Genomic DNA, 55,936 nt, shown 5'->3' on the forward strand with positions numbered 1-55,936 from the left:
CCCGCGAACGCGCCCGGCGCGACGTTCAGCGTCCATCGCGCGCGCTTCGGCCATCGCCCCGGGCTCGACCGCGATTATCGCGCGCAGGCTCGGTCCGTTGCGGTCCATTGATTCGATCCGCGCCAGATAGGCAGCGGTGATTGCCTCGCTCGACGCCTCGCCACGAGTCATCATCGCCTGCAAGTCGGCAACCGACCGCTCTTCCACTGCGACGCTGCGCGCCTGCACCACCGGCGGTTCGCCCGATGAAGGACCATTTGCCGCCGCCAGGGCCGCCAACCAGTGCCAGATCATTCCCGTCTCCCCCGTAATCCTCCCAAGGCTAGGCGCGCGGATACCCGCAACACAAGCGGTTGTGGTCGCTGGTGCATTCGGGACTCATCCACCCAAATAAATTTTGCGTTCGATTCCTGTTCGCTTGCGTTTTTGGGAACCCCCATTCGACCGCGCGTCGCGGCCCTTTGCCCCCATGGGCGAGACGGCAAAGCGAGCCATTTCATCGACGAACCGTCTGATGAACGAAAGATTTACGGGGTTGCGTCGAAAGCCGTTTGGGCACAATCTCTAGTGGTCACGACGGGGGACAAGCGCTAGCACTGGTATGCCAGCCACGCGATACCATATCGCTTGGTGGCCTGCCTTGCGCCCTTTCGACGGCTGCGGACCTGATTTGTTCTGTGGCCTCCGCCCCGGTCGGAATGCTATCACTGGGGCTTGTCCCCGAGTCGAACGAATTGAGAACGGGGGCCAGTCATGGATTTCAGGGAAACGCAGGATGATCGCGTGAACGATACCGCCACCCAAACCGCAGAAGCGGACACCACCCACAATGCCCGTGCGCCCAAGCGCGAAGGCAATGTTCGTACCGTCGACAGCAAGTCGGTGACGCCGTCGCCCTATCCGGTCGAGGTCGATCACAGCCGCGATGCGCTGCTGACCGAATTCGGCAAGGATACGCTGAAGGACCGCTATCTGCTGCCCGGCGAATCGTTTCAGGATCTGTTCGTGCGTGTGGCGTCGGCCTATGCCGATGACGGCGAGCACGCCCAGCGCCTGTACGATTACATCTCGAAACTGTGGTTCATGCCCGCGACGCCGGTGCTGTCGAACGGCGGCACGGGACGCGGCCTGCCGATTTCCTGCTACCTCAATTCGGTTCCCGATAGCCTTGAGGGCATCGTCGAGACCTGGAACGAGAATGTCTGGCTCGCCTCGCGCGGCGGCGGCATCGGCACCTATTGGGGCGCGGTGCGCGGCATCGGCGAGCCGGTCGGCCTCAACGGCAAGACCAGCGGCATCATCCCGTTCGTCCGCGTCATGGATTCGCTGACGCTCGCGATCAGCCAGGGCTCGCTGCGTCGCGGCTCGGCCGCCTGCTATCTCGACGTCAGCCACCCGGAAATCGAGGAATTTCTCGAAATCCGCAAACCATCGGGCGACTTCAACCGCAAGGCACTCAACCTCCACCACGGCGTCCTCATACCCGACGAATTCATGGAATGCGTCCGCGCCGGCGGCGAATGGACGCTGCGTTCGCCCAAGGACGGGTCGGAACGCGGCAAGGTCGATGCGCGGGCGCTGTTCCAGAAACTGGTCGAAACCCGCCTCGCCACCGGCGAGCCGTACATCGTGTTCAGCGACCATGTGAACTCGACGATGCCCAAGCATCACCGCGATCTGGGGCTGAAGGTTTCGACCTCCAACCTGTGCTCGGAAATCACGCTCCCGACGGGCCGCGACCATCTGGGCAATGATCGCACCGCGGTCTGCTGCCTGTCATCGCTCAACCTGGAAACCTGGGACGAATGGAACGGCGACAAGCGCTTTATCGAGGACGTGATGCGCTTCCTCGACAATGTGCTGACCGACTATATCGAGCGCGCGCCGGATGAGATGGCCCGCGCGCGCTATTCGGCGGAACGTGAACGCTCGGTCGGGCTGGGCGTCATGGGCTTCCACAGCTTCCTCCAGGCGCGCGGCCTGCCGATGGAAGGCGCGATGGCCAAGTCGTGGAACCTGCGCATGTTCAAACACATCAGCGGTCAGGCGAACGAAGCGTCGATGGCGCTGGCGGTCGAGCGCGGGCCTTGCCCCGACGCGGCCGAAATGGGCGTGATGGAGCGGTTCAGCTGCAAGATGGCGATCGCGCCCACCGCGTCGATCTCGATCATCTGTGGCGGCACGTCGGCGTGCATCGAACCGATCCCGGCCAACATCTACACGCACAAGACGCTGTCGGGTTCGTGGTCGGTCAAGAACCCGTATCTGGAAAAGCTGCTCAACGAAAAGTCCAAGAATTCGGACAATGTCTGGAACACGATTCTGGAAAAGGGCGGCAGCGTCCAGCATCTCGACTTCCTGAGCCAGGAAGAAAAGGACGTGTTCAAGACGTCGTTCGAACTCGACCAGCGCTGGCTGCTGGAGTTGGCGGGCGATCGCGCGCCGTTCATCGATCAGGCACAGTCGCTGAACCTGTTTATCCCCGCCGATGTCGACAAATGGGACTTGCTGATGCTCCATTTCCGCGCGTGGGAACTGGGCATCAAATCGCTCTATTATCTGCGCTCAAAATCGGTGCAGCGCGCAGGCTTTGCAGGCGGTGTGGAAGCCGACAACACGTCCGAACTCGCCAAGTTCGATCTGGGCGAAAGCACCGATTACGACGAGTGTTTGGCATGTCAGTAATCGAAGGCCCCTTCATCGCGGCGAGCGGCACCGATCCGCTGGTCGAGGCAGGCCCGACGCTGACCGCGGACGAACTCGCAACGCTGGCGACGCGCGCACTCAAGCGTCCGGAATCGATCAGCGCCGACGAGATCCGCGTCCTTGCCGCCTCGGTTCTGACCGAGGCGACGGGACAGGCAGCGTAAGTCATGCGTGTCGCGGCTGCCTCTCGCATCGGTGTCGTCGTGGCGTTGGCCGCGACGCTTTCCGCGTGCGCGTCGCAGGTCGCATCGGGGGTCGAACCCGCTGCCCCCGGTTTCTTCTGGGGCGTGTGGCACGGCTTCATCTTCCCCGTCGCCTGGGGGCTGTCGCTGTTCCTGCCCGACGTCGCGCTCTACGCCGTTCCCAATAATGGCGGCTGGTATGATTTCGGCTATTTCGTCGGCATCATGTTTCTGGGCGTCGGCGCGCGCGGCAGCCGGATCGTGTACCGCACCCGCATCATCGACCGCCCCGCCAAGCGCGGCACCGTGATCGAGAATCTACGATGACCCGCGCTCTGGCCATTCAGGCAGGCGTCGGCGCGCTGATCGGCGCGATCGGGCTGGTGCTGCTCGCGCGTCCCGCGCTTGCCCGCCGTCCACTTGGGATCGCCGATGGGCGCGAGGCGAACTATGCGATCCGTCTGGCCGCGCTGATGCTGGCCATGCTCGGCATAATGATTGCCGCCTTCACTTTGATCTTCGCAAGGGCCAGCGCATGAAGACCACGCTCACCGCGCTGACCGTCATCGCCTTCGTCGTCGCGATCGCGTGCCTGTTCCTGTCCCGCAACGGCGCCTCAAAGGCACCGCGCCTGATGGCGATCTGTGCGGGGCTCGCCATTGCCACGGGGCTGGTGCTCGGCACCTTCGCCCTCGTCGCCGAACCCACCATTTAGTCCGCCATTCAGCCCGTATAGGAGCGCGTTCCATGTCCCTCACCGAAGCCCGCAAGACCTACAAGCCTTTCGAATATCCCTGGGCCTATGAATTCTGGAAGCGCCAGCAGCAAATCCACTGGATGCCGGAGGAAGTGCCGCTGGGTGAGGATTGCCGCGACTGGGCACAGAAGCTGACCGATCACGAGCGCAACCTGCTGACCCAGATCTTCCGCTTCTTCACCCAGGCCGATATCGAGGTGCAGGATTGCTACCACGAGAAATACGGGCGTGTGTTCAAGCCGGTCGAGGTCAAGATGATGCTCGCCGCGTTTTCGAACATGGAAACCGTCCACATCGCCGCCTACAGCCACCTGCTCGACACGATCGGCATGCCGGAAAGCGAATACGGCATGTTCCTTGAATATGCCGAGATGAAGGACAAGCACGACTATCTGCAGAATTTCGGGGTCGATACCGATGAGGATATCGCCAAGACGCTGGCGATGTTCGGCGGCTTCACCGAAGGGCTGCAATTGTTCGCCAGCTTCGCGATGCTGATGAACTTCCCGCGCTTCAACAAGATGAAGGGCATGGGCCAGATCGTGTCGTGGAGCGTGCGCGACGAAAGCCTCCACTGCGAAGGCATCATCCGCCTCTACCATGCCTTCACCAAGGAGCGCGATTGCCTGACCAAATCGGTCAAGAGCGACATCATGGACATGTGCCAGACGACGGTGCGGCTGGAGGATGCGTTCATCGATCTGGCGTTCGAACAGGGCCCGGTGACTGGCATGACGCCCAAGGAAATCAAGAAGTACATCCGCTACATTGCCGACTGGCGGCTGGGGCAGCTCGGCCTGAAGCCTATCTACATGATCGACGAACACCCCCTCCCCTGGCTCGCCCCGCTGCTCAACGGCGTCGAACACGCCAACTTCTTCGAACAGCGCGCGACCGAATATTCGAAGGGCGCGACGCGGGGGAATTGGAACGAGGTGTGGGACAGCTTCGACAAGCGCCAGAAGGCGAAGGTTGTCGCGCCTGCGAACGAGGACGCGGACGGCGGCGAGGGGGATATGTTCTCGCGGGCCGGGGTGGCTGCGGAATAAACAAGCCTGAGCGAAATTTAGAGATTCGGGGAGGTCTAGACCTCCCCGGAAACCCGCCAAGGGAAGCGCTGCAACGCTCCCAAAGCATCGGATCAACCAATCGCGTCAACTGCGAGCACGAGCTAGGAGAATCCCAATGTGGCAAACCGTCTTATTAGCTTGAACAGTTTGCCGTGAGTCGGTGCCAAGGCATCGGCTCACGGCTCCTGGTTATGTGGAAATTTCCAACATGTCAAAAGGAGCTAATCACCATGGCTAAGACACCTACACCGCGAGATAGCGGCAAAAGGCCATCGTCGATCGCAGGGCGAGTTCTCGCCGGCCACAAACCAACCCCTCGTGAAACAAGGGTTCTGGCGGGATCGGTACTGTCCCAGAACCAGAAGAAATAAAATTCTGGAATTGTAGCCTGGGAGTGGGCGGGCGCATTAGGCACCCGCCCATTCTATTTGCAGCAAAAGCGCAACATCAGTCCATGATCTAGACAGATTCGTATCACACGCACGGGATAGATCGGTTCGGCTGGGTTTAGGAGCGGTACGAAACCCCGTCACCCCGGCCTTGTGCCGGGGTCCACGTCGCCACACCGCGCTGGCGTCAACGGCTCCAGCCCCAGCCCCTCCGCAAGATCATTCCACGCCGGATTGTCGCGCTCGATCAGGTTGCGTTTCCACTCCCGGCGATAGCGTTTGACCTGCTTCTCGCGCGCGATCGCCGCTTCCATTGTGGCGGCAATTTCGAACCAGACCAGCCAGTGAACGGCGTAGCGTTTAGTAAAGCCGCCATGGTTTCCGTCGCGATGCTGGACTACGCGCGCGATCAGGTCCGATGTCACGCCGACATAGAGCGTGCCGTTAAAGCCACTGGCGAGCATGTAGACGCAGGGGACGCGTTCTCTCATCACCGTTTGATGTGCCGCGCGGTGGACCCCGGCACAAGGCCGGGGTGACGTAGCTGCGTGGTATCCGCCGCCCCGACGCCCGTCCGGAAAAGCGGCGCAATTTCCGCTGTCCTACACCGTTTTACGTTGCTTAGATCCTTCCTGCCGACGGGCAGGATGCGGGGAGCCATGACAGCGGCGTCAAGGCGTGGGGAAACGGCACCCAACTCCGCATAGTCCACACGCCTCCCGCGACCTCCGCATTGGACTAACTTTCGACTAACTTTCCAAACGCCGTCCGGGCCGGACCAGGCCTCAGCACCACCCCCGCCGCCCCGCGCCATACCAGCGCGCGACGCCCGCGCCGACCATCGCCTCGCCCACCGACTCGCCGCCGCGGGTGACGCGGCGCAGTTTGCGGCCATAGCGGTCTTCGTCGCGGTCGATGCTCTCCAGCGCGAATGGGCCGGCGTTGAGCTGGACGATCAGCGCATCGGTCGCCCGCGCGCCCAGTCGCGCTTCGGACGCGCATTTCGGGCTCGAGATTTCAGGAGCATTCAGATCGGCGATGCGGATCTTCTCTCCGTCCATCCAAAAAGTATCGCCGTCGACGACGCAATTGACGCGAACCGGGCCGGAGCAGCGGTCGAACCGCGCATGGGCGACATCGCCTGCCCCTGCCCCTGCTTCCGCGGCCGCGCCGGGCACGGCCAGCCCGATTTCCGCCGCGCCTTCCGCAAGCGCGCGGCCTCTCAGCCACTTGTCGGGCACCGCGGCGATGCTCAGCCCCGCCAATATCCCACCCAGCACCACCAGCCGCAGTTCGCCCCAACTGACCGGCATACTCCCGGCGCCCCGGATCATGCGCCAGCCGCGCGCACGGCCGCGCCCGTGATCGCCGTCATTCGCCGCATGCCAGCCGCGACGGTGGGTGGATCGTTTTCGTGCCATCGCCCCGAACCTAACCGCCAGAGCATGACCAAGATGTTGACGCCGCACGGCTGCGACCGGTGCCGACTCGTTCCGGCGCATCACGGCACCCGTTCGGCGTGTCGCGCGTGCCGGACCGTGCCCGCTCTGCAACTTGCGCGCGGTCCGACGATTGGTGAGGTTCACGGATCGGGCGGTCGGTCGTTCCCCCCTGCGGCCCGTCCATACGGACCCGATCCCTCGACAGGCGCGCGGCTTGCCCCCTTGGCCGCGCGCCTTTTCGTATTTCGAGAGGGTGGTTGCGGGGTTAGCCTGTTAGGCCCAGCGTTTCCGCCGCGATCCGTTGCAGCGCCGCAGCCTGATCCTGCGACAACCCGATTTCCTCCGCCGCCGCTTCGCCGCGACCCAGGGTGCGCGGATCGATGCCGGTAATCTGGCCAAAGATGGTCAGCGCTTGCAGATACGAACCCGCTGCACTGGCGTGGTAATGGTCGTAACTCCACAGGTCGATCTGGCCGTAACTGGTTCCGTCATAGGGATTGGGATCGGCGACGCCGGCCTCCATCGCGCGCGTCCAGGCCTCGCCCACCGGGATGACGCCATCGACCGCCGGACTGGAAGCGGCGACGCGGTCGGCGGCAACGCGCAGGTCGCTGGCCATGCTGCCCACGGGCTTGCCCCGCCACGGGCCGTCGGCGCGATAGATCTGGTCGGCGCGCGACCAGCTTGCCATCAGATACAGGTCCACCGCCGGATTATGCTTGGCGAACAGTGCCGCCATGTCGCGCACGGCGGTGCCATAGCCGCTCGCGTCGCCGGGACGCTGAGGGTCGAGCGTGCTATATTCCTGAAGCACCGCCACGTCCCACGGCTTGGCGAACCGGTCGCCGCGCTCGCGCAGATGCTGGGCCAGCGTCCAGCCGCCATGGGTGTGCATCGCGATCCGCCAGTTCAGCCGCTTTTGTCCTGCAAAGCGTGCGAACAGCGCCGGGATGCCGCCGATACGGTCGCCGTTCAGATGCGTCACGCTGTCGGTGCGATAGCGCAGCACCGCGGAATTGGCGCCCTCGGTAAAGCTGTTGCCGATGAACAGGATGGTGCGCGGGGCCTCGGCCTGCGCGGCCGGCACCGGCGGCGTCTGCGCCGCAACCGGAGCCGCGAACGTACCCAGCAGCGCGGCGGCGAGGACAAGCGCGCGCATCAGTTCGCGACTCCCAATTGCCACATCACGAACGCCATTTCCTCGGCCGATTCCTTCAACCCCGTCCAGCGCCCCGATTTGCCGCCGTGCCCCGCGCCCATATTGGTTTTGAGCACCAGCACATTGTCGTCGGTCTTCATCGCGCGCAGCTTGGCGGCGTATTTGGCGGGCTCCCAATAGGTGACGCGCGGATCGTTCAGCCCGCCCGAGATGAACATCGGCGGATAGGCCTGGGCGCGAATATTGTCATAGGGCGAATAGCCGCGGATCAGCTCGAACGCCGCTGCATCGGTGATCGGATTGCCCCATTCGGGCCATTCGCCCGGCGTCAGCGGCAATTTGTCGTCCATCATCGTATTGAGCACATCGACGAACGGCACGTCGGCAACGACCACCGCCCACAGATCGGGATCGGAATTGACGACCGCGCCCATCAACTCGCCGCCCGCCGACCGCCCGGCAATCGCGATCTGGCCCGCCGAGGTATAACTGCGCTCGATCAGCCCCTTCGCCACATCGACGAAATCGTTGAAGGTGTTGGCGCGCTTGGTCAGTTTGCCGTCGAGATACCATTGCTGGCCCAGATCGTCGCCACCGCGGATATGCGCGATGGCAAAGGCGACGCCGCGATCGAGGAACGACATGCGGCTGGTCGAAAAGCCCGGCGGGATCGCATAGCCATACGCGCCGTAGGAATAGAGATAGAGTTTGCCCGACCCATCGCGCGGGAAGTCCGCGGGATAAACGATCGAACACGGCACTTCCGTCCCGTCACGCGCGGTGATCGACAGGCGTTCGGTGGCGTAGCGGGTGGGATCGTAACCGCTGGGGATTTCCTGAACCTTCAGCACCTCGAGCCGCCCGTCGCTCAGGTGATAGTCGTACACCGTCCCCGGCGTGACCATCGATTCATAGCCCAGCCGCAGCCGGTCGACCGAATATTCGGGGTTGTCGCCGAGCGACGCGACATAGCTTTCCTCGGCAAACTCGATCTGTTTCGGTGCGCCGCCCGCATAATCGTGCAGCCAGATCTGATCGAGCCCGGCCTTGCGCCCCTCAATCACGAACAGTTCCTTGAAGGTCGCGACACCGGTCATGTAAAAATCGGGCGAGGCCGCGATCAGTTCGGACCATTCGCCCGGCGCGTCCACGCTCGCGGTCGCGAGCCGGAAATTGGGGTGGGTGTCGTTGGTGTGGATGAAGAGCGTCCCGTCATGCTCCTCCACGTCATATTCGCGGCCTTCCTGGCGCGCGGCGACCAGGATCGGATCGGCGGTGGGGTCGTCTGCAGGGATCAGCCGCACTTCGCTGGTGACGTGATCGCCCGATGAGATCACCAGGAACCGCCTCGAATGCGTCTCGCTGACGCCGACGCGGAAGCCTTCGTCGTCTTCGTGGTACAGCTTCACATCGTCAGCGACGGGCGTCCCCATGACGTGCAGCCACGCATTGTCGGTGCGCCACTGATCGTTGGCGAGGCAGTAGAGGAAGCGTTTCGAGTCCGACGCCCAGACGATCGCCGACAACATGCCGGGTATTACATCGGGCAGGTCTTCGCCGGTGCGCAGATCCTTGACCCGAACCTCGAACCGTTCGGCCCCGCTGTCATCGACCGCATAGGCAAGCAAGTTGCCGTCCGGGCTGACCGAGAACGCGCCGAGCGAGAAATATTCCTTGCCCTCAGCGAGCGCGACTTCGTCGAGGATCAGTTGATCGTCGCCGCCACCCACAGGCTTACGCCACCATTTGCGATATTCGCCGCCGGTCTCGTACGCGGTCCAGTAAATCCAGTCGCCGTCGCGCTGTGGAACGGTGGACTCGTCCTCCTTGATCCGCCCACGCATCTCCTCGAACAGCCGGTCGACCAGTGGCTGGTGCGGCCTCATCACGGCTTCGTAATAGGTGTTCTCAGCCTCGAGATAGGCGAGCACGTCCTTGTCCTCGATATTGGGATAACCGGCATCTTTCAGCCACGCATAATCGTCGGATACGGTTTGGCCGTGTGCGGTGAAGCTGGAGGAGCGGACGGCGGCGATGGGGGGCGTGGGGAGATCGTTCATGGCCGCCCGACTAGACCAACCAGCGGGAAATCGGAACTACCGACAGGCGAACGAACCTGAACAAGTTGACAAGGTTGACACGATCGCACGTTTTCGCGGGCGCGGCGACGGTGACGCGCCGCTGCCGCGACACGAGTCGGTTGTGCGATTGCGAAACGGGTGGTGTGGGGCGCCATCGCTGAGGGTTAGATCAGAGGAAATCCTACATTTCCAGCCGGGGTCTGGGATTGGTCGTCGTAGAGACAGACCGACAGCCCCACCCACTCTGTCACCCCGGCCGACGTGCCGGGGTCCACCGGGCGGCAGCCGAACCGCTCGAAAGTTCGACGGAGCGCAAGCGGCTTAGTGGACCCCGGAACAAGTCCGGGGTGACGAAGTGATTGGGGTGGGCCGCGAACTCGATATGGCCACCCGAGCGGAAAGCCATTGCCGACAACGGGGGGCCAAGAGGCTATTCCCGCCGCAGATCGTAATCGATCCTGATCCGCACCCATTCGCCGACTTGCGATCGTCCGCCGATCTGGGGGGGGCGGACGCGGAATTGCCAGGCGGCGGCCAACACGGCGCGGGCGATGTTCGACCCCTGCGGCGATTCGCCGACCGCGACGCAATCCTCGACGCGGAAATCGGCGACCGTGCGGCACGCGATCAGCCCCCAGCCGGGGCCGCGCGCCGTTGACAGGAAGCCGCTGAGTTCGTCCGGGTACGGGCGACGATACCAGGAGGCGGCGTAGAGCGGCTCGCCATTGGGGCCGCTACCCTCGACCCGTTCGCTATCGCCCGCGCGCCCGCGCCCATTGCCGACCGGGCCGTACGTCGGTGCTGGCGGACCTGCGCGGGCAGCAGACGGCGCGGTGCGCGGGGTGCGGACCACATTGTCGGCGGACGCCATCTGTTCGCGTGTCAGCTCGATCCACGGCAGCGCAGCCGGCGGGGTTTCGGGTGGCGTATCGATCCGCTCGGGTGGCGGTTCGACGACTTCGACGGGTGGTGTGCTGAGCGTCTCGGCAGGAGCCGGCTCGCTCGCAGGCTCCTCGGCGGCGGCTTCCGGTGCGGGTGCGGGGGTGTCGTCCGGGCTCACGTTGAACGTCGCCAGGCTTTCGCCGACCTTATCCACGAACGGGATCGTCGGCGCGACCTTCAGCAACAACAGGACGACCAGCGCCTGGATGGCGATCGTCAGCGCCAGCGCAATCGGACGCCGCTCGCCACCGGGACGGTAACGCCCCGGTTTCAGATCATCATTGTCGATAACGGCTTGGGACAAACGACCTCAGACCCGGCAATGGCGGGTCGGGATGACACCACGCCCCACGCGAACAATGCCCGCGTTAGGCAGTCATTGCGTCGAAACCATGTCGCAGCGCAACCCGCTCGCGGGGATCAGCGCCCCAGTTGCGCCAGCCCGACTTCGGCGATCCGATGCGATCCGGCGACGCGGTCGGCCGATTGCGCCATGCGAACCTCGTCGATCGACAGCACGCGTTCGTAAAGCGCGCGTGCTTCGTCGGGGCGCTGCGTCATCGCATAGACCGCCGCCAAGTTGAGCAACACTTCGGGACGGTCGGCCGATACGCGCGCTTCGCGCTTCAACTGGCGTTCGGCGGCAGCGTAATCGCCGCGCTCGATGGCGCTATGCGCGAAACGATCGCTTCGTTCCTGCGCCGTAGCGGTCATGGGGAGCGCCAGCATCGCGCCTGCGATCAACAGAGTCTTCATCGCCCTCTCCTGCATCAAGTCATCTTCGCGACTGTTTGGTTACAGTTCGATGACATCATCATGTCACTTTCGTTGCATTCCCGCAAGAATCTTTGCCGTGCGCGCAGGCGCGGTTGCTTCGATGGAAATTGGCCGTCCGACGGGCTACATTGGCACGCATAAGGAGAATTTGATGTCCAGTTACGCCGACCGTCTTGCCGCCCTGCGCGCCCAGCTCAAATCGGACGCGCTCGACGGTTTCGTCGTGCCGCTGACCGATGAGCATATGTCCGAATATGTCGGCGATTATGCCCAGCGACTGGCGTGGCTGACGGGGTTCCAAGGGTCGGCCGGGTCGGCGATCGTGCTGCCAGAGGCGGCGGCGATGTTCACCGACGGGCGCTACACGTTGCAGGTACGCGAGCAGGTGTCGGCGGATCACTGGCAATATGTCGCGGTGCCCGGCACCAGCATGGCCGACTGGCTGGGCGAGAATGCGCCCCAGGGCGGGCGGATCGGGTACGACCCGTGGCTGCACACCAGCGCCTGGGTGAAGGAGGCGACCAAGGCGCTGGCCGAGCGGGGTGCCGAACTGGTGGCGGTAGCGACCAATCCAATCGACCGGGTATGGGCCGACCGCCCCTCGCCTTCGGATGCCAAGCTGGCGGTCTATGACAATCAGTCGGCGGGGCAATCTTCGGCGGAAAAGCGTGCCGACATCGCGACCTGGCTGGATGAGCGAAAGGCCGATGCGGTGGTCCTGTCGGCGCTCGATTCGATCGCGTGGGTGTTCAACGTCCGCGGCGGTGATGTCACTCACACGCCGGTCGCACTTTCCTATGCGATCGTCCATGCCGACGGCACGGCGGAGCTGTTTGTCGATCCGGGCAAGATGACCGATGCGGTCGCCCAGCATCTGGGCAATGCGGTGCGCGTTCGCGACCGGCTGAGCTTCGGCGAGGCGCTGAAGCAATTTGCGGGCAAGCGCGTGGCTGCCGATCCCGAGCGCGCGGTGGCCGCGATTTTCGATGGCTTGGAAGGGGGCGGCGCGAAGGTGCTGTCGGTCCGCGATCCGGCGGTGCTGGCCAAGGCGATCAAGAACCCGGTCGAGATTTCCGGGCACAAGGCAGCACAGGCGCGCGATGGCGCGGCGATCGTCCGCTTCCTCAAATGGTGCGAAGAGGTGCTGCCCGCGGGCGAAACCGATGAGCTGACTGCGGCTGCCAAGCTCAAGGAATTTCGCGAGGCGACCGGTGCGCTGAAAGACATTTCGTTCGACACCATCTCGGCCACCGGCGCGCATGGCGCGAGCCCGCATTACAAAGTGACCGAAGAATCGAACGCCCGGATCGAGCGCGGCCAGCTCTATCTGGTCGATTCCGGTGGGCAATATGAGGACGGGACCACCGACATCACCCGCGTCGTCCCCGTGGGGCCGCCGACCGCGGAAATGCGCGACCGCTTCACGCGGGTTTTGCGCGGCCATATCGCGATCGACACCGCACGCTTCCCCGAAGGCGTGACCGGCGGCCAGATCGACGGCTTTGCGCGCGCGCCCTTATGGGAAGTCGGGCTCGATTACGCGCATGGCACCGGCCACGGGGTCGGCGCGTATCTGTCGGTCCATGAAGGGCCGCAGCGGATCGCCGCGCCCAACTATCCCGGTGGCGGCCCTGCCGAGCCGCTGCGCGCGGGCATGATCCTGTCCAACGAGCCCGGTTATTACAAAGCGGGCGAATATGGCATTCGCATCGAGAACCTGATCCTGACGGTGCCGATCGAAGTCGAGGGCGCGGAAAAGCCGGTGCTGGGGTTCGAGACGCTGACCTTTGCGCCGATCGAACGCGATCTGATCGAGCCGTCGCTGCTGAGCGACCGCGAAAAGGCCTGGCTCGATGGCTATCACGCGAAGGTGCTGGCGCTGATCGGCCCGCAACTGGACGCCGAAGAGCGCGGCTGGCTCGAGGCCAAATGCGCGGCAATCGGATGACGCCCGCGCCGTCGCTGTTCGACCGGTTCGTCCATCTGGGCCTCGGTGCGAAAGCCGAGGCCCAGCCGAGCTTTGACGGCATGGCATGGTACGACGCCTATGCGGCGCGCACCGCCAGCGACGGCGCGAAAGGGCGGCTGGTCAGCCTCTACCGCTTCGACGCGGATTGGGAGTCGTGGGAAATGCACCCGGCGGGCGACGAGTTGGTGGTGTGCGTGGACGGCGAGATGACGCTGCATCAGGAACTGGCGGACGGGAAGGTGGAGACGGTGACGCTCGGCCCCGGCGATTATGCGATCAACCCGCCCGGCGTGTGGCACACCGCCGATGTGGCGGGAGAAGCGACGGCGCTGTTCGTGACGGCGGGCATGGGGACCGAGCACCGACCGCGATAAGAGCGTCAGATCATTCCCCAACTCCCGTTTGTTTCGAGCGAAGTCGAGAAACGCGCGGCAAGCGCGCAGATCACGTTTCTCGACTTCGCTCGAAACAAACGGAGATGGATGGCGGCGGCGAAGACTTGTGGCTCAATCGCCGCGCTCTTTCGCGCTCCCATCGTCCGGCGACGTCCCGGCTTCGCCCTCCCCGCTGCGCACCGCACGCGCCTGAGTCTTTCGCCGCCGCAAATTCTCGCGCAGCCGTGCCGCCAGGCGTTCCGCGCGTTCGTCCTTTGCGTTCATGCTTTTCGCCCTAGCGCGCAAGGCGGCGGGTTGACAATCGCGGCATGGGCGGCGAATAGGCCGCTCCCGCCCGGCCGATGGCCAGCGAGTGCTGCCGTAGCTCAGTGGTAGAGCGCATCCTTGGTAAGGCTGAGGTCGTGAGTTCAATCCTCACCGGCAGCACCATTTTCCCTTCGCCATAACGGCATTCGGGGGTCAGCCGACGCCCTGAAGCGCCTTTTGACGGCGGCGCTGGACCGAGCTGCCGAACCCGATCGCTTCGCGATATTTGGCTACCGTGCGCCGCGCGATGTCGAAGCCCTTGGCGTTGAGCAGATCGACCAGCGTATCGTCGGACAGGATTTTCTTGGGGTCTTCGGCCAGGATCAGCGTGCGGATCGCGGCCTTGACCGCTTCGGCCGACACCGCGTCGCCGCCGTCCGCCGACTGGATGGCCGAAGTGAAGAAATATTTCAGTTCGAACAGCCCGCGCGCGCAACTGAGATATTTGTTGCTGGTAACGCGGCTGACGGTCGATTCGTGCATCTCGATCGCATCCGCCACGCGCGCCAGCGTCATCGGGCGCAGATGCGCGACGCCGTGGAGGAAGAACGCCTCCTGCTGTTTCACGATCTCACTCGCGACCTTGATGATCGTGCGCTGGCGCTGGTCGAGCGCCTTGACCAGCCAGTTGGCGCTGGCGAGCATGTCGCTGAGCCATGCCTTTGACGATTTGTCCTGCTTGCCGCCCGACAGTTCGACATAATAAGCGCGGTTGACCAGCACGCGCGGCAACGTCGCGGCATTGATCTCGATTCCCCATCCCTGCCCGCGTCGCGCCACGAACAGGTCTGGGACCACCGCCTGGCTCGGCTCGCCGCCGAACCGGCAGCCGGGTTTGGGGTCGTAATCGCGCAGCTCGCGGATCATGTCCGCCAAATCTTCGTCATCGACACGGCAAATCTTGCGGAGGCGCGCCATGTCGCCGCGCGCGACCGATTCGAGATTGTCGATCAACGCCGCCATGCACGGGTCGTAGCGATCGGCCTCGCGCGCCTGGATCGCCAGGCATTCGGACAGGCTGCGCGCGCCGACACCGGTGGGATCGAAGCCGTGGATGACGGCCAGCACTTGTTCGACCTCCGCCAGCGCGACGCCGAGGCGCTGCGACACGTCGAGCAGGTCGGCGCGCAGGTAGCCGATCTCGTCGATCTGATCGATCAGATGCTGGGCGATGAACAAGGCGCGGCCGGAGAGGGTTTCGCCCGCCTGGTGGTTGAGATGCTCGGCCAGACTCATGTCGGGCGCCGCGAAGCTGTCGAAATCGGGGCCGTCTTCCCCTGCGCCACCGCTGGACGTCCCGGACAGCCCGAGCGATCCGTCGAGACTGCCGACAGAATCCGATGCGCTGTCATGGTGAAAGGTTTCGGCGGAGAAATCGGCGTCGATCGAGGTTTCGCCACTCACATCGCCGCGTTCGATCAATTCGGCGCTGTCACGAGGTTCGGGCGGGGCTTCGGCCTCGAAATCGCTCTCTGGCTCACGCGCGGGCTCGCCCTCGTCGCGCTCGCCCGATTCAAGCAGCGGGTTTTTTTCGATCTCTTCCGCGATGAAGCCTTCGACTTCAAGGTTCGACAGCGCGAGCAGCCGGATCGCCTGCTGCAACTGCGGCGTCATCACCAGCGATTGGGACTGGCGCAGATCGAGGCGCGGCGCGAGGCTCATGGCTTCACCCCCGCTCCCCACTCCCCGTTGGTGTCGAGTAGGGATCGAGCTTGTCGAGAGCCTGTATCGAGACAAGCTCTCTCGTGGTCACCCCTCCCTCGATACGCCTTCTCGACAAGCTCGAAGGCTACTCGGGACGAACGGAGTTGGGGGACGGTTGTACCCATCGCGCTAAAGGGTGAACCCCTCACCCAGATAAAGCCGCCGGACATTGGCGTCGGCCACCAATTCCTCCGGCGAGCCCGTGAACAGCACGCGGCCATCATAAATGATGTAGGCGCGATCGACGATTTCCAGCGTCTCGCGGACATTATGGTCGGTAATCAGCACGCCGATGTCGCGGCTTTTGAGATCCTTCACCAGATCGCGAATGTCGGAGATCGAGATCGGATCGATGCCGGCGAACGGTTCGTCGAGCAGCATGATCGTAGGGTCGGCGGCCAGCGCGCGGGCGATTTCGGCGCGGCGGCGCTCGCCCCCCGACAGCGCCATCGCGGGCGACGACCGCAACCGGGTCAGGCCGAATTCGTCGAGCAGTTTGTCGAGCCGCGCCATCCGCGCCGCCTTGTTCGGCTCGGCCAGTTCCAGCACGGCGAGAATGTTCTTCTCCACCGTCATCCCGCGAAAGATCGAGGTTTCCTGCGGCAGATAGCCCAGACCCAGCACCGCGCGGCGATACATGGGAAGGCCGGTGATGTCGGCGCCGTCGAGCATGATCCGGCCCGCATCGGGCTTCACCAGCCCCATCACGGAATAGAAGCTCGTGGTCTTGCCCGCGCCGTTGGGGCCGAGCAGCCCGACGACTTCGCCGCGCCCGACCGACATCGAAACGTCGGACAGCACGATTTTCTTGTCATAGGATTTGGCGATCGACACCACCGCCAGCCCGTCGGCGGGCGGGGTTTCGTGCACCGCCTCCATCGTGTCGAGCGTCGTGACCTGATCCATTTAATCCCCTTCATGGCGCTTGCGCGGCAGATTGGCAGGTTTATTGCATGACCGTCGCTTTGGCTAGTATGCCGTGCTTAGGAGCCACAGAAAAGCGGCAAGCGGACCATCCGCCCGAACCGCACGATCGCCGACCGGCGTTACTCGCCGCGGTCGGGGACCGAGAAGCGCCCGGTCACGCGCCCGCCGCCCTGCGTCACGCTGCCGTCGGGCGCGGTGGTCGAACCACCCGTCGCCGATCCGTCGATTACCGCGCGTCCGCTGTCGAGATTGATCGACAACCGTCCGCCGCGAATGACGTTCGGCCCCTCGTTCAGCGTCACGCCACCGACCATCGTGATGACGCGGCGGTTGAGGTCGTACACCGCATATTGGCCGCTGGCGCGCTGGTTGGGGCGGACCACGGTCACGCCGCCCGCCGCATCGAGCCGCGACACCTGCGGATTTCCGTCGAGCACCGCGCCGGTATAGGCGACGGTCACGCGGTTGGCGTCGAGCGTCATGTTCGACTGGGTGATTTTGACCCCGCCCGACAGGATGGCGCGATTGGCACGGTCCTGAAGCTCGATATTCTGCGCGGCGAAATCGATCGGGGCGTTCGAATTATGCTGTTGCTGCGCGGTCGCCCCACCCGCAGCAATCGCCGCGGTCGTCGCCAGCGCGGAAAGGACGATGATCGTGCGGGTGCGGAGCCGTTTCATGATCGACCTTAATTTGTGCGTCCGGGGTAAATCCGCAAGCGGGCATTTCCCTCCAATCGCACGTTTCTTTCTTCAAGATCGGCGCGCATCCGATCGCCCGAGAAATTGCCCATCGGGGTCGATCCGGTGACTGGCCCTGCGCTCTGCATCTGGCGCGTCTTCAAATCGACGGTCACGTCGCGCGTATCCATCCGGTATCCGTCGGCGGCGTTGAACTCGATCGGCCCATCGACCATCACGCGTTCCTGCTCGATATCGTAACGCCCACGTTCAGCCTTCATGCGCGCAGGGCCATCGGGAAGCTGAATGCCCGCGGCGAGATCGTCGAGCCGGACGATCGGTTCGGCAGAGCTTTGCTGGACGGCGGAGCCCGCGGTCAACGCGAAGGGCTGACCTTTCGCATCGGCACCGCGATACGACGCCGAGGTCGTCCGCATCCGTTCCTGCGCGACCTCAACCTTGTTCTTGTCGAGCAGAAACGAAACGTCGCCACCCATGAACAAGGGTGCCATCACCAGAAACGCCGCCAACACCCCGATCCCCATCGGCAGCACGACCTGCGCCACCTGCACCACGCGATCGTGAACACTGCCGGGGCGAGCCCAGCGACGGCGTTCGGATCGGACCTGGCGTGCGATGTCGGACATGGTTCAGCTACGCGTGGGCGAAGATATCGGTTTCAGGCCAGCCTTCGAGGTCGAGCACCGCGCGCGCGGGCAGGAAGTCGAAACAGGCCTGCGCCAGTTCCATCCGGCCTTCGCGGATCAGGCGCTTGTCGAGTTCTTCCTTCATCCGGTGCAGATAGCGCACGTCGGACGCGGCATATTCGCGCTGCGCGTCGCTGATCTCGGGCGCGCCCCAGTCGGACGACTGCTGAACCTTGGACAGTTCGGCACCAACCAGTTCGCGGACCAATTCCTTCAGGCCGTGCCGGTCGGTATAGGTGCGCACCAGCCGCGAGGCGATCTTGGTGCAGTAAACCGGCGAGGCATCGACATCGAGGTAGAACTGGATCGCGGCCAGATCGAAGCGCGCGAAGTGATACAGCTTCAGCCGCGCCGGATCGTCGAGCACCGCCTTCAGATTGGGCGCGTCATACTCCGAATCGGGCGAAAACCGCACCAGATGCTCGTCGCCGTTGCCGTCCGAAATCTGGACCAGGCACAACCGGTCGCGCGGGGTGTTCAGCCCCATCGTCTCTGTATCGACGGCAACGGGGCCATCGGCGAGCACGCCTTCGGGCAGGTCTTCTTCGTGGAAATATACAGCCATCCCGAAGCGCCTAGACGCTTCGGGATGAACGCTCAATGGCCGTCGTTAACGACAGGCGCTTCACCGCGCGCGGCCATCTTTCTGGCACGCGAACGGCGCGAGAAGATGTTGAGCCCCTCGACCAGTGCAGAGAACGCCATCGCCGCATAGATATAGCCCTTTGGCACATGCACGCCGAAGCCGTCGGCGATCAGCACCGCGCCGATCATCAGCAGGAAGCCCAGCGCCAGCATGACGACGGTCGGGTTGTCCTTGATGAAATTGGCGAGCGGATCGGCGGCGACCAGCATGACGATGACGGTGATGATCACCGCGGTCATCATGATCGGCACATGGTCGGTCATGCCGACCGCAGTCAGGATCGAATCGATCGAGAACACCATGTCGAGCAGGATGATCTGAAAGATGGCCGAGCCGAAGGACAGTGCGACCTTGCCCTTTTTGTCGAGAGTTTCGCCGGTCTGTTCGACGTCCATCGTGTGATGGACTTCCTTGGTCGCCTTCCACACCAGGAACAAACCACCGGCGATCAGGATCAGGTCGCGCCACGAAAAGCTCGTTTCGAAAGCAGGCTGGCCATATTCGTTGAGTGGCCCCTGCCACCCCAAATCGAACACCGGCGTGGTCAGCGAAATGATGAACGCGATCATCGACAACAATGCCAGGCGCATGATCAGCGCCAGTGCGATACCGATTCGCCGAGCCTTTTGCCGCTGATGCTCGGGCAATTTGTTCGACAGAATCGAAATGAAAATCAGGTTGTCGATGCCGAGAACGACCTCAAGCACGATTAGGGTGATCAGTGCGGCCCAGGCTGCAGGGTCCGACAGCAACATCATGATTTCGTCCATAGGCGGCAGGCTGTGCCGTTTCCGCCACGAATGCGCAAGATACGACGTGCGACCCTGCGGCGAATCGACAAAATCATTCGCGAACCTGTTGTTTTTGGGATAAGGCTGAGTCGTGGCGCACTTTGTTTGAGCGTCCGGAGACCTGCGTTCGTCGTCCGACGTCGGTGCTTCAGGTGACGAATTGGGCGAGCGGGAAGACGAACAGGGCAATGAGTTTTGATCGAGGGCGCCGCGGCGAACGCGGCGGGCGCGGCAGGGACAAGCGCGATAGTTTCGGCGGCGACGATAATGGCGGTGGTGGTGGCTTCGGCGACCGCGGCGGTTTCGGCGGCGGCGGTGATCGCTTCGGCGGTGGCGGCGGCGGCTTTGGCGGCGGCGACCGATTCGGCGGTGGTGGCGGCGGCGACCGGTTCGGCGGCGGTGGCGGTGGCGGCGGTTTCCGTGGTGGTGGCGCACCGAGCGGCGGTGGCGGCTTCGGTGGCGGTCGCGGGATGCCTCCCCAAGTTGTTGGCGAAGCAACCGGGATCGTAAAGTTCTTCAACGCGCAAAAGGGCTTTGGCTTCGTCGTGCGCGATGACGGCGGCGAAGATGTATTCGTTCATATCTCGGCCGTCGAGCAGGCGGGCCTGACCGGTCTTGCCGAAGGCCAGCCGATGGGCTTCACGCTCGTCGATCGCGGCGGTCGTATTTCTGCCACCGACCTGAAAATCGATGGTGAACCGATGGCCGTCGAGGAACGCGCCCCGCGTGAACCGCGCGAAGGCGGGTTCGGTGGCGAGCGTGGTGGTGACCGTGGCGGCTTCGGCGGCGGCGACCGCGGTGGACCCCAGCGGCAGCTTACCGGTGAGAAGGCGACGGGCACCGTCAAATTCTTCAATGCGATGAAGGGCTTCGGCTTCATTCAGCGCGACGACGGACAGCCCGATGCGTTCGTCCATATCTCTGCCGTCGAACGTGCAGGGATGCCGACGCTCAACGAAGGCGACCGTCTCGGTTTCGAAATCGAAGTCGATCGCCGCGGCAAGCATGCCGCCGTGAACCTGACCAACGAGCAATAACGCTCCACGCCAGAACGGCTGAAACATCAGGCCCGGTCGTCCATCGTGACGGCCGGGCCTTTTGTTTTGGTGCGGAGGTTGCGCCACAGCAATTTGTGCGCCTGTGAAAGTAGGAGCGGTGGCTGGATTGGCGACCGCCCCTGGGCCAACGCTCCTGCTTTCGCAGGAGCGCGGCTGTTCACAAGCGTTTCAAGCTTTGCATGAGGGACAAGCCAACCCGGAAACCGATTTCCCGGCCATCTCCGGTTCACTTGATCTGAAGCAACTTCCCGCCCGCTTCGTGGTTACGCATCCGTAACCGCGTCGATACGGAAAGAGGGGACGATGCTCAGGCTGCTCGTGGCACCATCGGGCTATAAGGAGAGCCTTGACGCAGAAAGCGTCGCGTCGGCGATTGCGGCGGGCGTGCGCGCCGCGTCCGACCGGGTGCATGTCGTCGAACTTCCGCTGGCCGATGGCGGCGAGGGCACCGCGCGGACGATGGCGCGGATCACCGGTGGAACGATCCATGGCGTCCGCGTCACCGGGCCGGTGGGTGAGGCGATCGATTCGCATTTCGCGATGCTGGGCAACAGCGATCGCCCGACGGCGGTGGTCGAACTCGCTGCCGCGGCGGGGCTGCGCCATGTGCCGTCCGACCGGCGCGATCCGATGCGGACGACGACGCGCGGGGTCGGTGAACTGGTCCTCGCGGCGATCGACCAAGGCGCGGAACGCATCGTCATCGGCTGCGGTGATTCGGGGGTGAATGACGGCGGCATGGGACTGGCGCGAGCCTTGGGTGCGCGGTTCCTGGATGCGAACGGCGAGGAGATTGCGCAAGGCGGAGTCGGCCTTGGCGATCTCGACCGAATCGACCTATCGCGCCTCGACCCGCGGATCGCCGCGACCGATTTTGAAGTGGCGTGCAACATCGCCAATGTGCTGACCGGCCCCGACGGCGTCGCGCGGCTGTTCGGCCCGCAAAAGGGCGCATCACCGGAGGAAGTCGAGGCGCTCGCCGCCGGGCTGGACCGTTATGCCGACATCATCGAGCGCGATTGCGGAAACGATGTACGCACGATTCCAGGCGGTGGCGCATCGGGCGGCGTCGGCGCGGGACTGCACGCGTTGCTCGGGGCGCGACTGATTTCTCGATTCGACGCGCTGTTTCCCTATTTCGATGTCGATGCCGCGATTGCCGAGTGCGATCTGGTCATCACCGCCGAGGGGGGTGTCGATTTCAAGACCGCACGCGGCAAGATTCCGGCAGAGATCGGCATGCGCGGGCGGGCGGCGGGCAAGCCGGTGATCGTGCTGGCGGGCACCGTCGGCGAGCGCGCCGAAGTCGTGCTGAACCACGGCGTCTGCGCCTATTTCTCGACCGTCGAAAAGCCGCAGACGCTGGCAGAGGCGATCGAGCATACCCGCGAACAAGTGACGCTGATGGCCGAACATGTCGTGCGGACCTTCATCGCCGGGATGGCATTGGGTGCCGCCACACGTGGCTGACGCGCCGCCCGACCTATTCGCCCCCGTCGAGGCGGCGCGCGCTCGCGAAGCACGACCACCGCGCACCAGCACCCGCGATTTCGGCTGGGTAATCGGCGCGATGCCGGTGCTGGTGCTGATGGTTGCGCTCAGCCTGGCGGTTTTCCTGCCCCGCGAAGTCGAGGCCCCGGCCCGGCTGGCGCTGTTCGCCTTCGGTGCGGCGGCGATCCTGTGGACCTTCACCAAGTTGAACGCCGCCTATGTGGCGCTGGGCGCGGCCTTGTTCCTGTCGCTGACCGGCGCGATCGAGCAGGAGGATCTGTTCGAGGCGCTGGAGGCCGATGTGATCTGGCTGATGATCGGTGCATTCATGCTGGGCGCGGCGGTGCAGACCAGTGGCCTTGCGACGCGAATGACCAGCGCGGTCGCCGGACGGCAGGCGAGCGTCGGCAGCCTGATCTGGCGGATCACCGCCGCGCTGATCCCGCTGGCGTTCCTGATCCCCTCCACCTCGGGCCGCGCCGCCGTGGTGCTGCCGATGTTCCACCGGCTGGCCGATGCGGCGGGCGACAAGGCGGTGACGCGCGCGCTGGCGCTGCTGATCCCCGCCATCATTCTGGTATCGACCATCGCCAGCCTGGTCGGTGCGGGATCGCATCTGATCGCCAACGACCTGCTCGACGAAGTGACCGACCAATCGATCGGGTTCGGCGAGTGGATGCTCTATGGCATGCCTTTTGGCGTGATCGCGAGCCTGGCGACCGGATGGGTCGTCGGCCGCCTGTTCCTCGACGCCGAGACCCGCCGCCGCGTGGTGACGCTGGGCGACGCCGCCCGCACCCCGTTCAGCCGCGCCGAATGGCAGACGCTCGCGGTCATCGTCGCGATGGTCGGGCTTTGGATGACCGAAGGCGTTCACCCGCTGGAGATCGCCACCGTCGCGATTGCGGGCGGTTTCCTGCTGACCGCGCCCGGCATCGGCGTGATCAGTTGGAAAGCGGGGCTGAAGGCGGTGAGCTGGAACCTCATTTTCTTCGTCGGCGCGGCACTCGTGCTCGGCGAAGCGCTGATCGAAACCGGCGCGGCGAAATGGCTGATCGACCGGATGTTCGAGGCATCGGGGCTGAACGATGGTGGGTCGCCGCTGGTCGTCGTGGCCGGGCTGTCGGTGCTGACATTGACCTCTCACCTCTACCTCACCTCGCACGCCGCGCGGGCCGCCGCGCTGATCCCGCCCCTGCTCTATCTGGCCGGTGCGCTCGACCTCAACATGATCGCGGTGATGTTCATCGCCACCGTCGGCATGGATTACTGCCTGACCTTTCCGGTCAGTTCGAAAGCGCTGCTGCTGTTCCAGGAGATCGACCGCGAAACCTGGGCACCCGCCGATCTGCTACGGCTGTCGTCGGTGATGCTGCCGCTGCACGCGGTGCTGATGATCGGGTTCTATTTTCTCTACTGGCAGCATGTGGGGCTGGCATTGTGAACACCAAGACTATGTCGCTCCGCACCAAATTGATCGCGAGTTTCGCCGGGCTGGCGGCGATCGCGCTGCTGGTCATCGGCGTCGCCGTGTTCACGACATTCCGATGGCAAGCGGCGAATGCCGAGATGGAGATGCATTTCCAGCGCAGCCTGCTCCTCCAAAGCGTGCGGGCCAGCACGTTTCAGGCGCTGAAGGAAGTCGATGACGGGCTGACCGGCGACCATGTCGATGCGCGCGCCGATTTCGAGGCCGCCCTGGAGCCCGCGACCCGCGATTTCCGCGCCTGGGCCGCGCTTGCCGACACGCAAGCCGAACGGAACGAAGTCGCCCGCGTCCGCGCCGCGCATGTCGAACTGGTGACGAGCGGACGGCGCGTGTTCGACCTGGTGCCCGTCGATCGCACCGCCGCGATCCAACTGGCCGACGACGAGGTGGATACCAAGGATCTCGCCCGTTTCCGCGCGATCACCGTCGCCGCGGTCGAGGCCGATCTGGCGATTCGCGAGGGGATCGCGCGTGAAACCCGAGGCTTGCGCGAAACCGCGCAGGTGATGCTGGCGATCGGCGCGATCAGCGTCATCGCGCTGATGCTGTTGATCGCGGCTTATCTATCGTCCGACCTGTTCCGCCCGTTGCGGCAATTGTCGGACGTGCTGGCGCGGCTGGCGGATGGCGACCGCGAGGCGCGTGCCGAGGAAGGGCGGAACGACGAGATCGGCGCGGTGGCGCGCGGGGTGAACCGCGTGGCGGACATGTTGGGGAATGGCGTGCGGGAGCCGGCAGCGGCGAGCGCGACGGCCCTGACACCCGGCCTAGCGCACGCCCTGCGCGCACGGCTCGGGCAAATGCGCGGGCAAGCGAGCGAGGCGGACTGGGAGGCGGTCGACCGTATGGCGCTGGCACTAGGCGCGCCGATTTCGAAGCGGCAGGCGATCGATATCGCTACGCTTTTTCATGATGCGCTGGCCGACCATCGCGGCGAGATCGATCGGCGCGGCATCGCAGTCGAGCAACGATTGTCCTCGCCGCTCCCGCGCCCCTCCGCGCCGCTCGACCTGACGCGGCGGGCGACCGACATGATGCTGGGCATCGCGCTCGACCGCCTACCCGATCGCGGCGGACGACTGGGGCTGCGGGCATATGTCGACCCCGACAGTGGCGCGACGCGGATCGAGGCGGCGGACGATGGCGGTGTGGCAGAAATCGACCTGTCGCCGCTCGATGCGCTGGCGGCGGCGCTGGGCGGAAGCGCGCGGGTGTTTGCGGATGCCAGGGGGCAGGTGGTGCAGCTAACGCTGCCATGATTCACGGGACTTCGAAGCGCGTTGGTCTGGATGCAGCCCTCCCGTCATTGCGAGCGTAGCGAAGCAATCCAATCCCCCGCATGTCGCCGCTGGGTTGCTTCGCTGCGCTCGCAATGACGACCGAGGGAAACACCCGTTCCCGTCGAAGCGAATGTCACCCGATCATCCGTTCAAGCGTCTCGATCCGGTCGGCCTCTGCGGCAGGCTTGTCGCGGCGGATGCGGCTGATCCTCGGGAAGCGCATCGCCAGCCCCGATTTGTGCCGCGCCGACCGGTGGATCGAATCGAACGCCACCTCCAGCACCAGCGTCTTGTCCACCTCGCGCACCGGTCCGAAGCGATTGACCGTGTTCTGGCGCACGAAGCGGTCGAGCCATTTCAGCTCCTCGTCGGTGAACCCCGAATAGGCCTTGCCGACGGGGAGCAACTGCCCGTCCTCGGTCCAGCAGCCAAAGGTATAGTCGCTGTAGAAGCTCGATCGTTTGCCCGACCCGCGCTGGGCGTACATCATCACGCAATCGGCGTTCAGCGGATCGCGTTTCCATTTGTACCACAGTCCGACGCGCCGCCCGGCGACATAGGGGCTGTCGCGCCGTTTGAGCATCACCCCCTCGATCGCGGCATCGCGCGCGCCATCGCGAATGGTTGCGAGCGCATCGAAATCCGCCGCCTCGATCACCCGCGACAGATCGAACCGGTCGGGATCGAGCCCTATCGCAAACGCCTCCAGCCGCGCGCGGCGCTCGGTCCAGGATTTCGCGCGCACATCCTCTGCACCGTCGAACAACAGGTCATAGACGCGTACGAACGCGGGATAGTCGGCCAGCATCTTGGCCGACACGGTCTTTCGCCCCAGACGCTGTTGCAGCGCGTTGAAGCTGGCGGCTTCCCCGCCCTGCGTCTCGCCCTTTACCAGCAGCTCGCCGTCCACCACCCCGGGCGCGCTGAACGCCGCGGCGACGTCGGGGAAGCTGCCGGTGATGTCGTCGCCCGCGCGGCTGTAGAGCCGCGTCTCGCCGCCGACATGCACCATCTGCACGCGGATGCCGTCCCATTTCCATTCGGCGACATAATCCGCGAGATCGACGCGCAATTCCTCCAGCGGATGGGCGAGCATGAACGGTCGGAACACCGGCAGGTCGGTGGCGCTGGGCTGTTCGCTGCGCCCTTCCGCCCAATCGAACAGTTCGGGATAGGGCGCATCGAGTGCGTGCCACACCTCCTCGACCGCATCGACGTCAAGCGCGAAGGCCTGCGCGAAGGCGGTCTTCGCCAGTCGCGCCGACACGCCAACGCGTAAGCCTCCGGTGGCGAGTTTGAGCAATGCGTAGCGCTCGTCGGAATCGAGCCGGTCGAGCATCGCGGCGACTAGCGCGGGGGCTTCGGCGCGCGAGGCAGCAGACAGGGTTTCGATCACCTGCGTCACCGTCAGCACCGGCGCATCCTCGGCGGGCAGCGTGATCGGCTCGGGCCAGAGCAGCGCCACCGTCTCCGCGGTATCTCCGACGAAATCTCGGCTCATCGCGAACAGCGTCGGATCGACCCGCTCCATGATCAGCCCGCGGATGGTCGAAGATTTGACCGCCGGGATATCGACCGCGCCGGTCAGGGCCGCAAGCGCCCAACCCCGGTCGGGATCGGGTGTGCTTCGCAAATAATCGGCGATCAACGTCAGCTTGGTATTGCGCGATCGCGTGTAGATCAGGCGATCGAGAAGGTCGGCAAAGGCGCGCATCGTCGGTCCAACCCCGCGCGGGGTCGACCGGTTCCCGCGGTTGTATGCGGCACGGGGATCGGCCACGATGGTGCCCATGAAGTTCCCGCTTAAACCGCTGATTGCCGCAGCTGCCCTGATCGCGCTTGCCGCTCCGCTCGCCATCATCGCCCGCACCGCACAAGCGACGCAGGACGATCCGGTCGTCCCCTATGTCCCGACGCCCGAGGCGGTGGTCGAGGGGATGCTGGACATGGCGAAGCTCGCACCCGGCGAACGGTTGATCGATCTCGGGTCGGGTGACGGGCGGATCGCGATCGCGGCGGCGAAGCGCGGGGCGCAGGCGATGGGGGTTGAGATCAATCCGCGCCTCGTCTCACGCGCGCGGATGAATGCGGAGATGGCGGGGCAGAAGGACAATGCGCGGTTCGTCCGCGACGATCTGTTCGCGGTGTCGCTGCGCGAGGCCGATGTCGTCACGCTGTATCTGTTGCCCCAGATCAACGAGCAGCTTCGGCCGAAATTGCTCACCGAGATGCGGCCCGGCACGCGCGTCGTCAGCCATGCGTTCGACATGGGCGACTGGCCGCCCGACGAACATGAGCGGATCGCGGAGAAGAATGTCTATATGTGGACGATTCCCGCAGTGGCGGGCGGCGAATGGCGATTGGTCCGCGCGGACGGCACGTTCGCGATGCTCGACATCGAACAACGCTACAGCCGCATCACCGGCGCGCTGGGCAGCGACACGCTTTCGATGGCGCGGCTGAGCGGCGACCGGCTGAGCTTCACCGCGGGCGGCGTCGCCTATCACGCCATCGTCGGCGACCGCACGATTACCCCCGACCCCCAAGCACCCGTGGCTGCTGCGGCCGGATGGCGCGCCGAACGCGCGGAGTGAGGATTTCCATGCACAACGATAACCTGACTGCCGATCGCGCGACCTTCGTCACGCATCTCGAATGTTCGATGACGGGGGAACGGTACGAAGCCGACCGGCTGCACGGCCTGTCGCGCGTCGGACGGCCGCTGCTCGTTCGCTATGATCTGCCGGCGGCGGCAAAGGCGATGACGCGGGAAACGCTGGAGTCGCGCCCTGCCGATCTGTGGCGTTACCGCGAACTGCTGCCGGTGCGCGACAAGGCGAACATCGTGTCGCTCGGCGAAAATGCGACGCCGCTGATCTCGCTGGACCGCATCGCGCGCGAAGCCGGTGCGACCAGCCTGCTGGTCAAGGACGAAGGGCGCCTCCCCACCGGATCGTTCAAGGCGCGCGGGCTGGTGATGGCGATTTCGATGGCCAAGGAACTGGGCGTGACCACGCTCGCGATGCCGACCAATGGCAATGCGGGCGCGGCAGCAGCCGCCTATGCCACGCGCGCGGGGATCGAGGCGGTGATTTTTTGCCCCGACGACACGCCCGAGATCAACGTGCGCGAGATCGCCGCACAGGGTGCCCGCGTGTACCGCGTCAACGGCCTGATCGACGATTGCGGGAAACTGGTCGCCGCGGGCGCGAAAGCGCGGGACTGGTTCGACTTTTCGACGCTGAAGGAACCCTATAGAATCGAGGGCAAGAAGACGATGGGGCTGGAACTGGCCGAACAGCTTGGCTGGCAATTGCCCGATGTGATCTTCTATCCGACCGGCGGCGGCACCGGCCTGATCGGCATGTGGAAGGCGTTCGACGAGCTGGAAGCGATCGGCCTGATCGGCTCGGAGCGCCCGCGCATGATCGCGGTCCAGGCGGAGGGCTGCGCGCCGATCGTCCGCGCATTCGATGCGGGCGAGCGTCATGCGACCCGCTGGGAAGACGCGCATACGGTCGCCGCGGGCATTCGCGTGCCGCAGGCGGTCGGCGATTTCCTGATCCTCGACGCGGTGCGCGCGAGCGGCGGCTTTGCGATCGCGGTGCCCGATGCGGCGATCGTTCAGGCGGTCGAGGATGCGGGGCGCAAGGACGGGATGCTGCTCTGCCCCGAAGGCGGCGCGACGCTGGCGGCGTGGCGGATAGCACTGGCGGACGGGCGCGTGTCGCCCGACGACCGGGTGCTGCTGTTCAACTGTGCGACGGGGCTGAAATACCCGATGGCCGATCATAGCGGCACGATCAACCGGCATGGCGAGATCGACTGGGCCGCACTTTAGCCGCCAGCCGATCCCGGACAAAACAAAGGCGACGAAAGTCCGGTGGGTGTCCCGAACTTCCGCCGCCCCGTTCGAGCCGACCTTGGCGATGCCTGAAACGTAACATGGGCACCGTCCGGTCGTGCCCGAAGCGGCCATCGGCACGATCTCAGGAGGGAGGCCGTGTGCCGATAACCGATCCGGTATGGGTTCAGGGCATCAACACCGTATCGACGACGTGGATCACGCCGTTGGACTGATTGACGTCGGCGATGGTGATCATCGACGTGCCGCCCTTTGCATCCACGATCCGCCAGCCGTTGCCAGCGCGGCTGAGCGCGATCATGCCGCCCGCGACCGTCCTCAAATTCAGCGTTCCGCCATTGCGCGCCGCCTGTGCCGCGATGTCGGCGGCGCTCAATTTGCCCGGTACGACATGATAGGTCAGGATGCTGGTCAGCATCGCCTTGTTCGCGGGCATCACCAGCGTATCGACCGTGCCTGCGGGCAGTTTCGCAAAGGCCGCATCGGTCGGCGCGAAGACGGTGAACGGCCCCGGACCCGACAGCGTATCGACCAGCCCCGCCGCCTTGACCGCAGCGACCAGCGTCGTGTGATCCTGCGAATTGACCGCGTTTTCGATGATGTTCTTCGTCGGATACATCGGTGCCCCGCCGACCATCGGTACGTTCTGATCGGATGCCATCGCAGCGTCGTCGCCCATCATCGTCGCGCAACCGCCAGTGGCGGTCATCAGCGCGGCGGCGGCGGCGAGCGAAATCCCTTTGGTGAACTGAGTCATGGTCGGCCTGCTCCTCTTAAAGTGGGCTGTCCGCGTGACTGGACAGCGCTCGGAGCTACGGCAGAAGCCGTCCGTCGGATGCGGATCAGATCGTCGAAATCGTGCCCGCTGCGATCGGCGTGCTGGTGGGTGCCTGGTAAGGCGCGCCATCAGCGGGCTCCAGCGTCACTGCCAGCGTCGCACCATCGGCGATCAACGGGCGCACGACAGCCGGGACGGCCACTCGGCTGGTGCCGTCGGCGGCGACCAGACCCAGCGAACGCGGCACGCCATCGTCGGGAATGACCCAGAGGACCGGAGCCAGGTCGCCCGGCGACATTCCGCTCGCACGGATCACCAGTTCGCCAGGTTCGGCATTGTAGCGCGCCGCGAGCAACGCGCCGCCGGGTTCGCCCGCCAATTGCGCGATGACGACAGGCCGTTCCACGACGACCGGGGTCGGCGGAGACGGCAGCATCACCGGTTCGGGAGCCGGACGCAATATGATCGCTGCAAGCAGGACGGCGGCCACCGCGCTGCTACCGATCGCGGCTGCGCGCCAGCGACCGACTTTCCGCGTATCCGTCAGCGGGATCGTGGCAACTTCGTTCGGACCGGCATCGCGACCCAGCCGTGCCTCGATCGCGGCCCATAGCGCAGCGGGCGGCGACGAGGACGCGAACCCGGCGGAAAGGGGTGCGAACCGCTCACGCCAAACCTCTACCGCATCCGCGAAATCGGAATCGGACAATTGCAGCCGCAGCGCCGCCGCGCGCTCGTCTCCGTCGAGCAGCCCCAGCGCCAGTTCGGCGGCCATCGCGTCGCGATCGCTCATTTCGATGGGATCAGCCATGGCCCAAACACGCCTTCAACTCGATCAATCCGCGGCGAACCCAGCTTTTCATCGTTCCCAGCGGCACCGCCATGCGTTCGGCGAGCTGCGGATAGGACAGGCCGTCGAAGAACGCCGCGCGGATCGCGGTCGCGCGTTTATCCTCCAGCGTCGCGATACACGCGAAGATGCGCGCGCGCGTCTCGGCATCCTCGGCCATCACATCGGCACCGGCGCGGTCGTCCGCCACAGTCGCCAGCGCATCGTCGCCCAGCATCGCCGGGCCGTTATGCGCGCGCCGCCAGTCGATCGCGGTATTGCGCGCAATCGTCGCCAGCCAGGTAATCGGGCTGGCGCGCGTCGCATCGAACCGTCCCGCCCGCCGCCAAACTTTGAGGTATATGTCCTGCAACACGTCTTCCGCCGCTTCCCGTTCACCGCAGATACGCAAGGCGATGCCGAACAGCTTCGCAGAGGTGCGATCGTACACGTCGCGCAACGCGTCTCGATTGCCCTGACCGACGCGGTCGAGCAGGCCGACCAGTTCGGCACGAGCGGTATCGGCGGGAAGAGATTGGCTCACGGGACGAATGGCTAGCGTGCCTCTGCCCCCTTGTCACCTATTGCCTTCGACGGCCACGGCCAGCGTCGATAATCGCCTCGAATCGGTTGCAAATGACCGCCGCTTTGGCTACGCGACCGCCTTTCCGCGATTAGTTGCAGAACTGCCTGGCCAGTGTGGGCTGCCATGGCCGTTCGTGATCGTCGAATATAAGGAGACGAAAATGCCCAAGCTGAAGACCAAGAGCGGTGTGAAGAAGCGCTTCAAATTCACCGCGACCGGCAAGATCAAGCACGGGGTCGCCGGCAAGCGCCACCGTTTGATCAGCCACAACGCAAAATATATCCGTCAAAACCGTGGCACTTCCGTGCTGTCGGAATCCGATGCTGGTCACGTGCGCCTCTGGGCGCCGTACGGCCTGAAGTAAGGAGAGCCCGACATGGCACGAGTGAAACGTGGTGTAACCACCAAGGCGAAGCACAAGCGGATTCTGGATCAGGCGAAGGGCTATCGCGGCCGTCGCAAGAACACGATCCGTATCGCGCGTCAGGCCGTCGAAAAGGCCGGGCAGTACGCGTATCGCGACCGCAAGGTGAAGAAGCGGACCTTCCGCGGTCTGTGGATTCAGCGCATCAACGCCGGCGTCCGCGCCGAAGGCCTGACCTATTCGCAGTTCATGCACGGGCTGAAGCTCGCAGGCATCGAACTGGACCGGAAGGTTCTGGCCGATATCGCGATGCACGAAGGCGAAGCCTTTACCGCCATCATCGCTCAGGCGAAGGCGGCGCTGCCCCAGGCCGCCTGAAGCGACCTGACAGCGCGCAAGCAACACGGGGCGTCGGTGGGAAACCACCGGCGCCCTTTGTTTTTCGGCAAAGCTCCGTCATTCCCGCGCAGGCGGGAATCCATATTCTCGGACGCTCGTGGCTCGATCGACGACATGGGCTATGGATGCCCGCCTTCGCGGGAATGACGGGTGGAGAAGAAATTGGCCAGGCAACCCTGCGTCTATATCCTCGCAAGCGGTCGATGTGGGACGCTGTACACCGGTGTGACCAGCGACATCATCGCCCGCGTCTATCAGCATCGCGAAGGGTTGATCAAAGGGTTCACATCCCGATACGGGGTCATGCGTCTCGTGTGGTTCGAGATGCACGATACGATGGACATGGCGATCACCCGCGAAAAGCGGATCAAGCAATGGGATCGGGATTGGAAGCTCAATTTGATCGAGCACGCAAATCCCGGTTGGGACGATCTGGCGATCGGGTTCGGGTTCGAACCCATCGCGACGACCAAGATTATGGATTCCCGCCTGCGCGGGAATGACGAAGGAACAAGATGACCCCCGATCTCGATCAACTCCAGGCTGACCTGCTTGCCTCCGTCGATGCGTCCGCCGGGCTTGAAGGCCTCGAATCGGTGAGGGTCCATGCGCTGGGCAAACAGGGTGCCATCACCGGGCTGCTGAAATCGCTCGGGGCGATGTCGGCTGAGGAGCGCCAGACCACCGGCGCGCGCATCCATGCGCTGCGCGAGGCGGTGACCGCTGCGATCGCGACGCGAAAGGCTTCGCTGGCGGCGTCCGCGCTCGAGGCCAAGCTGGCGTCCGAGACGATCGACATGACGCTGCCGGTGGACGGCGTTGCGCCCGGATCGGTCCACCCCGTCAGCCAGGTGATGGACGAACTGGCCGAAATCTTCGCCGATATGGGCTTTGCGGTCGCGACAGGTCCGGAGATCGAGGACGACTGGCACAATTTCACCGCGCTCAACATTCCAGAGACGCATCCGGCACGCGCGATGCACGATACCTTCTATCTGGCGGGGGAACATGAGCGGCCGATGGTGCTGCGCACCCACACGTCGCCAGTGCAGATCCGCACGATGACCAGCCAGAAACCCCCGATCCGCATCATCGCGCCGGGCCGCGTGTATCGCAGCGACAGCGACGCGACCCACACGCCGATGTTCCACCAGATCGAAGGGCTGGTGATCGACAAGGGCATCACGCTCGGCCACCTCAAATGGACGCTTGAGACGTTCCTGAAGGCGTTTTTCGAGCGCGACGACATCGTCCTGCGACTGCGCCCCAGCTACTTCCCCTTCACCGAGCCCTCGGCAGAGGTCGATGTCGGTTACTCCGTCGTCAACGGAAAGCGCGTGATCGGCGGTTCCGAAGGCTGGATGGAAGTGCTGGGCAGCGGGATGGTCCATCCCAAGGTCATCGAAGCGTGCGGGCTGGACCCGAACGAGTGGCAGGGCTTTGCCTTCGGCACCGGAGTCGATCGTCTGGCGATGCTCAAATACGGGATGGACGATTTGCGGCCCTTCTTCGACGGCGATTTGCGCTGGCTGAAACATTACGGCTTTTCCGCGCTCGACGTGCCCACGCTGTCGGGAGGAGTCGGCGCATGAAGTTCACTTTTTCTTGGCTCCGCGAGCATCTCGACACCGACGCCACGCTCGACCAGATCACCGATGGCCTGACGCGCATCGGCCTGGAAGTCGAAGGCGTCGAGAACCCCGGCGAGAAGCTGTCGGCCTTCAAGGTCGCCAAGGTTCTGACCGCCGAACGCCACCCCCAGGCGGACAAGCTGCAAGTCTTGTCAGTCGATACCGGCGACGGCCAGCCGCTTCAGGTCGTCTGCGGCGCGCCCAATGCGCGCGCAGGAATGGTCGGCGTGCTCGGCACGCCCGGCGCGACCGTGCCGTCAAACGGCATGGTGCTGAAGGTTTCCGCCATTCGCGGGGTCGAATCGTACGGCATGATGTGCTCCACGCGCGAGCTGGAACTGGGCGACGACCATGACGGCATCATCGAACTCCCTGCCGCAGCGGAAAGCGCGCTGGGCCAGAGCTATGCCGATTATGCCGCGCTGAACGATCCGGTTATCGACGTCGCGATCACGCCCAACCGTCAGGATTGCATGGGCGTGCGTGGCATCGCCCGCGATCTGGCGGCGGCGGGGCTCGGCACGCTGCGTCCGCTGGCAGACGTCTATCGCCTGCCCGTCCAGCCTGCGGCGACGCAAGGCCCCGGCCCCGACATCCGCACCGAAGACACCGAAGGCTGCCCGGCATTCTTCGGTCAGGAAGTGCGCGGCGTCACCAACGGGACCGCGCCCGACTGGATGACGAAGCGCCTGATCGCGATCGGACAAAAGCCGATCTCAACCCTGGTCGACATCACCAATTTCGTAATGATCGACCTGGGCCGCCCCTTGCACGTCTATGACAAGGCCAAGCTTTCGGGCGGGCTTGTCGCGCGCAAGGCGAGAGCGGGCGAAAGCGTTCTCGCGCTCAACGGCAAGACCTACATGCTTGACGAAGGCATGACGGTGATCGCCGACGACGCCCAGGTTCACGACATCGGTGGCATCATGGGCGGCGAGGATTCGGGGGTTGGCGAAGCGACCACCGACATCATCATCGAATGCGCCTATTTCACGCCCGAGGCGATCGCGCGGACCGGACAGAAGCTGAACCTGACCAGCGACGCGCGCCAGCGGTTCGAACGAGGGGTCGATCCGGCGTTTCTGGACGAAGGGCTCGTCATCGCGACCTGGTTGGTGACCGAACATTGCGGCGGTACGGCAAGCGACGTGACGCGTGCGGGTGAACCGCCGCTTACGGCGCGCACCATCCGTTACGATACACAGCGGGCCGAGACGCTGGGCGGCCTGGCCATCGCAGCGGACCGCCAGAAGGACATTCTCGAGCGGCTGGGCTTTGCAGTCGATGCGGACTGGACCGTTACCGTGCCGAGCTGGCGGCGCGATGTCGAAGGCTCCGCCGATCTGGTCGAGGAAGTGATCCGGATCGAAGGACTGGACAATGTTCCCTCCGTGCCACTTCCCCGCAAACCCGGCGTCGCCACGCCGACCGCGACACCTGAGCAGAAGCTGGAACGTCGGATGCGGCGCACCGCGGCAGCTCGCGGGCTGAACGAGGCGATCACCTGGAGCTTCATTTCGGAAAGCGACGCCGCGGCCTTTGGCGGCGGCGCATGGACGCTGGCCAATCCGATTAGCGAAGACATGAAGGTGATGCGGCCGTCGCTGCTCCCCGGCCTGCTGTCGGCAGCGGCGCGCAACGTGAAGCGCGGCGCATCGACCGTGCGGTTGTTCGAACTCGGACGGCGCTATCTGGCCGACAAGGAGCGCGCGACGCTGACCGTGCTGCTGGCGGGCGATGCGACCCCGCGCGGGTGGCAGGCGGGCAAGGCCAAGACCTTCGATGCCTATGCCGCCAAGGCCGAGGCGCTGGCGCTGCTGGAAGCCGCAGGCGCGCCGATCGCGAACTTGCAGGTGATGGGCGAGGCAGGCGACGCCTGGCATCCCGGCCAGTCGGCGACGCTGCGGCTGGGGCCGAAGACCGTCATCGCCGCGTTCGGGATGGTGCATCCCAGCGTGTTGAAGGCGTTCGATCTGTCGGGTCCGGTCGCAGCGGTCGAGCTCTATCTCGACGCATTGCCCGCCAAGCGCAGCAAGGATCAGGGCGGCGGCTTCATGCGTCCGGCCTATACCCCGCCCGCCTTGCAGGCGGTCACGCGCGACTTCGCGTTTCTGGTGCCGAGCGCGATGGCGGCGGGCGATCTGGTTCGCGCGGTCAGGGGCGCCGACAAGGCGACGATCGTCGATGCGCGGCTGTTCGATGTGTTCGAGGGTGCTGGCGTCGAGGACGGGCAGAAGAGCCTGGCAGTCGAGGTGACGTTGCAGCCGGGGGACAAGAGCTTCACCGATGCTGAGCTGAAAGCGGTGGCGGACAAGGTGATCGCTGCGGCGGGGAAGCTGGGCGCGGTGTTGCGGGGCTAAACAACTCCTCCCCGGTACGGGGAGGGGGACCGCTCGCAGAGCGGTGGAGGGGGCGGCCCGCGAGTTGCCACCTCCCCACATGTGGGGAGGAACTGAGTAAGGAGACACAGATGCCGACCGTTCTCATTACCGGAGCCACCGCCGGGATCGGCGAGGCAGCCGCACGCGAATTCGTCGGCGCAGGATGGAACGTGGTCGGCACAGGACGACGCGCGGAGCGGCTGGATGCGCTAGCCGAAGAACTCGGCGATACCTTCCACTCGGCAGCGTTCGACGTCACCGACGAAGCCGCCCGCGATGCCGCGCTCGACGCACTCCCCGCCGACTTTGCGGGCATCGACTGCCTGATCAACAACGCTGGGCTCGCCCGCGGCACCTCGCCCGCACAATCCGCACAACTCGACGACTGGCGCGTGATGATCGACACCAACGTCACGGCGCTGGTTTCGCTCACCCACAAACTCCTGCCGGGACTGATCGCGCGCAAGGGGGCGATCATCAACCTGTCGTCGATCGCCGCGACCTATCCCTATACAGGCGGCAATGTTTACGGCGGGACCAAGGCGTTCGTGCATCAGTTCTCGCTGGGGTTGCGCAGCGACCTGCACGGCACCGGGGTTCGCGTCACCTCGATCGAACCGGGCATGGTGGAAACCGAATTCACGCTGGTGCGCACCGGTGGCAGCCAAGCGGCGTCCGACAAGCTTTATGGTGGGGCCAATCCGATGACGGCGGAGGATATCGCCGAAACCCTGCTATGGGTCGCGACGTTGCCGCCGCATCTCAACATCAACACGCTCGAACTGATGCCCCTTTCGCAATCCTTTGCCGGGTTTCAGGTCGCGCGACAGAACTGATTTTCGACAGGACCGAATTTGACCCCCCCCCAAGACCGCCGCACCTTCGCGATCATCTCTCACCCCGATGCGGGCAAGACCACGCTGACCGAAAAGCTGTTGCTGTTCGGTGGCGCAATCCATCTCGCAGGCGAAGTAAAGGCGCGCGGGCAGGCGCGGCGCGCGCGATCCGACTGGATGAAGATCGAACAGCAGCGCGGGATTTCGGTTACGTCAAGCGTGATGACGTTTGAGCGTGAAGGGATCACCTTCAACCTGCTCGACACGCCGGGGCACGAGGATTTCAGCGAGGATACGTATCGCACGCTGACTGCGGTCGACTCGGCAGTGATGGTGATCGATGCGGCCAAGGGGATCGAGCCGCAGACGCGCAAGCTGTTCGAGGTGTGTCGCCTGCGGTCGGTGCCGATCATCACCTTCATCAACAAGGTCGATCGCGAAGGCCGCGCACCGTTCGAACTGCTCGACGAAGTGGCCGACATGCTCGCGCTCGACGTGTGCCCGATGACCTGGCCCGCGGGCATGGGCGGTCAGTTCGAGGGGATCTATGACCTGGTCGACAACCGCGTCCTGCTCCCCGCCAAGGGAACCAAGGATTTCGAGGGCCATGTCGAACAGGTGTCCGGGCTGGACGATCCCCGACTGGCGACGATCCTGTCGGACGAAGGCGTCGAGCGGTTGCGCGAAGAGGCCGAACTGGCGATGGCCGGTTACGCCGAATTCGATGCGGAGGCGTATCGCAACGGCGACCTGACCCCCGTTTATTTCGGATCGGCGCTCAAGGAATTCGGGGTCGATTCGCTGATCGACGCGATCGCGCGCCACGCGCCGCCACCGCGCCCGCAGCCAGCCGAACCCGCACCGATTGACCCGTCCAACCCCGAAGTAACCGGCTTCATCTTCAAGGTGCAGGCCAACATGGACCCCAACCACCGCGACCGCATCGCGTTCATGCGGCTGTGTTCGGGTACGTTCAAACGCGGCATGAAGCTGACCCCCACCGGCCACGGCAAGCCGATCGCGATCCATTCGCCGATCCTGTTCTTCGCGCGCGAACGCGAACTGGCGGACGAGGCGTTTCCGGGCGACATCATCGGCATTCCCAATCACGGGACATTGCGGGTCGGCGACACGCTGTCCGAGCGCGCCGATGTGCGCTTCACCGGCCTGCCCAATTTCGCGCCCGAAATCCTGCGTCGCGTCGCACTCAAGGACCCGACCAAGACCAAGCAGTTGCGCAAGGCCCTCGACGATATGGCCGAGGAAGGCGTGACCCAGGTCTTCTATCCAGAGATCGGGTCGAACTGGATCGTCGGCGTGGTCGGGCAGTTGCAGCTGGAAGTGCTGATTTCGCGGCTGGACGCCGAATATAAGGTCGCGGCGGGGCTGGAAATGGCACCATTCGAGACCGCGCGCTGGATTTCCGCGGAAGACCCTGCCGACCTCAAGGCGTTTATGGACATCAACCGCACCGCGATGGCCAAGGACCGCGACAACAATCCGGTGTTCCTGGCGAAATCGGCGTGGGAAGTCGGCTATGTCGCCGACCGCTATCCCAAGGTGAAGTTCGCGGCGACGCGGGAGCGGTAAGTGAACACCCGCACGCCGTCCGTGATGATAAAGTTATAAATCGAAACCGTCTCTAAGCCGTCATTCCCGCGAAGGCGGGAATCCATAACCGCTGACATAGACTATGGATTCCCGCCTTCGCGGTAATGACTAGCCCGCCACCGGCTCGACGATCCAATCCTTGCGCAGCGACTTCGCGCCGAGCAGCGCCAGCGCCGTCGCGACGAAATAGAAGGCGGTTGCGGCGACCATCGCATAGCGCAGCGCCTCGTCACCATAAGCGGGCGTCAGTTGGTCGGACAGGATGCCGATGCTCCACGATCCAAGCCCCAGCCCGATCAGATTGTTGATGAGCAGGAAGCTGGCCGACGCGGTCGCACGCATCGACGGCGGAACCAGATGCTGGACCGCAGTCGTCAGCGGCCCCAGCCAAAGGATGTTGAGGCCGTTGGGGATGAGCAGCAACGCCCATGCCCAAACCGGGTTTTCGCTGAGAAACCCCAGCGCGAACAAGGGCGCGCTCGCCAGCCACGCATAAGCGGGTAGCCGCGCGTAATTCGCCTTGTCCCCGCCCAGCCGGTCGGCGAGCCAGCCGCCCGCGAACACACCCGCGACGCCGCCGATTAGCAGCAGCGACCCGAAGAACCAGCTCGTTTCGATCAGGGTGAAGCCGAAGCTGCGTACCAGCAGCGACGAGGTCCAGAACGCCAGGCCGTAGCCGCACAGCGAGCTCATCGATGCGGCAAATGCCAGCAGCCAGAAGCTGCGCTTCTTGGCGAGGATGCCGAACACCGCGCCCATCGGCACCTTGGGTGCATCGGCGGCGGGCTTTACCCGGCGCGGCTCCTTGACGATCATGCGGAAGAACGGCGCGATGACCACGCCCGCCAGACCGATGACGATGAACGCTGCACGCCAATCGACCCTCGCCGCGATCCACGCGCCGAACAGCACACCCGAGGCGAGCCCGATCGGGATGCCGAGTGAATAGATGGCAAGCGCCCGCGCGCGCTGATGCGGCGGGAAATAATCGGCGATCGTCGCATAGCTGGGAGCGACGCCGCCCGCCTCGCCCACGCCGACACCGATCCGAAACAGCAACAGCTGCATGAAATTGGTGGCAAGACCGCACAGGGCGGTGAACCCGCTCCATACGACCAGCGAAATGGTGATGACCCAGGTCCGGTTGGTGCGATCGGCAAGCAGCGCCAGCGGGATCGCCAGCGTTGAATAGAGAACGGCAAATGCCAACCCGCCGAGCAGGCCAAGCTGGCTGTCGGTCAGGCCAAGGTCGGCCTTGATCGGCACCGCGAGGATGCCGAGGATCTGGCGGTCGAGAAAGTTGAAGGTATAGACGAGCAACAGCATCGCCAGCACCGCGGCGCGGTAGCGCGGCGTCGTGTCTTCGGGCGCGATCGTGCCTCCGAGTTGCATGGCTTCCCTCCCCTATCCTTCAAACGCAGCGGGCCGGGCACGCCATCGTACAGCGCGCCCGGCCCCGCCCCTTCGTTATGCCGTGATTTCGATCAGAAGCGATAGCCGATGTTGAACGTCGCGGTGCGCGGCGGTCCGTAATAGCCGATGATCGAATTGCCGAAGAGCGCGCCGGGGAAGTTGTAGCCGCCCACGCGGTAGCGTTCGTCGGTCAGGTTGCGCAGGTTGACGCCGACGGTCAGGCGCTCATCGGGCGCGACCCAGTTCGCCGATGCATCGATCAGGAAATATCCATCCTGGTCGAGCGCGGGCGTCGGGATTTCGAACATCGACACGTCGCTGCGCAGCGACACGGCGGGCGTCACCGACAACCGGCCTCCCATCAGGTCCGCGCCCCAGGTCGCCGACGCGCTGGCGGTGAATTCCGGCGTGTTCTGGAACACTCGCTGGTCGGCGACATCGACCGGGGTCGTGCCGCCGCCGATGAAGGTCAGAAATTCCTTATAATCGGCATTGGTATAGCCCAGCGTCATCGTTGCCGAGAAATTGCGGCTCGGCACGATCCGCGCTTCGGCCTCCGCGCCCCAGATGTCGGCGCTGCCTGCATTGTCGACGAAGCTGGCGATTCCGCCCGCCAGGCTTGGCACCTGGATCGTGACCTGCTGATCCTTGTACTTCGAATGATAGCCCGCCAGGTTCAGGAACAGGGTGCGGTCGAGGAACGCGCCCTTCATCCCGATTTCGTAGCTGTCGATCTTTTCGGGCTCGTAGCCATTGACCGTGGTGGGGGTGAACAGTGCGTCGCCGCGCATGTCGAACCCGCCCGATTTGAAGCCCTTGCCGTAGGAGGCATAGAAATTGAGCTCGGGACGCACTTCGTAGCTGAGCGAAACGCGCGGCGTGAACTGCTCGAAATCGCGCTCATTGGTGTAATCGGTGCGGATCAGGCCGGGGATGGCGGCGGCATTGCCGAAACGGGGTGAGCGGATACCGGTGAAGTTCTGGCGATAGACCGTCCCTTCCTTGGTATCCTTGGTATAACGGCCACCGACCGAGATGCTGAACTGGTCAGTCACGTCGAAGCTGACATCGCCGAACGCGGCATAGCTTTCGGTCTTTACCTCGCCCGAGGTCAGCGTGGTGGTGTTGAGCAGGCCAAGCACGGTGTCGAATGCGCCCGCGGCGCGACCGTTCAGGTAATAGAGCCCGACGACGCCCTGTACGCGGTAGCCTTCGTACAGCAGTTGCAATTCCTGCGTGAACTGGCGGTCTTCATAGCGTGCGGGGACGTCGAGCGTGGGCAGTGCGCTATTGTCGAAATCGATAACCGTGTCCGATTCGCCCTGACGATAGGCGCTGATCGTCTTGAACGTCAGCGCAGGCGACAGGCCGATTTCGCCGGTGAACGAGACGCCTTGCGTCACCACCCGGTTGTCGTCGCCGATCCCGGCGCGGGTATCGTATACGCTCTGCGTCGGCAGGTAGCGTGGGTCGGCACCGTTGGGCAGCAGACGCGTGCCATGGCGCGGGTTCGACTTGTCGAGCACGCGGTCGCCCGCCAGGCGGAAGAAGATCGTGTCGGTCGGGTTATATTCCGCCGACAGTCGGGCTGCGACCACGTCCTTGTCGTAATGTTCCGCGCCAGTGGTCAGGTTGGTGCCGTAGCCGTCACGCCAGTAGCGCGCGACTGCGCCGCCGATCGAGAATCCGTCGAACACGGGCACCGTCACCTGGCCGATCAGGTCGATCTGGTCGTAGGAGCCGTACGCCGCGCGTGCCGAGCCCTCGAATTCATTGCCCAGCCGCTTGGTGACATATTTGATCGCACCGCCGATGGTGTTGCGGCCGTACAGCGTGCCCTGCGGCCCGCGCAGCACCTCGACCCGTTCGACGTCGAAAATGTCGAGTACCGCACCCTGTGGTCGCGCGACATAAACGTCGTCGACATACAGGCCGACGCCGGGTTCGAAGCCCCACAGCGGATCCTGTTGGCCAACGCCGCGCGAGAAAGCGATCAGCGTGGAATTGGATCCGCGCGCGATTTGCAGCGTGAGGTTCGGGGTCTTGTCCTGAAGTACGGTGATGTCGACCGCACCGGTGTCGCGCAGCGTGTCACCGGTCACCACCGACATCGAGATGGGAACGTCGATCAGGCTTTCCTCGCGACGACGCGCGGTGACGACGATCTCACCGCTATCCTGCTCGTCGATGATGGGAGCGCCATCGGTGCCGACATCCTGCGCCAGTGCAGGTGCAGCGGTCAGCGCGCCAAGCGCGACGCCAAGATTAAAGATCGTGCGCGCGGACATGATGCGACGTGCCATCGGAACCCCTCCCTTAAGATAATGCGCCCGGTTGATCCGGGTTGTGCGAATGTGGACGAGGCTATACTGAAACCTGAACCGGGTTTCAACTTGGGAAATGGGGAGGGAGCGCGATATGGGCGAAAACCGTGTCCGCACGGCAACTAAGGCCGGGAGCGAGGGGACGTCCGAGACGGCCAACGACGCACAATCGGCGGCCAGCGCAGGCAAGGAACCGCGCACCGCCCGCGGACGAAAGACGCTGCGCGCGATCCTGGATGCCGCCGCGGTCGAATTCGGTGAGAAGGGTTTCCACGACGGATCGATCAGCGGAATCACGCGGCGCGCTGGCGTCGCGCTGGGCAGTTTCTACACCTATTTCGATTCGAAGGATGCGGTGTTCCGCGCGCTGGTCCGCGACATGTCCGATCAGGTCCGCGATCACGTCGCACCCGCGATTCGGTCCGCCGAAAATCAGATCGCGGCAGAGCGCGCAGGCCTGCTCGAATTCCTGCGATTTGTCCGCGAGCACAAGGAGATCTACCGTATTATCGACGAAGCCGAATTCGTCGATCCGGCAAGCTTCCACGCCCATTACGCGACCACCGCCGACCGCATCGCCAAACGCCTGGTGGCGGCAGGCGAACGCGGCGAGGTGACGCCCGGATTATCCGAGGTTCACGCCTGGGCGATCATGGGGATGAACGTGTTTCTGGGCCTGCGCTACGGCGTGTGGTCGGAGGATGTTGCGCCCGAGGATGTCGCGGATGTGATTGCGGAGATGCTGGCGAAGGGAATTGGCGTGCGGGACTGAGGCTAGCTGCGGTTTCCACCCATCCGTCATCCCAGCGAAAGCTGGGATATCAGGCCTCGCCCGCCATTCCTGCAGCCTATCCCCTGCCGCCTGATATGCCAGCTTTCGCTGGCATGACGGATTGGGGAGCGGCGTCGAGCGCACCCCTCACCCCTTCCCCAACCCCTTCAACGCCGCGAACGGACTGCTCGCCAGTTTTGCCTCGTCCTCGCTGATGACGCCTGCCGCTTTCAGCGCCGCGTCGGCGTGCCGGCTGCGCGGGAAGGGGTCTAGCGACAGCGCCAGTGTTTCCGCCGCCGCTTCGCCCAGGTCGATCGCGCCGCCGCGATAATCGACGGTGTCGAGTGCGTTTGCGTCGAGCTCGACTTCCTCCGGCCGGTCTTCGCTCTCGGGGATGAAGCGGATCGCCAGATCGGTGTCGATGGTCGCGGGGACGGGCTCGCCGCTGGCAATGCAGGATTGAGTGACCGCGGCCGTCAAGCGACCGGTGGCGTCGATCACATCGCCGTCGCGCTTTAGCGTGATCGTCGCCGTCAATCGCTCCACCGAGATCAGATCGAACCGGGTGGCGAGCGCGGCGCGTTCGGCCTCATTCGCCTCAATCTCATGCGCGCTGACGCCAGCGCCGATCCGGTCGAGCGGCACGAGTCGGCTGAATTCGGCGGCGATGGTCATGGCAATTGCCCATTCTCGAACGCCGCGACCTTGCTCGCCAGCAACCGCGTGTGGAGTCCACGCAGAGCTTGGTCCACATAGGCGACTTGCGCGTCCTCCGGCGATTGATCGCGATAGAGGTTGCGGCGCAGCCCGGGAGTCAGGTCACCCGCCGCCAGCCCTTCGCGATACGCGCCGAGCCGCCCGCCGAGCATCGCCATCATCCGCCCGATATGCTTGCCCACGACGATGTCGCCGATCCCCATCTGGCGGAGCTGGCCATCCATATCGTCGACGAATCGCTCGGCAAGCGCGGCGTTCAACTCCTCGTTGCCCGGTTCCGCCTCCAGCCGGAGCAGTACCATCGACAGCACGGCGGCGACCATGTCGAAGCGGCCATCGACGGTATCGGCGACCCCGCCATCGATATACCAATGCTCCTCGCGCGCCCTGGCGACGACCGCCGCATAGAGGGCATCGCCCTTGCGCACCGCGCTTCGGCCAAACAACCTGTCCAACAGTCCCATCGTCATTCCCATATCGCCGCGCGACGCGCCGAACGCGCCCGAACGGCGGTTCGTTCGCCAAGCGGCTTGTTTGCTGGTTCGTGCCCGCATATTGAGGGCTTCGACACGCGATGCAATGCGCGAGAAGGATCGTGCGCGCTCGCCTGAGGAGAATGTGATGGCGTTGATTTCGGGTTTTTCGGCCAAGCGGATGGCAATCGCGCTGGCCTGCACGGCGATGCTGACGACGGCCGCGTGCACCAAATCGCGCAGTTACACCGGATATGTGACCGACGCCGATCTGGTCAATTCGATCCAGACCGGTACCGACAACCGCGATTCGGTGCGTCAGGTGCTGGGATCGCCGACCTTTGCGACGCAGTTCAGTGGCGAGGAATGGTATTATCTGGGCCGCAACAACCGCAACTTCGCGTTTCAAAAACCGACTCCGGTCGATCAGACGGTATTGAAGATCCAGTTCGATGCCGCTGGCAACGTCGCTGCCATCACGCGATCGGGGCTGGAAGAAGTCGCAGACATCTCGCCTTCAGCCAGGAAAACCCCGACGCTGGGCAGTAACCGCGGATTCTTCCAGGACCTGTTCGGCAATATCGGCACGGTGGGCGCGGGCGCGCCGCCGTCTCAGCAGCAGTAATCCAACACCTTTCGTTTTCCTGACCGGCGCATTCCCGCGCCGTTCAGGACGAATCGGCCAAATCCTTCTTCATCGCCGGATGTCCCGTCGGATGCCGGCGCCACGAAGGAGGTTTGTTTCCATGCGTAAGACCTTGATCGCGTCGCTGATCGCTGCGGTGGCCATGCCCGCTGCGATCGTTCCTGCGACCGCCAATGCCCAGAATAACCGCGAAATCCGGCGCGACCGCCAGGATTTGCGCGAGGAACGTCGCGACCTGCGCCAGGCGCAGCGTTACGGCGATCGTCGCGACGTGCGCGGCGAACGCCGGGATGTCCGCGACGCCCGCCGCGACCTGAACCAGAGCGTGCGCGAACGCGACCGCCGGTGGGGCCGCAACGACTGGCGCGGGTATCGCAACAACAATCGTGCGCTCTATGCCCGTGGCAATTGGCGCGCGCCGTTCCGGTACAACCAGTTCCGCCCCGGTGCCCGCATCGCGCCGAGCTATTATGGCCAGCGTTACTGGATCAATGATCCGTGGCGCTATCGTTTGCCCCCGGTCAGCCGCAACCAGCGCTGGGTCCGCCACTATAACGATGTGGTGCTGATCGATTACCGGCGCGGGGTCGTGGTGGACGTGATCCGCGGCTTCTACTGGTAAGCGGCGGTCCAAGGGCCGCGCCGCGATAAGCCTCGGCGCGGCCGGATGCCCGTACGGCATCAGTCCCCGAAAGGGAAAGGACCGAACGCGAAACGCCCGGGATGCCAATTGGCTCCCGGGCGTTTTATTTCGGGAAACGACGCGCCCAATCACGTAATTTACGCAATTGCTTGCGCCGCTTCGGGACACCGGTCCATCATACCGCGACCGACTCGGGGGAGCGTGAATGGGGGATGCCGGCTGGATCGTTGGCGCGTTGGGGTTTGCGACGCAGGAATTACTGCTGTTTGCGGCGATCGGATTTCTGATCGGGGGGATCGACGATCTCGCCATCGATGTCGTCTGGGTGCGTGAAAAGCTGCGCGGTCGCCTTCGTCCGGTTGCAGCGTCGTCGCTGACCCCGCCCCGCAATCCCATGGCGATCTTCGTGCCGGCCTGGGACGAATCGAGCGTGATCGGCGCGATGCTCGGACATCTGACGGCGACGCTCAATGAGCCCGATCTGCGCGTTTTCGTCGGCACCTATCCCAACGATCCAGCGACCATCGATGCGGTCGCGGCGCTGGCCGAACGCGACTCGCGCATCTGCCTGGTCGTGCTGCCGCATCCGGGGCCGACCACCAAAGCCGATTGCCTGAATGCGCTTTGGCGTGCGCTGCTGTGTGACGAAGGAGCATCGGGACGTCGCTTTGCGGGCGTGGTGATGCACGACGCGGAGGATGTCGCCCACCACCTCGAACTGCGGGTGCTTGGCGCGATGTTGACCGACGCGATGGCGGCGCAATTACCCGTCCTGCCGATCGCCGTTCCCGGATCGCCGCTGATCAGCGGTCATTATTGCGACGAGTTCGTCGAGGCGCATGGTCGTCAACTGCCGGTACGCGATGCATTGGGTGCGGCGTTGCCGCTTGCAGGCGTGGGCTGCGCGCTGCGCCGCGACCTGTTGGTGGCGATCGCTGCGCGGCGCGGCGGCGATCCGTTCGACGCATCTAGCCTGACCGAGGATTACGAACTCGGCCTTGCGGTGGCGCGTGAAGGCGGACGCACGCGATTCGCACGCGCAATCGACGACGATGGCGCGCCGGTCGCTGTACGAGGATATTTCCCGGACACGGTCGACGCCGCCGTGCGCCAGAAGGCACGCTGGATGACCGGAATCGCGCTTGCGGGATGGGACCGTACCGGCTGGGGCCACCGCGCGTCGCCCGTCGAATGGTGGATGCGGATGCGCGACCGGCGCGCGATCCTGGCGGTCATCACGCTGGCCTGCGCCTATCTGGGCCTGGTGATGAGCGGCGTGCTGTTCCTGACCACCGGTGCGTTCGGCCCCGTCGGCCAAAGCGCGGTGACCTGGCTGTTGCTGGCGACCGCATTTCTGCTTCTGTGGCGCGTGATCTGGCGGACTTACTGGGTCGCCAAAAGCTATGGCGGGTGCACCGCCCTGCTTGCCTTGCCGCGGTTGATCGTCGGCAACGTCATCGCAATGCTCGCCGCCAGACGCGCGATGGTGCAGTATCTGGGGCTGATGCGCGGCAAGGCACTACACTGGGACAAGACCGCACATCATTTCCCCAGCAAAGCCGAAATCGGCGCCTGATGCTGTACGGACGCCCGGTACGTTTTCTGGCACTGGTGGCGACGGGGTGGCTCAGCTGGCGCGCGTTTATGTTGTGGCCCGATGCGCCGACCGCGCAACTGCTGGAATTGCCGCGCGATTTGATCAAGGCGGGATGGGTCGGCGAAGCGCATGCAGCGCCGATCGACATCGCCGAAGCCCGCCCGAACCGGAGCATGACAATAACGGCATTGCGCGATGCGCCATCCGAACCCCCCAGTCCCGCGCGGGACATCGATCGACTCCCGTTCGCCTATGCCGCGCTCACGCATTTTTCGACGCGGTTCGTCGCGGACGATGTCGAACTCGGTCGATTGGGCGATAAGGCGATGACCCAAATTGCGGCGGTCCCGCCCTTGTCGCTACGCCGCGCGACCGATCGCTGGCAGGCCAGCACCTGGCTGGTGATCCGCGGCGGCGCGGCGGCCGGCACTCGGCAATTGGGCGGCAGCCAGGCGGGGCTGGTGGTGCGCCACACCCTGACCGACCGGATCGGCGGCTATGCCCGTGCGACCGCGCCGTTGTCGGGCATCGGCAGCGAACTGGCGCTGGGGATGGATTTACGGCCCGGCGATGCGCCGGTCCGGCTGATCGCCGAACACCGGTTCGGGCTCGACGGGATCGAAGGTGGCCCGGCAGTTGGTGCGGTTGCCGGAATCGGCCCCCAACCCGCCGTCGCGGCCCGGCCCGATATCGGCGTCGATGTCGAAGCCTATGGTCAGGCGGGTGTCATCTGGCGAACCCGAGCCGAACCGTACGGCGACGGATTCGTGCGCGTGTCGAGAAACGTGGCGGACGAGCGAGGTGCGAAGCTCGACATCGGCGTCGGTGCCTGGGCTGCCGCACAGCGCGATGTGCAGCGGGTCGATATCGGGCCATCGGTGGGCGTCCGCATGCCCGTCGGCAGCCGCCAGCTTCGTGCATCGATCGACTGGCGCGAGCGCGTGGCGGGCGACGTGCGCCCCGGATCGGGCATGGCGCTGACGCTCGCAGCCGATTTCTAGAGGCACACGCAACCCGCGCCCTTTTGCCGCATCGCCGAACGCGGTAGGGCCTAGGGCGACATGGACCTTTATCTTCCCATCGCCAATCTGTCGGTCAACGCGCTGGTCATCATCGCGCTGGGCGGCGGCGTGGGGTTGCTGTCGGGCATGTTCGGGGTGGGCGGCGGGTTCCTGACCACGCCGCTTCTGATCTTCTACGGCATCCCACCGACGGTCGCCGCGGCCTCCGCGGCCAGCCAGGTGACGGGAGCCAGCGTGTCGGGCGTCTATGCCCATCTTCGGCGCGACGGCGTCGACCTCAAAATGGGCGGCGTGCTGATCGCGGGCGGGGTCGTGGGATCGCTGTTCGGCGCGATCATCTTTCGCGCGCTCCAGGCATCGGGTCAGATCGACATTGTCATCGCCGTGTTGTACGTGCTGCTGCTGGGATCGATCGGCGGGCTGATGCTGCGCGAAGCCTTGTCGAGCGTGCTTGCCGTGCGCAAGGGCGTGGCACCCAAGGGCGGCGGCCGCAGGCATCACCGCATCATTGCAGCCCTGCCGCTGCGCTGGCGATTCTATCGATCCGGGCTATATATCTCGCCGATCGCGCCGTTCATATTGGGTGTGATCACCGGAATTCTGACGATGTTGCTCGGGGTGGGCGGCGGATTCTTCCTCGTTCCCGCAATGTTGTTCGTGCTGGGCATGGGCACGCAGGTCGTGGTCGGCACCTCGTTGTTCCAGATCCTGTTCGTCAGCGCATCGGCGACGATGGTCCACGCGCTGACCACCAAGGCGGTGGATATCGTGTTGGCGGTGCTACTGCTGCTGGGCTCGGTCGCGGGGGCACAAATCGGCACCCGACTGGCGCAAAAGGCCAAGCCCGAATATCTGCGCCTCGCGCTGGCGGTCATGGTGCTGCTGGTCGCGATCCGCATGGCACTGGGTCTGGGCTGGCGACCCGACGAAATCTATTCGGTGCAATTCATGTGAGCGCAGTACGCGCCTTGATCGCCGCCGCGCTCGCGCCTTTTCTGCTGGGTGCAGCCAACCCGGTGCTGGTCCCCGACGTGTCGCAGCGCGAGATCGAGATCGCCTATTCCTTTACCGGTGCGCAATTGCTGCTGTTCGGCGCGATCCTCTATCCCCAGGGCCGCGTACCTCAGGGCGGGCGTCCCGCCGATATCGTCATCGTCGTCAAAGGCCCCACCCAACCGATTCTGGTGCGCGAAAAGCAGCGGGTTGCCGGCATCTGGGTTAACGCCGACAGCAACCGATACCGCTCGGCTCCCAGTTTCTATGCGATCGCATCATCACGCCCGATCGAAGAGATCGTCGACGAACGCAGCCGCGCGATCTTCGAACTGGGGCTCGACAGCCTGCAATTGTCGCCCGCCTCCGGGGTCGCCGCTGCCGACGAAGCGCGCTTTTCGCAGGGTCTCGTCGATCTGTGGCGACGCGCGGGCCTGTATTACGAAGACCCGGACGCGGTCGAGATTACCGACGACGTGCTCTACCGCGCGCGACTGGCGATCCCGGCGCGCGTGCCGGTGGGGCGGTTCACCGCGGAAACCTTTCTGATCCAGGACGGGCGCGTGCTGTCGGCCGCGGTCCGGGAAATCGAGATTCGCAAATCGGGGTTCGAGCGGTTCGTCGCTGCCGCAGCCGAACATGCGTCGATCCTCTACGGTCTTGTCGCAGTGCTCGTATCGCTCGGCTTCGGCTGGGCCGCAGGCGCAATCTGGCGGCGTTTCTAAACTCTTAGCGCGATCCTCATCCAATCTTTACCGGTTCCGGCGCATCGTCCCGCACTGGAATCGGGAGTGGACTGCGTATGACCGAGATGTTGGGTGCTCGGGCCTTTCAAGCCGAACAAGAGACCGACGTCGAGCCCGGCGCCGGACCGAAGAGCTTTTCGCCCCAGCCGATCGGCAGCGTGTTTGAAATCACCGGCTCGTCGAGCCGTGTGCTGTTCGACGCCGAAACGCTGACCGAATTGTCGAACCATGCCGATCCGGCGCTGGGGAATGCCGGCACCGTCGGCAGCCAGGTCAAGATGCGGATCGGCAATGTCTGGCTGATCGCCAGCGTCCGTTCGCTGCGCATCGCCGACAACTCCCCCTATCATATCGCCGCACAGGTCGATTTTCTGGGGGAAGGCGATGAGGAGCGGCTGACCGGAAAGCTCTATCATTTCCGCCGCGGTGTCACCCGCTATCCGGTTCCGGGCACGCCGGTCTATCCGGTGTCGAGCGCAGACCTGAAACAGATTTACGCGGCCGAGAACAGGGCGCATATCGAAGTCGGGATGGTGCATCCCTCGCGCGACATCCGCGCTGCGCTCTACGTCGACGCGTTGCTCGGCAAACATTTCGCGCTGCTGGGATCGACCGGCACCGGCAAATCGACCGCCGCTGCGTTGATCCTGCACCGCATCTGCGACCTCGCGCCGCAAGGCCATATCGTGATGATCGATCCGCACGGCGAATATGCCGCGGCGTTTCGCGGCAACGGCGCGATCTATGATTCGTCCAATCTGGCGATGCCGTACTGGCTGATGAATTTCGAGGAACATTGCGAGGTGTTCCTGACCACGCATGGCGACGAGCGTCAGATCGATGCCGACATCCTTGCCAAATGCCTGCTTGCCGCGCGCAGCAAGAACCGGCTGGCGACCGAAATGGGCAAGATGACGGTCGATTCGCCGATCCCCTATCTGCTCAGCGACCTGTCCAACCTGATCCAGCTCGAAATGGGCAAGCTCGACCGTGCGGGCGAGACCGCGCCCTATCTGCGGATCAAAACCAAGATCGACGAAATCAAGGCCGATCCGCGTTATGCGTTCATGTTCTCAGGGATGCTCGTCGCCGACACGATGGCCGAGTTCCTGAGCCGGGTTTTTCGCCTGCCGTCGCAGGGCAAGCCGATCTCGATCATCGACGTGTCGGGCGTGCCCAACGAAATCACCTCGGTGGTGGTCGCGGTGCTCAGCCGTCTCGTCTTCGACTATGCGATCTGGGCGCGCAACGAGCCGCAACGCCCGATCCTGCTGGTCTGCGAAGAGGCGCATCGCTACGTTCCCAACGAACGCAATTCCGACGAAAGCTCGGTTGGACGCATCCTCAGCCGCATCGCCAAGGAAGGCCGCAAATACGGCGTCTCGTTGGGCCTCATCACCCAACGTCCGTCCGATCTCGCCGAAGGCGTGCTGTCGCAGTGCGGCACGATCATCTCGATGCGACTGAACAATGATCGCGACCAGGCCTATGTTCGCGCAGCCATGCCCGAAGGCGCACGCGGTTTTCTCGATTCGATCCCCGCGCTGCGCAACCGCGAATGCATCATTTGCGGTGAAGGCGTTGCGACGCCGATGCGCGTGGTATTCGACAATCTCGAAGAATCGCGGCGTCCGGCCTCGGGTGACCCGCTATTCAGCGAGTTGTGGCGCGATACCGGCGGCGAAGAGGATATTCTGGGCCGCACCATCCGCCGCTGGCGCTTGCAGGGGCGATAGGGCGACGCATCATCGCAGTGGAAGACGGGGAATGTGGTCCGGGGCGAAAAGGCGCATCGCGATCATCACCGCGCCGCGGGCAGCCAGCTCAGGTCCAGCCCCTCGAACCGGTCGACATAGTTCGACGCTTGCGCCAGCGCCGCATCGTCGAGCAGCCGCACCTTGCCGCCAGTCCGCGCGATCATGCCGTCGTCCTCCAACTGGCGGAGCATCCGGTTGACGTGCACTGCGGTCAGGCCGGTCGCGTCGCCGATTTCCTCTTGCGTCAGTCCCAGCGTGAATTCGTCGACAATCGACTTGTCGGTCGTGCGCTGGCGGTTGCGCAGTTCCAGCAGCAATGCCCCCACCCGCGCCTTGGCCGATGTTCGGCCCAGCGATGCGAGTCGATCGGTCAGCGACACCCGCTCGATCTGGCTGACGACATAGATCAGCCCCGCAACCCGCGGATGCGCCGCGGTCAGCACCGAAAAAGCGTTCTTGTCGAACGGGCACACTGTCGCTTCGCTCAGCGCAGTCAGCGTTTCGGGCGCGTCGCGATAGGCGAGCGCCGCGGTGCCGATCATGTCGCCGGGAAACAGAAAGCGAAGAATCTGCCGGCTGCCATCGTCGAGCAGCACCGAACTCATCATCACGCCCTTGCGCAGCACGAACAATTCTTCGGCCGATTCGTTTTCGCGTTGCAGTGTCGCACCGCGCCGCAACACGCGCTGACGCTCCTCCAGACGGTCAAGCGCCTTGTGCTCGCTATCGGTCAAATCGACGAGCGAACCCAGAATCTCTGCAAAACAACTCGACGATCCCACGCGACTTCCCCCACCCGATTTCAACCGCAACAGCAGCGTAACGACTTCGATGCATTAAAGTCGATCAAGTTCAGTCTGATACCGTCCCCGTTATGCCGCCCTTGCGCGACCATGCGCAAACGATAGAAGCTGCCCAATGGACAGAATTCTCATTCGTGGCGGCAATCGCCTATCCGGTCGCATCGCGATTTCGGGCGCCAAGAACTCCGCGCTGACCCTTATGCCATGCGCGCTGCTCACTGACGAGCCGCTAACGCTGCGCAATCTTCCGCGGCTCGCCGATGTCGACGGGTTCGGGCATCTGCTCAACCAGCTCGGCGTATCGACCATGGTCGAGGGCGCTCGGCCGGAGGATTTCGGGCGCGTCATGACGATGCGCGCCCAGCGGCTGACGTCGAGCGTCGCGCCCTATGACATCGTGCGAAAGATGCGCGCGTCGATCCTGGTGCTGGGGCCGCTGCTGGGGCGTGCAGGCGAGGCAACCGTGTCGCTTCCCGGTGGCTGTGCCATCGGCAACCGCCCGATCGACCTTCACCTCAAGGCGCTCGAAGGGCTGGGCGCGGAAATCGAACTGGCGGCGGGTTACGTCAAGGCAACAGCGCCGGGCGGACGCTTGCCGGGTGGTCGAGTCAGCTTCCCGATCGTGTCGGTCGGTGCGACCGAAAATGCGCTGATGGCGGCGGTGACCGCCAGTGGCGGCAGCGTCATCGAAAACGCCGCGCGTGAACCCGAAATCATCGACCTGTGCAATTTGCTGGTCGCGATGGGCGCGTCGATCTCCGGCATCGGTACCGAGACGATCGAGATCGAGGGACGCGACCGCCTCCACGGTGCGACCTACCGGGTGATGTCCGACCGGATCGAGGCGGGCAGCTATGCCTGTGCCGCGGCGATCACCGGCGGCGCGCTCGAACTGATGGGGGCTAACTCCACCGAGATGCGCGCGACGATCGATGCGCTGCGGAATGCAGGCGTGACGGTCGAAGAACGCAAGGACTCGCTGTTCGTCGAAGCATCGGGCGGGATGCGCGGCATCAACCTGTCGACCTCGCCCTATCCGGGCTTCGCCACCGACATGCAGGCGCAGTTCATGGCGATGCTGTGCCTGGCAGAGGGCGCCAGCATCTTGACCGAGACGATTTTCGAAAACCGCTACATGCACGTCCCCGAACTCGCGCGGATGGGCGCGGACATTACCGTCAGCGGCAGGTCAGCAGTAGTGCGCGGCGTGGCTGGGTTGGTCGGCGCGCCCGTGATGGCCACCGACTTGCGCGCCTCGATGAGCCTGATCCTCGCCGGATTGGTCGCCAAGGGTGAAACCCAGGTCGGGCGCATCTATCACCTCGACCGCGGATATGAGCGGCTGGAGGAAAAGCTCCAGGCCGTGGGTGCGGATATCGAACGCGTCGGGGATGGGTGACACCCTGACCTCTCAACCCGTTCGTTTCGAGCGACGTCGAGCAACGCTTACACGCGCCTAGCGCACGTTTCTCGACTTCGCTCGAAACGAACGGAAGAGGAGCGGTCGGCATTCAAACCAACCGCTCCCTGGCCGCCGTCCGTCAGCCGCGCTTCTCCGCGATATATGCGTCCACCTGCGCCTCAAGCACATCGAGCGGGAGGGCACCGTTCGACAACACGACTTCGTGGAAATCGCGGATGTCGAAGCGCGACCCCAGTTGCTGTTCGGCGCGCGCGCGTAGTTCGGCGATCTTCAATTGGCCGATCATGTAGCTCGTCGCCTGGCCCGGCCAGTTGATGTAGCGATCGACCTCGCGCTCGATATCGAGCTGCGACAGCGACGAATTGTCGCGGAAATATTTGATTGCCTGGTCGCGCGTCCAGCGTTTGGAATGGATGCCCGTATCGGTCACCAGCCGAATAGCGCGCCAGATCTGGAGCGAGAGCATTCCGAATTCCGAATAGGGATCGCTATACGCGCCCATCTCCTTCGCCAGCCGCTCGGTGTAGAGGCCCCAGCCTTCGGTATAGGCGCTGTTGCCCCCGCGGGTGCGGAATTTGGGCAGGCCGGTCAGTTCCTGTGCACGTGCGATCTGGAAATGGTGGCCGGGGGCGGCTTCGTGGACCGCGATCCCCTCCAATTGGACCTTTTGCACCTGGTTCATGTCAGCAAGGTTGGTGTAGTAGATGCCAGGCCGCGATCCGTCGGGCGCGGGGCGGTTGTAGAACGCGACCGGCGCGGTGCCTTCGCGCCATTTCTCGACCGCGCGCACCTCAAGTGCGGCCTTGGGCAGCACGCTGAAATAGCGGGGTGCCGCGGCCATCATTTGCGCAACGATCGCCCGCGCATCGGTCAGATATTCCTCGCGACCCGCCTCGGTGTTGGGATATTTGAATTTGGGATTTGTTCGGATTTCGTCGAAGAACTCAGGCAGGCTGCCCTGAAAGCCCACGCGGGTCTTGATCGCTTCCATTTCCTGGCGGATCGACGCGACCTGTTGCAGCCCGACCTGGTGGATTTGGTCGGCGGTCATGTCGGTGGTGGTGAAGTTCATCAGCTGGTTGGCGTAATAGGCATCGCCGCCGGGTATGTTCCAGATGCCCTGATTGCCCTTCGACTTGGGCTCGATCTCGTCGAGCACCGCAAACAGCGTGTCGAACCCGCGCTTGAATTCGCCGGTCAGCGCCGCGCTGGCGTCCGCGATCAGCTTGTCCTTTGTCGCCTGGGGCGCGTCGAGCGCGGTCACCTTCTTGCGGAAATCGGCGAGCAACGTCGAATCGGCACCGCTGGTGAAAGGCGCCCCGGCGATAACCTTTTTCGCGTCGGACCGCGCAGGGGCGAACACCATTTTCGGTGGCACGATACCCAGGCTCGCCTGGTCGCGCATATTGGCGGCGACTTCGCGCATCACGCGTTCGGTCTCGCGGATACGGCCGATATAGGCTTCCGCGTCCGAGACCGTGTCGACTCGGTGGTTGTTGATCAGGAAGACGGGGATCGATCCCGCCGGGCTGCCGTTGGTGGACACCGGCCAGCCGAACTTGCGGAATTCCCAGCCGCGACGCGACCGTTCGACCGATTGTTCGTACAGCGTATAGCTCAACCGTGCACTCTGGCCGAGGCGATCGGGTGAGAAGTCCGCCTTCATCCCCGCCAGCGTCCGCTCGGCAAGGTCCAGCCGCTGCTTCTGCGCGGCTTCGGTATAGTCGTCGAGCTTGTCGTAATTGGTCTTCTGGCCCAGCGAAGTCTGCGCTTCCGGGCTCAGGGCGATCTGCTGGTCGTAAGCAGCGTCGAGATAGGCGGTAAGGCGCGCATCCTCCGCAGCGGTGTCGGCGGTGCCGGGTGCGGCGGCGGAGGTGGTCGGCGCGGTCTCCGCCATCGGCATGGTCGCGCAGCCCGCGAGCAGGGCAAAGGGAAGCAGATGGCGTGCGCGCATAGGGTGGTCCTCTCGATAGGGTTTGCCTGCCCGCGAACGGGGCGGCGTGATTGGGCGTGACGCTAGAGCGTGGCCGGTTTGGCCGCAAGGGTGGGGGCCACCATCACTTCGTCACCCCGGACTTGTTCCGGGGTCCACCGGGCGGCGAGGTAATCGGAAAAATTCCGTCGATGCGCAACCGGCTTAGTGGCCCCCCGAACAAGTCCGGGGTGACGGGGGGTTTTAGGGTTTCGCTAGCGAAGGCGGCTGCCCGGCCATCGACTTCGCAACCGCCTCTGCGCGCTCCATGACCCGCAGCACATTGCCGCTGGTCAGCTTGGCGAGTTGATCGTCGGTCCAGCCGCGTCGTGCGAGTTCGGCGAGCAGGACCGGCATCGAATCGACGCCCTCCATTCCGCGCGGTGACGTCCCGCTGATCCCGTCAT

Annotated in this window: 55 protein-coding genes and 1 tRNA gene (2 of these 56 only partly in view); 31 read left to right on the forward strand and 25 right to left on the reverse strand. The window is 64.6% G+C overall.

The genetic code is table 11. The annotated features are described in order from the left end of the window. Positions 1 to 294, reverse strand: partial view of an amidase gene (locus ENHY17A_RS03915; protein ID WP_159710264.1) — the start only. The gene continues 1,302 nt to the left of window position 1, outside the view; the window shows 294 of its 1,596 coding nt (coding positions 1–294); the start codon lies at positions 292 to 294; its stop codon lies off the left edge, out of view. 459 nt (positions 295 to 753) lie between these two features. On the opposite strand from ENHY17A_RS03915, the gene ENHY17A_RS03920 reads away from it, so the two are divergent. The 6 genes from ENHY17A_RS03920 to ENHY17A_RS03945 are packed head-to-tail and all read left to right on the forward strand — an operon-like array spanning position 754 to position 4,694. Continuing rightward, on the forward strand, positions 754 to 2,685 hold the full coding sequence (locus tag ENHY17A_RS03920) for a ribonucleoside-diphosphate reductase subunit alpha (RefSeq protein WP_159710266.1): 1,932 nt from the start codon (positions 754 to 756) through the stop codon (positions 2,683 to 2,685). Then, positions 2,676 to 2,870 carry a hypothetical protein gene (locus ENHY17A_RS03925; protein WP_159710268.1) on the forward strand — a complete coding sequence of 65 codons (195 nt, stop codon included), beginning with the start codon at positions 2,676 to 2,678 and terminating at the stop codon, positions 2,868 to 2,870. The genes ENHY17A_RS03920 and ENHY17A_RS03925 overlap by 10 nt, the downstream gene beginning before the upstream one ends. 3 nt (positions 2,871 to 2,873) lie before the next feature. Continuing rightward, positions 2,874 to 3,215 (forward strand): hypothetical protein, encoded by a 342-nt coding sequence (locus ENHY17A_RS03930; RefSeq protein WP_159710270.1) that lies wholly within the window; start codon positions 2,874 to 2,876, stop codon positions 3,213 to 3,215. Then, positions 3,212 to 3,427 carry a hypothetical protein gene (locus tag ENHY17A_RS03935; RefSeq protein ID WP_159710272.1) on the forward strand — a complete coding sequence of 72 codons (216 nt, stop codon included), beginning with the start codon at positions 3,212 to 3,214 and terminating at the stop codon, positions 3,425 to 3,427. Before ENHY17A_RS03930 ends, ENHY17A_RS03935 begins: the two co-directional genes overlap by 4 nt. Then, complete coding sequence (locus ENHY17A_RS03940) at positions 3,424 to 3,603, forward strand: hypothetical protein (protein ID WP_159710274.1); 180 nt, start codon at positions 3,424 to 3,426, stop codon at positions 3,601 to 3,603. Before ENHY17A_RS03935 ends, ENHY17A_RS03940 begins: the two co-directional genes overlap by 4 nt. Positions 3,604 to 3,635: 32 nt before the next feature. Further along, positions 3,636 to 4,694, forward strand: coding sequence for a ribonucleotide-diphosphate reductase subunit beta (locus ENHY17A_RS03945; RefSeq protein ID WP_159710276.1), 1,059 nt, complete (start codon positions 3,636 to 3,638; stop codon positions 4,692 to 4,694). A gap of 550 nt (positions 4,695 to 5,244) precedes the next feature. Here ENHY17A_RS03945 and ENHY17A_RS03950 read toward each other — a convergent pair. The 6 genes from ENHY17A_RS03950 to ENHY17A_RS03975 all read right to left on the reverse strand — a co-directional run bounded on the left by ENHY17A_RS03950 (position 5,245) and on the right by ENHY17A_RS03975 (position 11,484). Continuing rightward, positions 5,245 to 5,595, reverse strand: coding sequence for a GIY-YIG nuclease family protein (locus ENHY17A_RS03950; protein WP_159710278.1), 351 nt, complete (start codon positions 5,593 to 5,595; stop codon positions 5,245 to 5,247). Positions 5,596 to 5,889: 294 nt separating this feature from the next. Then, on the reverse strand, positions 5,890 to 6,525 hold the full coding sequence (locus tag ENHY17A_RS03955; protein WP_236547736.1) for a thermonuclease family protein: 636 nt from the start codon (positions 6,523 to 6,525) through the stop codon (positions 5,890 to 5,892). 286 nt (positions 6,526 to 6,811) lie between these two features. Then, positions 6,812 to 7,705: a PEP-CTERM sorting domain-containing protein gene (locus ENHY17A_RS03960; RefSeq protein WP_159710280.1), complete on the reverse strand. Its 894-nt coding sequence runs from the start codon at positions 7,703 to 7,705 to the stop codon at positions 6,812 to 6,814. Continuing rightward, a complete protein-coding gene (locus tag ENHY17A_RS03965) occupies positions 7,705 to 9,765 on the reverse strand; it encodes a S9 family peptidase (protein ID WP_159710282.1) in 2,061 nt (686 codons plus the stop codon). The genes ENHY17A_RS03960 and ENHY17A_RS03965 overlap by 1 nt, the downstream gene beginning before the upstream one ends. A 451-nt stretch (positions 9,766 to 10,216) precedes the next feature. Further along, entirely contained in the window at positions 10,217 to 11,032 is an 816-nt protein-coding gene (locus ENHY17A_RS03970) for a hypothetical protein (RefSeq protein WP_236547737.1), read from the reverse strand. A gap of 116 nt (positions 11,033 to 11,148) precedes the next feature. Continuing rightward, positions 11,149 to 11,484, reverse strand: a complete 336-nt coding sequence (locus ENHY17A_RS03975) for a tetratricopeptide repeat protein (RefSeq protein ID WP_236547738.1) — start codon at positions 11,482 to 11,484, stop codon at positions 11,149 to 11,151. Between the two features lie 172 nt (positions 11,485 to 11,656). Between ENHY17A_RS03975 and ENHY17A_RS03980 the strand changes: the two genes are divergently transcribed. Further along, a complete protein-coding gene (locus tag ENHY17A_RS03980; RefSeq protein WP_159710284.1) occupies positions 11,657 to 13,453 on the forward strand; it encodes an aminopeptidase P family protein in 1,797 nt (598 codons plus the stop codon). After that, entirely contained in the window at positions 13,450 to 13,848 is a 399-nt protein-coding gene (locus tag ENHY17A_RS03985) for a cupin domain-containing protein (RefSeq protein WP_159714104.1), read from the forward strand. The genes ENHY17A_RS03980 and ENHY17A_RS03985 overlap by 4 nt, the downstream gene beginning before the upstream one ends. Positions 13,849 to 13,980: 132 nt before the next feature. Here the strand turns inward: ENHY17A_RS03985 and ENHY17A_RS03990 are convergent, their stop codons facing one another. Continuing rightward, the gene (locus tag ENHY17A_RS03990; RefSeq protein WP_201296335.1) at positions 13,981 to 14,133 is read right to left on the reverse strand and encodes a hypothetical protein; all 153 of its coding nucleotides are present in this window, start codon (positions 14,131 to 14,133) and stop codon (positions 13,981 to 13,983) included. A 90-nt stretch (positions 14,134 to 14,223) separates the two neighbouring features. On the opposite strand from ENHY17A_RS03990, the gene ENHY17A_RS03995 reads away from it, so the two are divergent. After that, positions 14,224 to 14,298 (forward strand) — tRNA-Thr (locus ENHY17A_RS03995). A gap of 30 nt (positions 14,299 to 14,328) precedes the next feature. Here ENHY17A_RS03995 and rpoN read toward each other — a convergent pair. From rpoN to ENHY17A_RS04025, 6 genes are all read right to left on the reverse strand, one after another. After that, complete coding sequence (gene rpoN / locus ENHY17A_RS04000; RefSeq protein ID WP_159710286.1) at positions 14,329 to 15,837, reverse strand: RNA polymerase factor sigma-54; 1,509 nt, start codon at positions 15,835 to 15,837, stop codon at positions 14,329 to 14,331. Positions 15,838 to 16,008: 171 nt separating this feature from the next. Continuing rightward, positions 16,009 to 16,785 (reverse strand): LPS export ABC transporter ATP-binding protein, encoded by a 777-nt coding sequence (gene lptB / locus ENHY17A_RS04005; protein WP_159710288.1) that lies wholly within the window; start codon positions 16,783 to 16,785, stop codon positions 16,009 to 16,011. A 140-nt stretch (positions 16,786 to 16,925) separates the two neighbouring features. After that, positions 16,926 to 17,486: an LptA/OstA family protein gene (locus ENHY17A_RS04010; RefSeq protein ID WP_159710290.1), complete on the reverse strand. Its 561-nt coding sequence runs from the start codon at positions 17,484 to 17,486 to the stop codon at positions 16,926 to 16,928. 8 nt (positions 17,487 to 17,494) lie between these two features. Then, positions 17,495 to 18,133 (reverse strand): LPS export ABC transporter periplasmic protein LptC, encoded by a 639-nt coding sequence (gene lptC, locus ENHY17A_RS04015; RefSeq protein ID WP_159710292.1) that lies wholly within the window; start codon positions 18,131 to 18,133, stop codon positions 17,495 to 17,497. Positions 18,134 to 18,140: 7 nt separating this feature from the next. Beyond that, positions 18,141 to 18,758, reverse strand: coding sequence for a ribonuclease D (locus tag ENHY17A_RS04020; RefSeq protein WP_159710294.1), 618 nt, complete (start codon positions 18,756 to 18,758; stop codon positions 18,141 to 18,143). Positions 18,759 to 18,790: 32 nt separating this feature from the next. Then, positions 18,791 to 19,609 carry a TerC family protein gene (locus ENHY17A_RS04025; RefSeq protein WP_159710296.1) on the reverse strand — a complete coding sequence of 273 codons (819 nt, stop codon included), beginning with the start codon at positions 19,607 to 19,609 and terminating at the stop codon, positions 18,791 to 18,793. A gap of 209 nt (positions 19,610 to 19,818) precedes the next feature. Here ENHY17A_RS04025 and ENHY17A_RS14865 point away from each other — a divergent pair, with 209 nt between their 5' ends. From ENHY17A_RS14865 to ENHY17A_RS04045, 4 genes are all read left to right on the forward strand, one after another. After that, positions 19,819 to 20,667, forward strand: a complete 849-nt coding sequence (locus tag ENHY17A_RS14865) for a cold-shock protein (protein ID WP_159710298.1) — start codon at positions 19,819 to 19,821, stop codon at positions 20,665 to 20,667. A 324-nt stretch (positions 20,668 to 20,991) separates the two neighbouring features. After that, positions 20,992 to 22,158 (forward strand): glycerate kinase family protein, encoded by a 1,167-nt coding sequence (locus tag ENHY17A_RS04035; RefSeq protein ID WP_159710300.1) that lies wholly within the window; start codon positions 20,992 to 20,994, stop codon positions 22,156 to 22,158. Further along, a complete protein-coding gene (locus ENHY17A_RS04040; RefSeq protein WP_201296336.1) occupies positions 22,151 to 23,623 on the forward strand; it encodes an SLC13 family permease in 1,473 nt (490 codons plus the stop codon). The genes ENHY17A_RS04035 and ENHY17A_RS04040 overlap by 8 nt, the downstream gene beginning before the upstream one ends. After that, positions 23,620 to 24,927, forward strand: coding sequence for a HAMP domain-containing protein (locus ENHY17A_RS04045; RefSeq protein ID WP_159710302.1), 1,308 nt, complete (start codon positions 23,620 to 23,622; stop codon positions 24,925 to 24,927). Before ENHY17A_RS04040 ends, ENHY17A_RS04045 begins: the two co-directional genes overlap by 4 nt. 154 nt (positions 24,928 to 25,081) lie before the next feature. Here the strand turns inward: ENHY17A_RS04045 and ENHY17A_RS04050 are convergent, their stop codons facing one another. Next, positions 25,082 to 26,662 carry a cisplatin damage response ATP-dependent DNA ligase gene (locus ENHY17A_RS04050; RefSeq protein WP_159714109.1) on the reverse strand — a complete coding sequence of 527 codons (1,581 nt, stop codon included), beginning with the start codon at positions 26,660 to 26,662 and terminating at the stop codon, positions 25,082 to 25,084. Positions 26,663 to 26,738: 76 nt separating this feature from the next. Here ENHY17A_RS04050 and ENHY17A_RS04055 point away from each other — a divergent pair, with 76 nt between their 5' ends. Further along, positions 26,739 to 27,542: a methyltransferase domain-containing protein gene (locus tag ENHY17A_RS04055; RefSeq protein ID WP_159710304.1), complete on the forward strand. Its 804-nt coding sequence runs from the start codon at positions 26,739 to 26,741 to the stop codon at positions 27,540 to 27,542. Positions 27,543 to 27,550: 8 nt separating this feature from the next. Next, a complete protein-coding gene (locus ENHY17A_RS04060; protein ID WP_159710306.1) occupies positions 27,551 to 28,789 on the forward strand; it encodes a threonine synthase in 1,239 nt (412 codons plus the stop codon). Positions 28,790 to 28,979: 190 nt separating this feature from the next. On the opposite strand, the gene ENHY17A_RS04065 is transcribed toward ENHY17A_RS04060, so the two are convergent. From ENHY17A_RS04065 to ENHY17A_RS04075, 3 genes are all read right to left on the reverse strand, one after another. Then, positions 28,980 to 29,570 carry a fasciclin domain-containing protein gene (locus ENHY17A_RS04065; protein WP_201296337.1) on the reverse strand — a complete coding sequence of 197 codons (591 nt, stop codon included), beginning with the start codon at positions 29,568 to 29,570 and terminating at the stop codon, positions 28,980 to 28,982. An 85-nt stretch (positions 29,571 to 29,655) separates the two neighbouring features. After that, positions 29,656 to 30,402: an anti-sigma factor gene (locus ENHY17A_RS04070; RefSeq protein ID WP_159710308.1), complete on the reverse strand. Its 747-nt coding sequence runs from the start codon at positions 30,400 to 30,402 to the stop codon at positions 29,656 to 29,658. After that, positions 30,395 to 30,964, reverse strand: a complete 570-nt coding sequence (locus ENHY17A_RS04075) for a sigma-70 family RNA polymerase sigma factor (RefSeq protein ID WP_159710310.1) — start codon at positions 30,962 to 30,964, stop codon at positions 30,395 to 30,397. The genes ENHY17A_RS04070 and ENHY17A_RS04075 overlap by 8 nt, the downstream gene beginning before the upstream one ends. A gap of 202 nt (positions 30,965 to 31,166) precedes the next feature. Between ENHY17A_RS04075 and rpmI the strand changes: the two genes are divergently transcribed. From rpmI to ENHY17A_RS04110, 7 genes are all read left to right on the forward strand, one after another. Beyond that, positions 31,167 to 31,370 (forward strand): 50S ribosomal protein L35, encoded by a 204-nt coding sequence (rpmI, locus tag ENHY17A_RS04080; protein ID WP_159710312.1) that lies wholly within the window; start codon positions 31,167 to 31,169, stop codon positions 31,368 to 31,370. A gap of 12 nt (positions 31,371 to 31,382) precedes the next feature. Continuing rightward, positions 31,383 to 31,748, forward strand: a complete 366-nt coding sequence (gene rplT / locus ENHY17A_RS04085) for a 50S ribosomal protein L20 (protein WP_159710314.1) — start codon at positions 31,383 to 31,385, stop codon at positions 31,746 to 31,748. A 183-nt stretch (positions 31,749 to 31,931) separates the two neighbouring features. Continuing rightward, positions 31,932 to 32,288 (forward strand): GIY-YIG nuclease family protein, encoded by a 357-nt coding sequence (locus ENHY17A_RS04090; RefSeq protein WP_159710316.1) that lies wholly within the window; start codon positions 31,932 to 31,934, stop codon positions 32,286 to 32,288. Further along, positions 32,285 to 33,361: a phenylalanine--tRNA ligase subunit alpha gene (pheS, locus tag ENHY17A_RS04095; protein WP_159710318.1), complete on the forward strand. Its 1,077-nt coding sequence runs from the start codon at positions 32,285 to 32,287 to the stop codon at positions 33,359 to 33,361. The genes ENHY17A_RS04090 and pheS overlap by 4 nt, the downstream gene beginning before the upstream one ends. Beyond that, positions 33,358 to 35,760, forward strand: a complete 2,403-nt coding sequence (pheT, locus tag ENHY17A_RS04100) for a phenylalanine--tRNA ligase subunit beta (RefSeq protein ID WP_159710320.1) — start codon at positions 33,358 to 33,360, stop codon at positions 35,758 to 35,760. Before pheS ends, pheT begins: the two co-directional genes overlap by 4 nt. 110 nt (positions 35,761 to 35,870) lie before the next feature. Then, entirely contained in the window at positions 35,871 to 36,617 is a 747-nt protein-coding gene (locus ENHY17A_RS04105; protein ID WP_159710322.1) for an SDR family NAD(P)-dependent oxidoreductase, read from the forward strand. An 18-nt stretch (positions 36,618 to 36,635) separates the two neighbouring features. After that, a complete protein-coding gene (locus tag ENHY17A_RS04110; protein WP_159710324.1) occupies positions 36,636 to 38,207 on the forward strand; it encodes a peptide chain release factor 3 in 1,572 nt (523 codons plus the stop codon). 129 nt (positions 38,208 to 38,336) lie between these two features. Here ENHY17A_RS04110 and ENHY17A_RS04115 read toward each other — a convergent pair whose 3' ends face one another. Beyond that, on the reverse strand, positions 38,337 to 39,620 hold the full coding sequence (locus tag ENHY17A_RS04115) for a spinster family MFS transporter (protein WP_159710326.1): 1,284 nt from the start codon (positions 39,618 to 39,620) through the stop codon (positions 38,337 to 38,339). A gap of 92 nt (positions 39,621 to 39,712) precedes the next feature. Next, positions 39,713 to 41,944: a TonB-dependent receptor gene (locus tag ENHY17A_RS04120; protein WP_159710328.1), complete on the reverse strand. Its 2,232-nt coding sequence runs from the start codon at positions 41,942 to 41,944 to the stop codon at positions 39,713 to 39,715. A 115-nt stretch (positions 41,945 to 42,059) separates the two neighbouring features. On the opposite strand from ENHY17A_RS04120, the gene ENHY17A_RS04125 reads away from it, so the two are divergent. Further along, complete coding sequence (locus tag ENHY17A_RS04125) at positions 42,060 to 42,737, forward strand: TetR/AcrR family transcriptional regulator (RefSeq protein ID WP_159710330.1); 678 nt, start codon at positions 42,060 to 42,062, stop codon at positions 42,735 to 42,737. Positions 42,738 to 42,884: 147 nt separating this feature from the next. Here ENHY17A_RS04125 and ENHY17A_RS04130 read toward each other — a convergent pair whose 3' ends face one another. Both ENHY17A_RS04130 and ENHY17A_RS04135 read right to left on the reverse strand, forming a co-directional pair. After that, positions 42,885 to 43,412: a YceD family protein gene (locus ENHY17A_RS04130; RefSeq protein WP_159710332.1), complete on the reverse strand. Its 528-nt coding sequence runs from the start codon at positions 43,410 to 43,412 to the stop codon at positions 42,885 to 42,887. Continuing rightward, positions 43,409 to 43,924: a ubiquinol-cytochrome C chaperone family protein gene (locus ENHY17A_RS04135; RefSeq protein ID WP_159710334.1), complete on the reverse strand. Its 516-nt coding sequence runs from the start codon at positions 43,922 to 43,924 to the stop codon at positions 43,409 to 43,411. The genes ENHY17A_RS04130 and ENHY17A_RS04135 overlap by 4 nt, the downstream gene beginning before the upstream one ends. Before the next feature lie 109 nt (positions 43,925 to 44,033). On the opposite strand from ENHY17A_RS04135, the gene ENHY17A_RS04140 reads away from it, so the two are divergent. The 7 genes from ENHY17A_RS04140 (at position 44,034) to ENHY17A_RS04170 (ending at position 51,310) form a co-directional block, all read left to right on the forward strand. Continuing rightward, positions 44,034 to 44,552, forward strand: a complete 519-nt coding sequence (locus ENHY17A_RS04140; protein ID WP_159710336.1) for an outer membrane protein assembly factor BamE — start codon at positions 44,034 to 44,036, stop codon at positions 44,550 to 44,552. Between the two features lie 121 nt (positions 44,553 to 44,673). Then, entirely contained in the window at positions 44,674 to 45,195 is a 522-nt protein-coding gene (locus ENHY17A_RS04145; RefSeq protein WP_159710338.1) for an RcnB family protein, read from the forward strand. 226 nt (positions 45,196 to 45,421) lie between these two features. Continuing rightward, entirely contained in the window at positions 45,422 to 46,792 is a 1,371-nt protein-coding gene (locus tag ENHY17A_RS04150; RefSeq protein ID WP_159710340.1) for a glycosyl transferase family protein, read from the forward strand. After that, positions 46,792 to 47,814: a hypothetical protein gene (locus ENHY17A_RS04155; protein WP_159710342.1), complete on the forward strand. Its 1,023-nt coding sequence runs from the start codon at positions 46,792 to 46,794 to the stop codon at positions 47,812 to 47,814. The genes ENHY17A_RS04150 and ENHY17A_RS04155 overlap by 1 nt, the downstream gene beginning before the upstream one ends. A 60-nt stretch (positions 47,815 to 47,874) precedes the next feature. Further along, positions 47,875 to 48,789 (forward strand): sulfite exporter TauE/SafE family protein, encoded by a 915-nt coding sequence (locus ENHY17A_RS04160; protein WP_159710344.1) that lies wholly within the window; start codon positions 47,875 to 47,877, stop codon positions 48,787 to 48,789. Further along, complete coding sequence (locus tag ENHY17A_RS04165; protein ID WP_236547739.1) at positions 48,786 to 49,553, forward strand: TIGR02186 family protein; 768 nt, start codon at positions 48,786 to 48,788, stop codon at positions 49,551 to 49,553. Before ENHY17A_RS04160 ends, ENHY17A_RS04165 begins: the two co-directional genes overlap by 4 nt. A 77-nt stretch (positions 49,554 to 49,630) precedes the next feature. Continuing rightward, positions 49,631 to 51,310, forward strand: a complete 1,680-nt coding sequence (locus ENHY17A_RS04170) for an ATP-binding protein (RefSeq protein ID WP_159710346.1) — start codon at positions 49,631 to 49,633, stop codon at positions 51,308 to 51,310. 65 nt (positions 51,311 to 51,375) lie between these two features. Here the strand turns inward: ENHY17A_RS04170 and ENHY17A_RS04175 are convergent, their stop codons facing one another. Then, positions 51,376 to 52,065 (reverse strand): Crp/Fnr family transcriptional regulator, encoded by a 690-nt coding sequence (locus ENHY17A_RS04175; protein WP_236547740.1) that lies wholly within the window; start codon positions 52,063 to 52,065, stop codon positions 51,376 to 51,378. Between the two features lie 184 nt (positions 52,066 to 52,249). Here ENHY17A_RS04175 and murA point away from each other — a divergent pair, with 184 nt between their 5' ends. Beyond that, positions 52,250 to 53,533, forward strand: coding sequence for a UDP-N-acetylglucosamine 1-carboxyvinyltransferase (gene murA, locus ENHY17A_RS04180; RefSeq protein ID WP_159710350.1), 1,284 nt, complete (start codon positions 52,250 to 52,252; stop codon positions 53,531 to 53,533). 142 nt (positions 53,534 to 53,675) lie between these two features. Here murA and ENHY17A_RS04185 read toward each other — a convergent pair whose 3' ends face one another. Then, on the reverse strand, positions 53,676 to 55,511 hold the full coding sequence (locus tag ENHY17A_RS04185) for a DUF885 domain-containing protein (protein WP_443018286.1): 1,836 nt from the start codon (positions 55,509 to 55,511) through the stop codon (positions 53,676 to 53,678). A gap of 222 nt (positions 55,512 to 55,733) precedes the next feature. Further along, positions 55,734 to 55,936, reverse strand: partial view of a dipeptidase gene (locus ENHY17A_RS04190; RefSeq protein WP_159710352.1) — the final stretch only. 1,012 nt of this gene lie beyond the right edge of the window; 203 of the gene's 1,215 nt are visible here — the last part of the coding sequence; the start codon falls outside the window, past its right edge — the gene reads right to left on this strand; it ends in the stop codon at positions 55,734 to 55,736.

Source organism: Sphingomonas sp. AX6, from assembly GCF_902506605.1.
Taxonomy (GTDB): Bacteria; Pseudomonadota; Alphaproteobacteria; order Sphingomonadales; family Sphingomonadaceae; genus Sphingomonas.

Bases quoted from the DNA above. Each gene is read 5' to 3' on its own strand.
- ENHY17A_RS03920 (WP_159710266.1), top strand. From the start codon at position 754: ATGGATTTCAGGGAAACGCAGGATGATCGCGTGAACGATACCGCCACC.
- ENHY17A_RS03925 (WP_159710268.1), top strand. From the start codon at position 2,676: ATGTCAGTAATCGAAGGCCCCTTCATCGCGGCGAGCGGCACCGATCCG.
- ENHY17A_RS03930 (WP_159710270.1), top strand. From the start codon at position 2,874: ATGCGTGTCGCGGCTGCCTCTCGCATCGGTGTCGTCGTGGCGTTGGCC.
- ENHY17A_RS03935 (WP_159710272.1), top strand. From the start codon at position 3,212: ATGACCCGCGCTCTGGCCATTCAGGCAGGCGTCGGCGCGCTGATCGGC.
- ENHY17A_RS03940 (WP_159710274.1), top strand. From the start codon at position 3,424: ATGAAGACCACGCTCACCGCGCTGACCGTCATCGCCTTCGTCGTCGCG.
- ENHY17A_RS03945 (WP_159710276.1), top strand. From the start codon at position 3,636: ATGTCCCTCACCGAAGCCCGCAAGACCTACAAGCCTTTCGAATATCCC.
- ENHY17A_RS03950 (WP_159710278.1), bottom strand. From the start codon at position 5,595: ATGAGAGAACGCGTCCCCTGCGTCTACATGCTCGCCAGTGGCTTTAAC.
- ENHY17A_RS03955 (WP_236547736.1), bottom strand. From the start codon at position 6,525: ATGGCACGAAAACGATCCACCCACCGTCGCGGCTGGCATGCGGCGAAT.
- ENHY17A_RS03960 (WP_159710280.1), bottom strand. From the start codon at position 7,705: ATGCGCGCGCTTGTCCTCGCCGCCGCGCTGCTGGGTACGTTCGCGGCT.
- ENHY17A_RS03965 (WP_159710282.1), bottom strand. From the start codon at position 9,765: ATGAACGATCTCCCCACGCCCCCCATCGCCGCCGTCCGCTCCTCCAGC.
- ENHY17A_RS03975 (WP_236547738.1), bottom strand. From the start codon at position 11,484: ATGAAGACTCTGTTGATCGCAGGCGCGATGCTGGCGCTCCCCATGACC.
- ENHY17A_RS03980 (WP_159710284.1), top strand. From the start codon at position 11,657: ATGTCCAGTTACGCCGACCGTCTTGCCGCCCTGCGCGCCCAGCTCAAA.
- ENHY17A_RS03985 (WP_159714104.1), top strand. From the start codon at position 13,450: ATGACGCCCGCGCCGTCGCTGTTCGACCGGTTCGTCCATCTGGGCCTC.
- ENHY17A_RS03990 (WP_201296335.1), bottom strand. From the start codon at position 14,133: ATGAACGCAAAGGACGAACGCGCGGAACGCCTGGCGGCACGGCTGCGC.
- rpoN (WP_159710286.1), bottom strand. From the start codon at position 15,837: ATGAGCCTCGCGCCGCGCCTCGATCTGCGCCAGTCCCAATCGCTGGTG.
- lptB (WP_159710288.1), bottom strand. From the start codon at position 16,785: ATGGATCAGGTCACGACGCTCGACACGATGGAGGCGGTGCACGAAACC.
- ENHY17A_RS04010 (WP_159710290.1), bottom strand. From the start codon at position 17,486: ATGAAACGGCTCCGCACCCGCACGATCATCGTCCTTTCCGCGCTGGCG.
- lptC (WP_159710292.1), bottom strand. From the start codon at position 18,133: ATGTCCGACATCGCACGCCAGGTCCGATCCGAACGCCGTCGCTGGGCT.
- ENHY17A_RS04020 (WP_159710294.1), bottom strand. From the start codon at position 18,758: ATGGCTGTATATTTCCACGAAGAAGACCTGCCCGAAGGCGTGCTCGCC.
- ENHY17A_RS04025 (WP_159710296.1), bottom strand. From the start codon at position 19,609: ATGGACGAAATCATGATGTTGCTGTCGGACCCTGCAGCCTGGGCCGCA.
- ENHY17A_RS14865 (WP_159710298.1), top strand. From the start codon at position 19,819: ATGAGTTTTGATCGAGGGCGCCGCGGCGAACGCGGCGGGCGCGGCAGG.
- ENHY17A_RS04035 (WP_159710300.1), top strand. From the start codon at position 20,992: ATGCTCAGGCTGCTCGTGGCACCATCGGGCTATAAGGAGAGCCTTGAC.
- ENHY17A_RS04050 (WP_159714109.1), bottom strand. From the start codon at position 26,662: ATGCGCGCCTTTGCCGACCTTCTCGATCGCCTGATCTACACGCGATCG.
- ENHY17A_RS04055 (WP_159710304.1), top strand. From the start codon at position 26,739: ATGAAGTTCCCGCTTAAACCGCTGATTGCCGCAGCTGCCCTGATCGCG.
- ENHY17A_RS04060 (WP_159710306.1), top strand. From the start codon at position 27,551: ATGCACAACGATAACCTGACTGCCGATCGCGCGACCTTCGTCACGCAT.
- ENHY17A_RS04065 (WP_201296337.1), bottom strand. From the start codon at position 29,570: ATGACTCAGTTCACCAAAGGGATTTCGCTCGCCGCCGCCGCCGCGCTG.
- ENHY17A_RS04070 (WP_159710308.1), bottom strand. From the start codon at position 30,402: ATGGCTGATCCCATCGAAATGAGCGATCGCGACGCGATGGCCGCCGAA.
- rpmI (WP_159710312.1), top strand. From the start codon at position 31,167: ATGCCCAAGCTGAAGACCAAGAGCGGTGTGAAGAAGCGCTTCAAATTC.
- rplT (WP_159710314.1), top strand. From the start codon at position 31,383: ATGGCACGAGTGAAACGTGGTGTAACCACCAAGGCGAAGCACAAGCGG.
- pheS (WP_159710318.1), top strand. From the start codon at position 32,285: ATGACCCCCGATCTCGATCAACTCCAGGCTGACCTGCTTGCCTCCGTC.
- pheT (WP_159710320.1), top strand. From the start codon at position 33,358: ATGAAGTTCACTTTTTCTTGGCTCCGCGAGCATCTCGACACCGACGCC.
- ENHY17A_RS04105 (WP_159710322.1), top strand. From the start codon at position 35,871: ATGCCGACCGTTCTCATTACCGGAGCCACCGCCGGGATCGGCGAGGCA.
- ENHY17A_RS04115 (WP_159710326.1), bottom strand. From the start codon at position 39,620: ATGCAACTCGGAGGCACGATCGCGCCCGAAGACACGACGCCGCGCTAC.
- ENHY17A_RS04120 (WP_159710328.1), bottom strand. From the start codon at position 41,944: ATGGCACGTCGCATCATGTCCGCGCGCACGATCTTTAATCTTGGCGTC.
- ENHY17A_RS04125 (WP_159710330.1), top strand. From the start codon at position 42,060: ATGGGCGAAAACCGTGTCCGCACGGCAACTAAGGCCGGGAGCGAGGGG.
- ENHY17A_RS04130 (WP_159710332.1), bottom strand. From the start codon at position 43,412: ATGACCATCGCCGCCGAATTCAGCCGACTCGTGCCGCTCGACCGGATC.
- ENHY17A_RS04135 (WP_159710334.1), bottom strand. From the start codon at position 43,924: ATGACGATGGGACTGTTGGACAGGTTGTTTGGCCGAAGCGCGGTGCGC.
- ENHY17A_RS04140 (WP_159710336.1), top strand. From the start codon at position 44,034: ATGCGCGAGAAGGATCGTGCGCGCTCGCCTGAGGAGAATGTGATGGCG.
- ENHY17A_RS04145 (WP_159710338.1), top strand. From the start codon at position 44,674: ATGCGTAAGACCTTGATCGCGTCGCTGATCGCTGCGGTGGCCATGCCC.
- ENHY17A_RS04150 (WP_159710340.1), top strand. From the start codon at position 45,422: ATGGGGGATGCCGGCTGGATCGTTGGCGCGTTGGGGTTTGCGACGCAG.
- ENHY17A_RS04155 (WP_159710342.1), top strand. From the start codon at position 46,792: ATGCTGTACGGACGCCCGGTACGTTTTCTGGCACTGGTGGCGACGGGG.
- ENHY17A_RS04160 (WP_159710344.1), top strand. From the start codon at position 47,875: ATGGACCTTTATCTTCCCATCGCCAATCTGTCGGTCAACGCGCTGGTC.
- ENHY17A_RS04170 (WP_159710346.1), top strand. From the start codon at position 49,631: ATGACCGAGATGTTGGGTGCTCGGGCCTTTCAAGCCGAACAAGAGACC.
- murA (WP_159710350.1), top strand. From the start codon at position 52,250: ATGGACAGAATTCTCATTCGTGGCGGCAATCGCCTATCCGGTCGCATC.
- ENHY17A_RS04185 (WP_443018286.1), bottom strand. From the start codon at position 55,511: ATGCGCGCACGCCATCTGCTTCCCTTTGCCCTGCTCGCGGGCTGCGCG.